This is a genomic window from Streptomyces sp. WZ.A104 (genome assembly GCF_002382885.1).
Classification (GTDB): Bacteria; Actinomycetota; Actinomycetes; order Streptomycetales; family Streptomycetaceae; genus Streptomyces.
In genome coordinates this window covers 57,224-111,344 of sequence record NZ_NWVL01000020.1, presented here as the reverse complement: position 1 = coordinate 111,344, position 54,121 = coordinate 57,224, and the positions used below count along the sequence as shown (strand labels likewise).

At 70.5% G+C, this 54,121-nt stretch carries 43 protein-coding genes and 2 pseudogenes (1 of these 45 only partly in view); 19 read left to right on the top strand and 26 right to left on the bottom strand.

Translation table 11 applies throughout. From position 1 onward, the window contains the following. Positions 1 to 485 precede the first annotated feature (485 nt). Positions 486 to 1,493, bottom strand: coding sequence for a stage II sporulation protein M (locus CIB93_RS13710; RefSeq protein WP_096627077.1), 1,008 nt, complete (start codon positions 1,491 to 1,493; stop codon positions 486 to 488). Between the two features lie 119 nt (positions 1,494 to 1,612). On the opposite strand from CIB93_RS13710, the gene CIB93_RS13705 reads away from it, so the two are divergent. After that, the gene (locus CIB93_RS13705) at positions 1,613 to 2,533 is read left to right on the top strand and encodes an RDD family protein (RefSeq protein ID WP_096627076.1); all 921 of its coding nucleotides are present in this window, start codon (positions 1,613 to 1,615) and stop codon (positions 2,531 to 2,533) included. Here the strand turns inward: CIB93_RS13705 and CIB93_RS13700 are convergent. The 8 genes from CIB93_RS13700 to CIB93_RS13665 all read right to left on the bottom strand — a co-directional run bounded on the left by CIB93_RS13700 (position 2,530) and on the right by CIB93_RS13665 (position 11,662). Continuing rightward, positions 2,530 to 3,195: a hypothetical protein gene (locus CIB93_RS13700; protein ID WP_096627075.1), complete on the bottom strand. Its 666-nt coding sequence runs from the start codon at positions 3,193 to 3,195 to the stop codon at positions 2,530 to 2,532. The two genes, CIB93_RS13705 and CIB93_RS13700, sit on opposite strands and share 4 nt — an antisense overlap. 242 nt (positions 3,196 to 3,437) lie before the next feature. Then, positions 3,438 to 4,895, bottom strand: coding sequence for an adenosylhomocysteinase (gene ahcY / locus CIB93_RS13695; protein WP_096627074.1), 1,458 nt, complete (start codon positions 4,893 to 4,895; stop codon positions 3,438 to 3,440). A gap of 275 nt (positions 4,896 to 5,170) precedes the next feature. Then, positions 5,171 to 6,256: a cation diffusion facilitator family transporter gene (locus CIB93_RS13690; RefSeq protein WP_257002171.1), complete on the bottom strand. Its 1,086-nt coding sequence runs from the start codon at positions 6,254 to 6,256 to the stop codon at positions 5,171 to 5,173. A 112-nt stretch (positions 6,257 to 6,368) separates the two neighbouring features. After that, positions 6,369 to 7,589 carry a mannose-6-phosphate isomerase, class I gene (gene manA / locus CIB93_RS13685; RefSeq protein ID WP_096627073.1) on the bottom strand — a complete coding sequence of 407 codons (1,221 nt, stop codon included), beginning with the start codon at positions 7,587 to 7,589 and terminating at the stop codon, positions 6,369 to 6,371. 70 nt (positions 7,590 to 7,659) lie between these two features. Then, positions 7,660 to 8,796, bottom strand: coding sequence for an SIS domain-containing protein (locus CIB93_RS13680; RefSeq protein ID WP_096627072.1), 1,137 nt, complete (start codon positions 8,794 to 8,796; stop codon positions 7,660 to 7,662). A 276-nt stretch (positions 8,797 to 9,072) separates the two neighbouring features. Then, complete coding sequence (locus CIB93_RS13675; RefSeq protein WP_096627071.1) at positions 9,073 to 9,255, bottom strand: Trm112 family protein; 183 nt, start codon at positions 9,253 to 9,255, stop codon at positions 9,073 to 9,075. A 496-nt stretch (positions 9,256 to 9,751) separates the two neighbouring features. Beyond that, the gene (locus CIB93_RS13670; protein ID WP_096627070.1) at positions 9,752 to 11,119 is read right to left on the bottom strand and encodes a phosphomannomutase/phosphoglucomutase; all 1,368 of its coding nucleotides are present in this window, start codon (positions 11,117 to 11,119) and stop codon (positions 9,752 to 9,754) included. A 114-nt stretch (positions 11,120 to 11,233) separates the two neighbouring features. Beyond that, a complete protein-coding gene (locus tag CIB93_RS13665) occupies positions 11,234 to 11,662 on the bottom strand; it encodes a DUF3499 domain-containing protein (protein ID WP_096627069.1) in 429 nt (142 codons plus the stop codon). 481 nt (positions 11,663 to 12,143) lie between these two features. On the opposite strand from CIB93_RS13665, the gene CIB93_RS13660 reads away from it, so the two are divergent. Further along, positions 12,144 to 12,572: a metallopeptidase family protein gene (locus tag CIB93_RS13660; RefSeq protein ID WP_096627068.1), complete on the top strand. Its 429-nt coding sequence runs from the start codon at positions 12,144 to 12,146 to the stop codon at positions 12,570 to 12,572. A gap of 82 nt (positions 12,573 to 12,654) precedes the next feature. On the opposite strand, the gene CIB93_RS13655 is transcribed toward CIB93_RS13660, so the two are convergent. The 3 genes from CIB93_RS13655 to CIB93_RS13645 form a co-directional block, all read right to left on the bottom strand. After that, positions 12,655 to 14,199, bottom strand: coding sequence for a DUF5719 family protein (locus CIB93_RS13655; RefSeq protein WP_096627067.1), 1,545 nt, complete (start codon positions 14,197 to 14,199; stop codon positions 12,655 to 12,657). Continuing rightward, complete coding sequence (locus CIB93_RS13650) at positions 14,196 to 18,101, bottom strand: glycosyltransferase (RefSeq protein WP_096627066.1); 3,906 nt, start codon at positions 18,099 to 18,101, stop codon at positions 14,196 to 14,198. The genes CIB93_RS13655 and CIB93_RS13650 overlap by 4 nt, the downstream gene beginning before the upstream one ends. Positions 18,102 to 18,629: 528 nt before the next feature. Then, positions 18,630 to 18,893: a WhiB family transcriptional regulator gene (locus CIB93_RS13645; protein ID WP_014046372.1), complete on the bottom strand. Its 264-nt coding sequence runs from the start codon at positions 18,891 to 18,893 to the stop codon at positions 18,630 to 18,632. A 676-nt stretch (positions 18,894 to 19,569) separates the two neighbouring features. On the opposite strand from CIB93_RS13645, the gene CIB93_RS13640 reads away from it, so the two are divergent. From CIB93_RS13640 to CIB93_RS13630, 3 genes are read left to right on the top strand one after another with little or no spacing between them, the layout of a single operon-like run. Next, a complete protein-coding gene (locus tag CIB93_RS13640) occupies positions 19,570 to 20,070 on the top strand; it encodes a cysteine dioxygenase family protein (RefSeq protein ID WP_096627065.1) in 501 nt (166 codons plus the stop codon). A gap of 13 nt (positions 20,071 to 20,083) precedes the next feature. Further along, complete coding sequence (gene cofD, locus CIB93_RS13635; RefSeq protein ID WP_096627064.1) at positions 20,084 to 21,040, top strand: 2-phospho-L-lactate transferase; 957 nt, start codon at positions 20,084 to 20,086, stop codon at positions 21,038 to 21,040. Continuing rightward, the gene (locus tag CIB93_RS13630; RefSeq protein ID WP_096627063.1) at positions 21,037 to 22,473 is read left to right on the top strand and encodes a coenzyme F420-0:L-glutamate ligase; all 1,437 of its coding nucleotides are present in this window, start codon (positions 21,037 to 21,039) and stop codon (positions 22,471 to 22,473) included. The genes cofD and CIB93_RS13630 overlap by 4 nt, the downstream gene beginning before the upstream one ends. Before the next feature lie 70 nt (positions 22,474 to 22,543). Here the strand turns inward: CIB93_RS13630 and CIB93_RS13625 are convergent, their stop codons facing one another. From CIB93_RS13625 to CIB93_RS13615, 3 genes are all read right to left on the bottom strand, one after another. Further along, positions 22,544 to 23,548, bottom strand: a complete 1,005-nt coding sequence (locus CIB93_RS13625; protein ID WP_096627062.1) for a DNA-3-methyladenine glycosylase — start codon at positions 23,546 to 23,548, stop codon at positions 22,544 to 22,546. A gap of 103 nt (positions 23,549 to 23,651) precedes the next feature. After that, positions 23,652 to 24,743, bottom strand: coding sequence for an NDP-sugar synthase (locus CIB93_RS13620; protein WP_096627061.1), 1,092 nt, complete (start codon positions 24,741 to 24,743; stop codon positions 23,652 to 23,654). Between the two features lie 81 nt (positions 24,744 to 24,824). Next, positions 24,825 to 26,375 carry a peptidoglycan recognition protein gene (locus CIB93_RS13615; protein WP_096627060.1) on the bottom strand — a complete coding sequence of 517 codons (1,551 nt, stop codon included), beginning with the start codon at positions 26,373 to 26,375 and terminating at the stop codon, positions 24,825 to 24,827. Positions 26,376 to 26,512: 137 nt separating this feature from the next. On the opposite strand from CIB93_RS13615, the gene CIB93_RS13610 reads away from it, so the two are divergent. The 4 genes from CIB93_RS13610 (at position 26,513) to CIB93_RS13595 (ending at position 32,614) form a co-directional block, all read left to right on the top strand. Beyond that, the gene (locus tag CIB93_RS13610) at positions 26,513 to 27,265 is read left to right on the top strand and encodes a TIGR03089 family protein (RefSeq protein ID WP_096627059.1); all 753 of its coding nucleotides are present in this window, start codon (positions 26,513 to 26,515) and stop codon (positions 27,263 to 27,265) included. 208 nt (positions 27,266 to 27,473) lie between these two features. After that, the gene (locus CIB93_RS13605; RefSeq protein ID WP_096627058.1) at positions 27,474 to 28,886 is read left to right on the top strand and encodes an LCP family protein; all 1,413 of its coding nucleotides are present in this window, start codon (positions 27,474 to 27,476) and stop codon (positions 28,884 to 28,886) included. Between the two features lie 223 nt (positions 28,887 to 29,109). Beyond that, positions 29,110 to 30,864 (top strand): LCP family protein, encoded by a 1,755-nt coding sequence (locus tag CIB93_RS13600; protein WP_179500091.1) that lies wholly within the window; start codon positions 29,110 to 29,112, stop codon positions 30,862 to 30,864. Between the two features lie 286 nt (positions 30,865 to 31,150). Further along, complete coding sequence (locus CIB93_RS13595) at positions 31,151 to 32,614, top strand: LCP family protein (RefSeq protein WP_179500092.1); 1,464 nt, start codon at positions 31,151 to 31,153, stop codon at positions 32,612 to 32,614. An 84-nt stretch (positions 32,615 to 32,698) separates the two neighbouring features. Here the strand turns inward: CIB93_RS13595 and CIB93_RS13590 are convergent, their stop codons facing one another. Further along, positions 32,699 to 33,727 (bottom strand): glycosyltransferase family 2 protein, encoded by a 1,029-nt coding sequence (locus CIB93_RS13590; RefSeq protein WP_096627056.1) that lies wholly within the window; start codon positions 33,725 to 33,727, stop codon positions 32,699 to 32,701. A gap of 309 nt (positions 33,728 to 34,036) precedes the next feature. Here CIB93_RS13590 and CIB93_RS13585 point away from each other — a divergent pair, with 309 nt between their 5' ends. Further along, positions 34,037 to 35,425 carry an LCP family protein gene (locus CIB93_RS13585; RefSeq protein ID WP_096627055.1) on the top strand — a complete coding sequence of 463 codons (1,389 nt, stop codon included), beginning with the start codon at positions 34,037 to 34,039 and terminating at the stop codon, positions 35,423 to 35,425. A 130-nt stretch (positions 35,426 to 35,555) separates the two neighbouring features. On the opposite strand, the gene CIB93_RS13580 is transcribed toward CIB93_RS13585, so the two are convergent. Then, positions 35,556 to 36,122 (bottom strand): acyl-CoA thioesterase, encoded by a 567-nt coding sequence (locus tag CIB93_RS13580; RefSeq protein ID WP_096627054.1) that lies wholly within the window; start codon positions 36,120 to 36,122, stop codon positions 35,556 to 35,558. Positions 36,123 to 36,239: 117 nt separating this feature from the next. Between CIB93_RS13580 and CIB93_RS13575 the strand changes: the two genes are divergently transcribed. Beyond that, positions 36,240 to 37,562, top strand: a complete 1,323-nt coding sequence (locus CIB93_RS13575) for an LCP family protein (RefSeq protein ID WP_096627053.1) — start codon at positions 36,240 to 36,242, stop codon at positions 37,560 to 37,562. Positions 37,563 to 37,597: 35 nt separating this feature from the next. On the opposite strand, the gene CIB93_RS13570 is transcribed toward CIB93_RS13575, so the two are convergent. Further along, complete coding sequence (locus CIB93_RS13570; RefSeq protein WP_096627052.1) at positions 37,598 to 38,644, bottom strand: DUF5954 family protein; 1,047 nt, start codon at positions 38,642 to 38,644, stop codon at positions 37,598 to 37,600. A 468-nt stretch (positions 38,645 to 39,112) separates the two neighbouring features. On the opposite strand from CIB93_RS13570, the gene CIB93_RS13565 reads away from it, so the two are divergent. Further along, positions 39,113 to 40,078, top strand: a complete 966-nt coding sequence (locus tag CIB93_RS13565) for a hypothetical protein (RefSeq protein ID WP_096627051.1) — start codon at positions 39,113 to 39,115, stop codon at positions 40,076 to 40,078. Between the two features lie 58 nt (positions 40,079 to 40,136). After that, positions 40,137 to 40,283 (top strand): annotated as a pseudogene (locus CIB93_RS13560) (Uma2 family endonuclease); the annotation flags it as partial. Positions 40,284 to 40,355: 72 nt separating this feature from the next. Here CIB93_RS13560 and CIB93_RS13555 read toward each other — a convergent pair. The 5 genes from CIB93_RS13555 to CIB93_RS13535 all read right to left on the bottom strand — a co-directional run bounded on the left by CIB93_RS13555 (position 40,356) and on the right by CIB93_RS13535 (position 45,284). Continuing rightward, on the bottom strand, positions 40,356 to 40,958 hold the full coding sequence (locus tag CIB93_RS13555) for a hypothetical protein (protein ID WP_096627049.1): 603 nt from the start codon (positions 40,956 to 40,958) through the stop codon (positions 40,356 to 40,358). 3 nt (positions 40,959 to 40,961) lie between these two features. Then, on the bottom strand, positions 40,962 to 43,211 hold the full coding sequence (locus tag CIB93_RS13550; RefSeq protein WP_096627048.1) for a DUF6571 family protein: 2,250 nt from the start codon (positions 43,209 to 43,211) through the stop codon (positions 40,962 to 40,964). Positions 43,212 to 43,225: 14 nt separating this feature from the next. Continuing rightward, entirely contained in the window at positions 43,226 to 43,687 is a 462-nt protein-coding gene (locus CIB93_RS13545; RefSeq protein ID WP_096627081.1) for a hypothetical protein, read from the bottom strand. A gap of 293 nt (positions 43,688 to 43,980) precedes the next feature. Then, the gene (locus CIB93_RS13540; protein ID WP_096627047.1) at positions 43,981 to 44,817 is read right to left on the bottom strand and encodes a class I SAM-dependent methyltransferase; all 837 of its coding nucleotides are present in this window, start codon (positions 44,815 to 44,817) and stop codon (positions 43,981 to 43,983) included. Beyond that, on the bottom strand, positions 44,814 to 45,284 hold the full coding sequence (locus CIB93_RS13535) for a hypothetical protein (protein ID WP_096627046.1): 471 nt from the start codon (positions 45,282 to 45,284) through the stop codon (positions 44,814 to 44,816). Before CIB93_RS13535 ends, CIB93_RS13540 begins: the two co-directional genes overlap by 4 nt. Positions 45,285 to 45,381: 97 nt before the next feature. On the opposite strand from CIB93_RS13535, the gene CIB93_RS13530 reads away from it, so the two are divergent. Beyond that, positions 45,382 to 45,954, top strand: a complete 573-nt coding sequence (locus CIB93_RS13530; protein WP_096627045.1) for a dihydrofolate reductase family protein — start codon at positions 45,382 to 45,384, stop codon at positions 45,952 to 45,954. A gap of 304 nt (positions 45,955 to 46,258) precedes the next feature. Continuing rightward, complete coding sequence (locus tag CIB93_RS13525; protein ID WP_096627044.1) at positions 46,259 to 46,828, top strand: MepB family protein; 570 nt, start codon at positions 46,259 to 46,261, stop codon at positions 46,826 to 46,828. Between the two features lie 186 nt (positions 46,829 to 47,014). Here the strand turns inward: CIB93_RS13525 and CIB93_RS13520 are convergent. Further along, a pseudogene (locus CIB93_RS13520) lies at positions 47,015 to 47,788 on the bottom strand (helix-turn-helix domain-containing protein). 320 nt (positions 47,789 to 48,108) lie between these two features. On the opposite strand from CIB93_RS13520, the gene CIB93_RS13515 reads away from it, so the two are divergent. Beyond that, positions 48,109 to 48,609 carry a hypothetical protein gene (locus CIB93_RS13515; RefSeq protein ID WP_257002167.1) on the top strand — a complete coding sequence of 167 codons (501 nt, stop codon included), beginning with the start codon at positions 48,109 to 48,111 and terminating at the stop codon, positions 48,607 to 48,609. Positions 48,610 to 48,683: 74 nt separating this feature from the next. Next, positions 48,684 to 49,313, top strand: coding sequence for a bifunctional 2-polyprenyl-6-hydroxyphenol methylase/3-demethylubiquinol 3-O-methyltransferase UbiG (locus tag CIB93_RS13510; RefSeq protein WP_096627042.1), 630 nt, complete (start codon positions 48,684 to 48,686; stop codon positions 49,311 to 49,313). A gap of 216 nt (positions 49,314 to 49,529) precedes the next feature. Here the strand turns inward: CIB93_RS13510 and CIB93_RS13505 are convergent, their stop codons facing one another. Next, entirely contained in the window at positions 49,530 to 50,687 is a 1,158-nt protein-coding gene (locus CIB93_RS13505) for an acyl-CoA dehydrogenase (RefSeq protein WP_096627041.1), read from the bottom strand. Positions 50,688 to 50,893: 206 nt separating this feature from the next. Here CIB93_RS13505 and CIB93_RS13500 point away from each other — a divergent pair, with 206 nt between their 5' ends. Together CIB93_RS13500 and CIB93_RS13495 are read left to right on the top strand one after the other, a co-directional pair. Beyond that, a complete protein-coding gene (locus tag CIB93_RS13500) occupies positions 50,894 to 52,237 on the top strand; it encodes a UDP-glucose/GDP-mannose dehydrogenase family protein (RefSeq protein WP_096627040.1) in 1,344 nt (447 codons plus the stop codon). Between the two features lie 190 nt (positions 52,238 to 52,427). After that, positions 52,428 to 53,630 carry a GDSL-type esterase/lipase family protein gene (locus CIB93_RS13495; protein ID WP_096627039.1) on the top strand — a complete coding sequence of 401 codons (1,203 nt, stop codon included), beginning with the start codon at positions 52,428 to 52,430 and terminating at the stop codon, positions 53,628 to 53,630. A gap of 125 nt (positions 53,631 to 53,755) precedes the next feature. Here CIB93_RS13495 and CIB93_RS13490 read toward each other — a convergent pair whose 3' ends face one another. Continuing rightward, positions 53,756 to 54,121 carry the 3' end of a dipeptidase gene (locus CIB93_RS13490; RefSeq protein WP_096627038.1) on the bottom strand. It continues 828 nt past the right edge of the window, so only the last 366 of its 1,194 coding nucleotides appear in the window; the start codon falls outside the window, past its right edge — the gene reads right to left on this strand; it ends in the stop codon at positions 53,756 to 53,758.

Here is a 54,121-nt window from a genome sequence, read left to right as displayed (position 1 = left end):
CGCTTCCTTCGGTCCCGTTTCACCGGGGCCCTCCGGGCGCTTCCCTTCGTTCTTGCGTTTCCGACTCTATCAGACTCTTTCGTGTCCGATTCCCGGTCGAAGCGGGTTGCTTTCGAGGTTCTTCGCTTTCGCGTTTTCCCTTTCCGGCGGTTCCAACTTTACCAGACTCTTTTTCGTTCCGTTTCCGGTCCGAATTCGATTTCCGGTGGCCTGTGGAATGGCCTTGCCTTTCGGCTGATCCGACTTTATCAGAAGTTTTCGGTGCGAAGTGAGCGACCGGAAGGCTTGAGATAAAGGGGATCGGGGTGGCTCGGCGGAATGAGCAAACATTCCCTGCACGAGCAAAGTAGATCTTACGCGGTTGGCTCGAACTTGTCTAGTCCGAGGCAACCGTTAAAATCTACCTCCCCACATCCTCCGTGTCAACGGTTTTTGTGGGCGAGGAGGACACTAGCAGCTCGGCAGGGGCGATCGCACATCGGCGGTCAGGCTGCGGAGGGAAGCTCGGCGCTCCGTTCGACGGCCGCCAGGTCGCCCGTGTCGCCGACTCGTGCCGCGCGGCCGCCCAGGATGTAGACGTACGCGAGAAATGCCAGCTCAGCGGCGATACCGATCGTGATCCTTGCCCAGGTCGGAAGGCCGGAGGGGGTCACGAAGCCCTCGATGAGCCCTGATACGAACAGGACCAGAGCCAGGCCGATCGCCATGCCCAACGCTGCACGGCCCTGCTGGGCCAGAGCTGTCCGCCGTGACAGGGGACCGGGGTCGATCACCGTCCAGCCGAGGCGGAGCCCCGTGCCGGCGGCGACGAATACGGCGGTGAGTTCGAGCAGACCGTGGGGCAGAACCAGGCCGAGGAACACGTCCAGTCGGCCCGCGGAGGACATCAGGCCGATGCCGACGGCCAGGTTCAGCATGTTGAGGAACAGGATCCAGAGCACCGGTATGCAGAGGAACGCGCCCAGGATCAGGCACAGCGCCGCGGCCTGCGCGTTGTTCGTCCATACCTGGGCGGCGAACGATGCCGCGGGGTGGCTGGAGTAGTAGGCCTCGTACTCCCCGCCCGGCCGGGTCATCGCCCGGAGCTCCTCCGGAGCGGCTATCGCGGCCTGGACCTCGGGGTGTGTGCCTATCCACCAGCCCATGAGCGCTGCCAGTGCGGTGGACAGGATGGCGGTGGGGACCCACCAGTGACGCGAGCGGTAGACCGCTGCGGGAAACCCTGCTGTGAGGAATCGGGTCGCGTCGCGCCAGGACGCCTTGCGGCTCCCGGTCACCGTCGACCGGGCACGGGCCACGAGCTGGGTGAGGCGGGCGGTGAGCACGGGGTCGGGGGTGCTCGACTGGACCAGCGAGAGGTGGGTCGCCGTGCGCTGGTAGAGGACGACCAGCTCGTCCGCTTCCGCGCCGGTGAGGCGGCGCCCTCGGCGCAGGAGGTGTTCGAGGCGGTCCCACTCCGTGCGGTGGGCGGTGACGAAGACGTCGAGGTCCATGGGCGGCTGTTGCTCCTGGCAAGGGTGCGTACGGGTCCGTACTACTGCGGCGCGCTGCCGGTCAGCTTGGCAGACTGGGCCCGGCTGGGGCAGAGAAGGTCGGCGAAGGGTGGGGCCCGATGAGTGAGCTGGTGACCGGGGACGCGGTCGTTCTGGGGCTGAGGCCGGCGAGGTTGCCGAGTCGGGCCCTGGCTGCGGCGATCGATCTGTCAGTGACTTTCACCGTTTTCATTCTGATTTCCATCGTTTTGGGGATCGCCTCCGCCTCCTTGGACGAAGCGGCCGTCGCAGCGGTCGGGGTCGCGTCGTTCCTGCTGGTTCTGATCGGTGGGCCGGTCGCCGTCGAGACGCTGAGCCACGGCCGCTCGCTCGGGAAGCTGGCCTGCGGGCTGCGCGTGGTGCGGGACGACGGCGGACCTATCCGATTCCGGCACGCTCTGGTGCGCGGGGCCATGGGGCTCGCCGAGATCCTCATGACGTTCGGTGCCGTGGCCTCCATCGCCTCCCTGGTGTCGGCGCGGGGGCGTCGGCTCGGTGATGTGTTCGCCGGGACCCTGGTCGTCCGGGAGCGGGTCGCGGCGTCGGGGCGGTCCATGGCCGTGCCGCCTCCCCCGCCGTGGCTGGTCGGCCGGTTCTCGCAGTTGGACCTGTCCGCCGTGCCGGACGAACTATGGCTTGCCATAAGGCAGTACTTGACGCGGATGCAGCAGCTGGACCCCGGCGTGGGCCGTTCCATCGCGGAGCGGCTGGCCGGTGAGCTGGTGTCGCGGACGGGAACGACGGCGCCGCAGGGCGTTCCGGCGGCCGCCTTCCTGGCTGCGGTGGTCCATGAGCGTCAGGCGCGGGATGCGCGGCGCGTGTTCGGTCCGGGGCGGGTGGAAGGGCCCGGTCTGTTCGTGCCTGCTGGGGGTGGTGGACCGACCCTGCCGGCTGGAAGTACCGGGGCTCCCGCGCCTGGGGGGCGCTTGGATGCTGCGGGGGCAGCGTGGGCCGCCGAGGGCGGGGGCTCGCCTTCTGCGGGGTTCGCTCCGCCCGGCTAGAGGTTGTACGGCTGCGAGGCGTCCGGTGCGGTCCGGGGCGGGGGGCCGGGCGGACGGGGCGACGGGGGTGTCTCCAGGTGTTCGAGCTCGATGCCGGGGGCGGCGAGGACCACATCGCCGGCGATGTGAACCGCGTGCTGTTCCCCGGTGTCCAGGGCGCTGACCTGGTATTCGTCCACGGTCAGGGGGCCGTTGTCAGTGGCGTGCGCTTCACTGTTCACCAGAGCCCAGGACTGATCGACGGTCCGGGGCGCGAGGACCGGGTCCGTGAAGGTGACCACGCGGACGCGGGTCGTGGGGGAATCGGGGGTGAGGCGCAGGAGACGGGTCATGGCGATGAGGAATGCGGGGGATGCGCCGGCGAAGGCGTGGGCACGGACATTGCCTTCGGTGGCGTGAGCGCCGGTCGGGTCGGCCCGGACCCAGGTGACGCCTTCCAGGGCGGCTCCTCGGACCTGCCAGCTCGCGGCATGCAGTTCGAGACGGATGGGGCGGCCCAGCTCGTCCAGGGCCAGGTCGACGGAGCCTAGGTGGTCGCCCGAGGGGGACGTGGTCTGGGAGACGTAGCGCCAGCCGGAGGGGCCGGGGGCGCAGTGGAAGTGTTCTTCACCGAGGGGGGTGTGATCGTGAAGGTCGTGGAGCGAATACCTGCCGCGGGGCATGGGGTCCTTCGGGTTCCTCGGGCTGTTCGGGAGCGGTAGGGCGGTGGGGCGGTAGGTGGCGGTAACGGGAGCAGGCCCCCGACACGGGGGTGCGGGGGCCTGTTCTCGGACGCTGCTTGACCTGCTTGACCTGCTAGTTCTGCTGGTTCCGCTGGACTGCTGCCGAGGGCTGTGATGCCCCTCGGTGCGCGGGAGGTCGATCCTTCCGCACACCGAGGGGCGGACCGCCGGTCAGTAGCGCGTCAGTAGCGGTAGTGATCGGGCTTGTACGGGCCCTCGACCTCGACGCCGATGTACGCCGCCTGTTCCGGCCGCAGCGTGGTCAGCTTGACGCCGAGTGCGTCGAGGTGGAGACGGGCGACCTTCTCGTCCAGGTGCTTGGGCAGCACGTACACGTCGGTCGGGTACTCCTCGGGCTTCGTGAACAGCTCGATCTGCGCCAGCGTCTGATCCGCGAAGGAGTTCGACATGACGAAGGAGGGGTGGCCGGTGGCGTTGCCCAGGTTCAGCAAGCGACCCTCGGAGAGGACGATGAGGACCTTGCCGTCGGGGAACGTCCAGGTGTGGACCTGCGGCTTGACCTCGTCCTTCACGATCCCGTCGATCTTCGCGAGACCTGCCATGTCGATCTCGTTGTCGAAGTGACCGATGTTCCCGACGATCGCCTGGTGCTTCATCCGGGCCATGTCCTTGGCCATGATGATGTCCTTGTTGCCCGTCGTGGTGACGAAGATGTCCGCCGTCTCGACGACCTCGTCGAGCGTGGTCACCTGATAGCCGTCCATCGCCGCCTGCAGCGCACAGATCGGGTCGACCTCCGTGACGATCACCCGAGCGCCCTGACCACGCAGCGACTCCGCACAGCCCTTGCCCACATCGCCGTAACCGAACACGACGGCCGTCTTGCCACCGATCAGAACATCCGTGGCCCGGTTGATCCCGTCGATCAGCGAGTGACGGCAGCCGTACTTGTTGTCGAACTTCGACTTCGTCACCGCGTCATTCACATTGATCGCGGGGAACAGGAGGGTCCCGTCACGATGCATCTCGTAGAGGCGGTGCACACCCGTCGTGGTCTCCTCCGTGACACCACGGATCTCGGAGGCCAGCTGGGTCCACTTCTGCGGGGACTCGCCAAGGGTGCGGTTCAGCAGGGTGAGGATGTGGGCGTACTCCTCACTGTCCGCGGTCGACGGGTCCGGGGCGGCGCCCGCCTTCTCGAACTCGACACCCTTGTGGACGAGGAGGGTCGCGTCACCGCCGTCGTCGAGGATCATGTTCGGACCGCCGGTGGGGGTGTTCGGCCAGGTCAGCGCCTGCTCCGTGCACCACCAGTACTCCTCCAGCGTCTCGCCCTTCCACGCGAAGACCGGGACGCCCGCAGGGGCTTCCGGAGTGCCGTTCGGGCCGACCGCGATGGCCGCGGCGGCGTGGTCCTGGGTGGAGAAGATGTTGCAGGAGGCCCAGCGGACCTCCGCGCCGAGCGCGACCAGCGTCTCGATCAGCACGGCCGTCTGCACCGTCATGTGCAGCGAACCGGTGATCCGCGCACCCGCCAGCGGCTGAGCCGCGGCGTACTCCTTACGAATCGACATCAGGCCGGGCATCTCGTGCTCGGCGAGAGTGATCTCCTTACGCCCGAATGCGGCGAGGGAGAGATCGGCGACCTTGAAGTCCTGGCTGTTGGTTGCCGTCGTCATAACGGGCTGCTCCTCGTGATGGGTCGAGGGTGGGGTTGTCTGGGCTGACTCTGCGGTGGCGGGGCACACGAATGCCCGGGCGTTCGCAGTGCAGTCCGTCGGAGGCCCTCTGTCCCTCGCCCGGCTCGCTCCTGCCAGCCGGTCGACCGCCATCAGCAGCGACGTCTGTTATCCGTATCCGAATCTACACCGAACGGCCCAGTGAGCCCCAGCCCGTCTGGGCACAGGGGCGTGTGGGAGGGGTCACCGGACGATCGGGGCTGGTGTGTGGTGGGTCAGTGGCCGGAATCCTTCGGGAGGTGGTCGGTGCCAGAGGTCGTGCCAGAGGTCGTGTCGGTGTCCGTGCCGGGGATCGTGCCGGTGCCCGGGGCGGGGGTTGTGCCGGTGGATGTATTGGGGGTGGAGGGCGTGGTGGGGGGCTTGGCCGGGTTGGTTCCCTTTGTGGCTGCCTCCGCGTCGAAGATGTCCGGCTCCAGATAGATGACGCGGGCGATCGGGACGGCGTCGCGGATGCGGTTCTCGGCGGCGTTGATCGCGTTGGCGACCTCGGTCGCCGTGTCGTCGTGCTGGACCGCGATCTTGGCGGCGACCAGCAGTTCCTCGGGGCCCAGGTGGAGGGTGCGCATGTGGATGATCCCGGTGACGGTGTCTCCGTCGACCACGGCCGCCTTGATCTTCTCGACGTCCTCGATTCCCGCGGACTCGCCGAGCAGGAGGGACTTCGTCTCGGCGGCGAGGACGATCGCGATGACGATCAGGAGGATGCCGATGCACAGGGTGCCGATGCCGTCCCAGACCCCGTTGCCGGTGGCCAGGGCGAGACTGACGCCGCCGAGCGCCAGGAACAGACCGACGAGGGCACCGAGGTCCTCCAGGAGGACGACCGGGAGCTCCGGAGCCTTGGCGTGGCGGACGAACTCGGTCCAGGAGCGATCGCCGCGCGTCTCGTTGGACTCCTTGATCGCCATACGGAAGGAGAAGGTCTCGGCGATGATCGCGAAGACCAGGACCCCGACCGGCCAGTACCAGGCCTCGATCGCGTGCGGGTGCTTGATCTTCTCGTAACCCTCGTACACCGCGAACATGCCACCCACCGAGAAGAGGACGATGGAGACGAGGAATGCGTAGATGTAGCGCTCGCGCCCGTAGCCGAAGGGGTGCTGCGGTGTCGCCTCGCGCTTCGCCTTCTTGCCGCCGAGTAGCAGGAGTCCCTGGTTGCCCGAGTCGGCGAGCGAGTGGACGCTCTCCGCGAGCATCGACGAGGAGCCACTGAAGAGAAACGCCACGAATTTGGCGACGGCGATCGAGAGGTTGGCGACGAGTGCCGCCACGATCGCCTTGGTTCCGCCTGACGCGCTCATAGGTGCGTGCCGTCCCTTCGTCGGTGCGCGGCATCCGCCGTCGCGGTGAGGCGGCACATTGTTGCAGCCGACGAGCCGAAGTTGGACCGGACGGCGGGTGTCGGACCCTGGGTCAGGCGGCCACTGTGGCTCGGAAGAGCGTGCCCGCTCCGGCCGCTTCGACCGGTTCACCGGCCGGTACGAAGACCGACTCACCCGGGCTCAGCGACAGCTCGCCGACCCGGACGGTTCCTGCGGTGCAAAGCAGGATCTGCGGGGTGGGGGCGGTCAGTACGGCGGGGGCCGCCCCGGACGCGAGGGTGTAGCGGGACAGGGCGAACTCGTCGACGGGGGTCTCGTACAACTCCTCGCCCGACGGGGCTGCCTCGGGGCGCAGCACGCCGGGTTCGGTGGCCTCGAAGCGGACGATGCGAAGGAGTTCGGGGACGTCGATGTGCTTGGGAGTCAGGCCGCAGCGCAGCACATTGTCCGAGTTGGCCATGATCTCGACGCCGAGGCCGTCGAGGTAGGCGTGGGGGACCCCTGCACCGAGGAACAGGGCTTCGCCGGGCTGGAGTTGTACGTAGTTCAGCAGCATGGCCGCCAGGACGCCGGGGTCGCCGGGGAAGTGGTGGGCGATGCGGGCGTACGGGGCATGGGCGCCGCCGAGGCGTTCGGCGGCGGCTGCCGCCTGCTCGACGGTCTCGGCCATCTCCGCCGGGTCCGCGCCGAGGATCGCCGTGAGCACCTCGCGGAGGGCGGCCTCTTCGGGGTGGGCGCGGAGGAGATCCACGTACGGCTTGAGGGAGTCGACTCCCAGCGCCTCCATCGCGTCCGCCGCCTCGGCGGGCCTGCGAAAGCCGCACAGGCCGTCGAAGGGGGTGAGGGCGCAGATCAGTTCGGGCTTGTGGTTGGCGTCCTTGTACGTGCGGTGCGGTGCGTCGATCGGGACGCCCCGGGCCTCCTCGTCGGCGTAGCCCTCGCGGGCCTGGTCCAGGTTCGGGTGGACCTGGAGGGACAGGGGGGCGCCGGCGGCGAGGAGCTTCAGGAGGAAGGGGAGGCGGGGGCCGAACCGGTCGACCGTGGTTGCGCCGAGCTCCCCCTCCGGGTCGGCTGCGATGACCTCGGTGAGCGCGAGCTCCGTGTCATCGGGCACGGTGGTGCGGCTGGCCATGCCGGTCTGACCGGACCTGCTCGCCCGACCGGACCTGCTGACCCGCGAGGGCGCTCCGGGGTGGGCTCCCATCCACATCTCGGCCTGCGGTTCGCCGGTGGGCTCGATGCCCAGCAGGGCGGGGATGGCCGTGGTGGACCCCCAGGCGTAGGGGCGCACGGTGTTGGACAGCCGGTCCATGAAGTCGTCCTCGGGGGTGGAGATTTGGAGACACGGAGATGGGGGCGCGTTGATGGTTCGGGGGGAGGCGTCAGGGCTGGGGGGACGAGGCCAGCGACAGGTAGACCGCCGCGAAGTCGGTGATCGCGAGCAGTTCGGCGAGGGCCTCCAGGTCGCTGCCCTCGTCCGGTTCCAGTTCGCTGACGGGGGTGTCGTGGCCGAGCGCCAGCTCCCGGGCGGCCGGGTAGGCGCTGAGGCCGCCCGTGGGGCGGTCCCGGAGGAGAACCACTCGGGCTCTCAGCGTCTCCCCCTCCTCGACCCGGTCGCGGAAGAAGTCGTCGGGGTCGGCGCCCGCCGCGAAGTCCCCGGCCAGCAGCGTGCCGTGCGAGGGCAGGGCCTCGGGGAGTTCCGCGGCGAGGGCGGGACGGCCCGCCAGCTCGGCGAGTACGGCGGCGAAGCGGCGGCCGACCGGGCCTGCCGCGTCGCCCTCCGTCCACAGCAGGGGCAGGCTGTCCGCGAGCTCGGCGGCGAGCGTCTTGGCCGGGTTGCTGTACGTGGCGATGGCCGGGCCGCAGCGTTCCGCGGTGCGGTCGAGGCGGTCCGCCACCTTCTGCAGCTCCTCGGGGGGAGCGGTCACCAGGCCGACCCGGTCCAGGAGGGCCAGGAGCGGGGTGAGCAGCGCCCACAGTGTGCCCGGGCCCGCGGCCGAGGTCTCCGCGTCGTACTCCCCGTGCGGGGCAGCCGCCATCGGGACCACCAGGCCGTGCCCTCCGTCGACCGACTCGCGCAGCGGCGAGCGGGTAGGAGCGACGGCGACGACCGTGCAGCCGCGGCGGTACGCCTGCTCGGCCAGCAGGGCGAGCCCCGGTTCGGAGCCGTCGGCGGTCGCGATGAGGAGCAGATCCACGGACCCGGCCCAGCCGGGCAGGGTCCAGCGCAGGGCGCCGGGGGCGGGGGCGACTCCCGTGGGGTGGATCCGGGTCACGGGGGCGGCCGCGCCCGCCAGTGCGCCGATCAGGTCGGCGACGCCGGATGCGGCGGTTCCGGGGCCCGCGACGAGGACGGCTCGGGGCCGGCCCTCCGGGGCCAGGCCACCGATGCCCGCCTCGGCGGCGTGCCGGGCGGCGGTACGTACGCGGGCGCCTGCCTCGGCCGCGCCGCGAAGCAGATCGCGGCGGTCGGCTCGGGCGAGGGCTTCCGGGGCGTCGAGCAGGGACTCGTCGAGCATGGCGGTGGGCCTCCGATCACCGGGTGGGGTGCGGGATGCGGGTGCGGGGCGGGGTGCCGGGGGGGGGCAGGGGGCGCGCCTGTGGCCGTGCTGTGGTGCTGTGGTTCTGCCTCGTGGCGGTGCGTGGTGGCGATACCTGCGGCGTGCCGGTCACACCCGGTCGCCGGGGCGGTCGCAGCGAACGGTCCGCCTTGGGCGTGCCCTGCCCCGCGTACGGTCGGACCGGCTCTCGTACGTTCGTACGTCGTCGGTGCCCCGTACCCGCTTCGCTCGCGGTCAGGCGGGGCGGCGGGCCTCGTCCACGAGCAGCACCGGGATGCCGTCCCGGACCGGGTAGGCCAGGCCGCAGTCCGCACCGGTGCAGACCAGCTCGGGGCTGTCGGCCGACGAGCGGTCGTCGAGCGGGGCGTGGCAGGCCGGGCAGGCCAGGATCTCCAGGAGGCCGGCTTCGAGCGGCATGGGGTGAGTCCCTTCGAGCATGCGAGTCCCGATCCACGTGGATCAGGCGTCGTCAGCCTACCGCTGGGGTGGCGGGGGCGCGGCCTGGCTGGGGGGAGGAAACCGGGGATGGGCGGGGTGGGGGGGGCGCGGTGGGCGGGGGCCGGGCGGAGCGGGGCCTCGGATGGGGGCGCCTGCGGCGGGCTTTTCCCCTACCCGCCCCTTCCCGTAACCGGGGCTCTGCCCCGGACCCCGCTACTCGATCGCCGGAGGGGCTGGGGTAGGCCGGGGGGGGAAGAGGACGAGGGCTGAGGAGCTGGGAGGGGAAAGCCGAGGTGGGCGGAGGAGCTGGGGAAAGCGGACGAGCGGTGAAGGAGACGCGCCGGTTGAACGAGCCGCGCCGGCTGAAGGCCAGGATGCCCAACACCGGACAGGGTGGGTTACCAACTCCGCGGGAACTGGAAGATCGCCGGAGGGGGCGAACCAGCGGCCGAAGCCGCCGGAGTGAGAGGGCAAGCTAGCGCCTGATCAGGCTCAGGACCTCGTCACGTACCGCCGCCATCGTCGTCTCGTCCCTCGCCTCGACGTTCAGGCGCAGCAGGGGCTCCGTGTTCGAGGCTCGGAGGTTGAACCACCAGTCGGGCGTCGTGACCGTGAGGCCGTCCAGGTCGTCGAAGGTGACGTCGTCGCGGGTGCCGTAGGTCTTCTTGACCTCGGTGAGACTGGCGGCCTGGTCGGCAACGGTCGAGTTGATCTCGCCGGATCCCGCGTACCGGTCGTACTCGGCGACCAGCTCCGAGAGCGGCTTCCGCTGGCCGCCCAGCGCGGCAAGGACGTGGAGGGCGGCGAGCATGCCCGTATCGGCGTTCCAGAAGTCGCGGAAGTAGTAGTGCGCCGAGTGCTCGCCGCCGAAGATGGCGCCGTGCTCGGCCATCTCCGTCTTGATGAAGGAGTGGCCGACCCGGGTGCGGACCGGGGTGCCGCCGTTCTCGCGGACGACCTCGGGGACGGACGAGGAGGTGATCAGGTTGTGGATGACGATGCCCTCGCCGCCGTTGCGGGCCAGTTCGCGGGCGGCTACCAGGGCCGTGATCGCGGACGGCGAGACGCCCGCGCCCCGCTCGTCGACCACGAAGCAGCGGTCCGCGTCGCCGTCGAAGGCGAGGCCGAGGTCGGCCCCCTCGGCGAGGACACGGGCCTGGAGGTCGACGATGTTCTTCGGATCGAGGGGGTTGGCCTCGTGGTTCGGGAAGGTGCCGTCCAGCTCGAAGTACATGGGTACGACGTCGAGTGGGAGGCCCTTGAGGACCGTGGGGACTGTGTGGCCGCCCATGCCGTTGCCCGCGTCCACCACGACCTTCAGGGGGCGGATCGCCGTCAGATCGACCAGGCCGAGGAGGTGCGCCGCGTAGTCGGTGAGCGTGTCACGTTCCGTGATCGTGCCGGGGGCGGTGGAGGGGGCGGGCCGCGGTGCGCCTTCCGACCACTGTTCGACCAGTGTGCGGATCTCGGCCAGGCCCGTGTCCTGGCCGACCGGTGCGGCACCGGCCCGGCACATCTTGATGCCGTTGTACTGCGCCGGGTTGTGCGAGGCCGTAAACATCGCCCCGGGGAGGTCCAGCGCGCCGGAGGCGTAATACAGCTGGTCCGTCGAGCAGAGCCCGATGAGTGTGACGTCCGCACCCCGGGCCGCCGCACCCCGGGCGAACGCCCCCGCGAGGGTGGGCGAGGTCGGGCGCATGTCGTGGCCGATCACGATCGCCTCGGCGTCCGTGACCTGGACGAACGCGGCCCCGAAGAGTTCGGCCAGTGATTCGTCCCACTGGTCGGGCACCACTCCGCGCACGTCGTACGCCTTCACGAGCTGCGACAGATCAGCAACCACGGCCGGTCCTCCTGGGGGTCTTTACGGACCGCCCAAACTACCCGGCCGGGTGGTGTCTCAACTGTCGGCCTCAAGAGCAGCCCCTGTCGGCCTCAGGGAACGCCCCCCTCAGCCTCAGGAATCAGGTGAGCGCAGCACCCTCAGGTGACCTCGGCGGGCCACCTCCACCGGGTCTGCGGAACGAGGGCCCCGGCCCCCGCCGTCCGGCCCGCGGTCGTGCGGACGCGCCGCTTCCCGGACCGCGTTGGCCAGTGCTTCGAGGTCGTCGCCGCTGGGGTGCGTCGGTGCGGAGCCGTCGGAGAGCCGCACCACTTCCCAGCCCCGTGGCGCGGTCAGCCGCTCGCTGTGTTCGGCGCAGAGGTCATAGCAGTGGGGCTCGGCGTAAGTGGCGAGCGGGCCGAGGACCGCAGTCGAGTCGGCATAGACGTACGTCAGTGTCGCGACGGCAGGGCGGCCGCACGCAGTGCGCGAACAGCGACGTACAGGGCTCACGATGTTGGACGGTACCGCACTCTTGAGCGGGCTGCGACGACTCTCCCTCACGTCACCCCACCGTGTCGCTCTGTGACCTGCGGCACAGCCGCACTCCGAGCGGCTTACCCTGACCTGCACCACTGCGCGAGCACGGCGATCGTGGGGCCGCCCGGCCGGCCGCGGACGGGGGCCGATCCCCGCGTCGGGCGAGTCGTAAGGATCGGATTACGGGCCTGAAAGGGGCTCAACCTTGGCCGGAATGTTCAACTGTGGACATCCGGAGCGGGCCCGGGAGACGGGCCCGGAGCAGGCCCGGATAAGGGGCCGGTTAGAGGGCCGGGAAAGGGAGCCCGCAGCCGGGCCGACAGCCAGGCCCGGAGCCAGACCCGGAGCCGGGACCGGGAGACGGACTGGAAGCGGGGCCAGGAAGGGGAGCCCGAAGCCGAGGCTGGAAGCCAGGCCCCGGGCCGAACCCAGGCCCGAAGTTGACTCCCCATGCGTGCTGTCTCCGTGATCGAGACACTCCCCGGAGCGTTACGCTGCGTCGGTGATGGACAGTCCCGTACCTCCCCACCCGTTCGAGCCCCGGCCCCGACGCCGTGACCGGCACGGCCGCGGTATGCGCGGGCCGGTCGCACCGCCGCAGGTGCCGTTGTCGGCCAGCCGGGGGGAGACCTTCCGCGATCTGGTCCAGGACTCCGTGGAGCGGCTCGAACGGCGCTGGCCCCAGCTGGCCGAGGTCGACTTCGTCGTCCTCGAAGTGCCCGGTACGACGGAGGAGACCGTTCCGCTCGGCAGTGCCGTCCCGGCGGGCAAGGAGCGGCCCGCGCAGATCGTCGTCTACCGGCGGCCCGTCGAGATCCGCACCAAGAGCCGCGAGGAGCGCGCCCTGCTCGTGCACGAGGTCGTCGTCGAGCAGGTCGCCGAGCTGCTGGGGCTCGCGCCCGAGTCGGTCGACCCCCGGTACGGGCAGGACTAGCCCCACCCCACCCCCGTACGACGAGGGCAGGACTCGTCCCACCCGGCCCCGCCACCACGGCAGGACCCGCCGTCTGCTCGGTTCAGTCGTCCAGGACCGACAAGTCCTGCCTGGCCGACGGGACCGCGACCGTCCCTGCGTCGTCGGGGAGCGTCTGCACCGTGAACATCTGGACGCCGCCCTCCGTGAGTGCCAGGGAGCGCGACGCGTGCACCGGGCCGCCCGAGGTCGTCTCGACCGTCAGCGCGTACGTGCCCTTGAGCCCTTCGGGGGCCTTCGGGGTGACGGCGAGGGTCGTGCCGCTCTTGACCGTGTACGTCTCGACGGACGGTTCGCCGCCGCCGCTGCCCGCCGACGCGGTGACCTTCACCTTCGCCGTGGCGCCCGGGGCGGTCAGGGACAGTGTCGAGCCCTTGGCGCGGTTGTCCGCGACGCTCGAACGGGCGCCGACCGGTCCGGTGGCCGGGATGTAGGCGACCTCCTGCTCGTCGCCGCTGCCGCGGACCACTCGTAGCGCGGCCACGATCGGCGTCGCGCGGTTCTTCTCCACGGGGGTGAGGCGCAGGGAGCCCGGTTCGTCGCGGGTGACGTCCTTGAGGTCGGCGGTCGCGGTCATGCCGGACTTGATGTGGAGGGTGGCGTTCCCGGCCGGGGAGAACGTCGCGTTCTTCCCCATGAGCTGGACCTTCACGTCCGCGTCGTCCTCGCCGGGTGCGAACGCCACCAGCTGTACGGAGGTGGCGTCGGCCGGAATCCCCGGCATCACGAGCGTGCCGGACGGGTCGTCGGACGCGGTGATCCAGTCGCTGCCGGAGGTGTCGTCGGCGCTCAGGACGACCGCGCCGATCCGTCCGGAGCGGGTGGTGACGTGCGCGGTCAGCTCGTCGACCGCTTCGTCGGTGAGGGTGGACAGCAGGAGCGCGACGCTGGAGCGGGCGGGCACGGTGATGCCGTCGCCCACGTCGGACTTGAGCGCGCCCTTGGGGCCGTACAGCTCGATGTCCGCCACGGCGGCGGCATCGTCGGGGTTGGTGAGGTGCACGTAGTCCTGGCGGGACTTCGCGGTGCTCGCGCCCGGGAACCAGAAGTCCGTGCCGGGGGCGGTGCAGGTGACCCCGAGCAGGCCCCGCGCCCCGCCCGCGGTGACCTGGGTGGTCTGCTGGGCGGTCCAACCGGGGGCGAGCCGGCCGGTGGCCGTGCCGACGAGGGCCGGGGCGTCGGAGCCGTCCGCCTCGACGACGACCGGCTTTCCGGGCTCCTTCACAGCGAGGACCGGCTTCTCGGCCTTCTTCCTTGCCTTCTCCGCCGCTTCCTCGGCCTTCTCGGCCTTCTCCGGGTCGGTCTCGTCCTCGTCGTCCTCGTCGACAGCCGGCAGTGCCGGCTTCAGTTCGGCGGTGGCCTTGGCGTCGCCGCCCTCGCCCGCCGGGGTGAACGCGGTGTACTGCGTCTCCGCGAGCTCGGAGCTGCTCGGCGCCGGGCAGACCAGGCTGGAGCGCTCGACCGGGAGCAGCGCGGCGGCCTTCGCCTCCGGGGCCGCCGGGCCGTCGGGCGCGGTGACCGTGGCGAAACCGGTGATGGCGGCCAGGGCGACGGCACCGGCGATCAGGGACAGGTGGGTGGACTTCACTCGGACTCGCCTCGCGATGCGTTACCGGACGGCCACGGGGCCTGACCCGGGGCCAGGGGGCCGGGTTGTTCGGCCTGTTCACCGTTCTCGGTGGGGTGCTGGTACGGGTGGTGCGGCTGTGGCGGGTAATGCTGGCCGATGTACTGGCCGTACTCGTCGTACGCAGCGCCGCCGCTGCCATCGCCGCCGCTGCCCTGGTCGTTGTACTGCTGTGCGTACGGGCCCTGGGCGCCGCCGTAGCCGCTCTGATCGCCGTAGCCGCTCCGGTAGTCCGTGTCCTGCTGTTGGTACTGCTGGTGCTGGGCGTACGGGTCCTGTTGGTACGTCGCGTAGTAGTCGGCGCCCTGGGGCTGCCCGCCGTCCCATTCCCCGTACTGCTGGTGCGGAACTTCCGCGTAACCGCTGGTGGCCTCTTGCGGGTCGTGCGCCGGAGCGTGCGCTGTGGGGCTCGCGGCGTACGGGTCGGCGGTCTGCTGCGCGGGGATGTACTCCCCCGGGTCTCCTTGCGCTGCCGCGTCCGTCGTGCCGTCCGCCCGGTAGTTCTGCCCGGACTCCCGGGACCCTCCGGGCTCCCCGGGTCCTCCGGGCTCCCCGAACGCCCGGGGCTCCTCCGCCGCGGCCGCCGCCTCGGCCTGGGCCGCGGCGCGCAGCCTGCGGGCACGGCGGCCCTCGCCGTCGACCGGCTCGGCGGCGACGGCCAGCGCCTCCTCGGGCAGGTCGTCGTCGATCTCCCGGCGGCGGCCCGGCAGGGCCATGACCACGAGGACGACGGCGAGTGCGGCCTGCGCCCAGATCCAGGCGGTGTGCGTGATCGGGGCGTCGTAGGTGAGGTCCAGGCGGCCGCCGTCGGCGGGGAGTTCGAATCCCTGGGCCCAGCCGTCGACGGTCTTGCGGGTCAGGGGCTTGCCGTCCAGGGTGGCCTGCCAGCCCGGGTCGGCGGTGTCGGCGATCCGCAGGACGCGGCCCGCTTCGCCGGACGGGATCTCGGAGTGGGCCTCCACGGGCCCGGAGCCGACGGGGAGGTGCTCGCCCTCGCCGGACGCCGGGGCGATCATGACGCGGGCGACCTGGCGGTCCACCCGCCACAGGGCGCTGCCGTCGAGCTGGCTGAGGCGGCTGAGGCCGGGGGTCGCGTCGAGGACCCGACTCATCTGGCGCGGTGCCCCGTCCCGTACGAGGACGTAGCGGATCGCGAAGCCGCTGAGCTGGTCGCCCTGGTCGGCGCCGGAGCCCGCGACGAGGTTGGCGACGACCTTGTCGAGGTGGCTGTTGGTACCGCCCGCCTCGGTCAGTTCTCCGTCGCCGAGCCGGGCGCCCGATCCGCGGACCAGGCTGTACGCGACGGAGTCGGGCGAGGTGCCGCCGAGGACGAGGGTGCGCGGCTGGTCGCGGGTACCGCTCTCCTCGGCCACGAACGCGGGCACCTGGACGGGGTCGCGCCGCTCCAGCGGGCCGTCCGCACCGCCGATCATCCAGCCGAACGCGGCCAGGACCGGGGCCAGCGCGGCGGCCAGGGCGATCAGCGCGGCGACGGGCTGGCGCCAGCCGAAGCTCTGCTCGGCGACCCGGATGCGGGCCCCGTCCGCGCCCACCAGGGCGGCGGCGATCAGGGCGGTGCCGTAGACGAGGGTCGCGGGCCCGGCCCAGGTCGTTCCGTTGGTGAGGGCCGCGAAGAGCAGGCCGACGAGCGCGACCGCCCAGGCGGTCCGGACGGCGAGCTGCCGCTCCCCGCGCAGCAGCGCGGCGAGGGCCGCCAGCACGATGCCGAGGAGCAGGGCGCCGCCCGCCGCACCCGGGCCGCCGGGGCTGATGCCGAGCAGGTCGAGGCCCGAGGCCGACCCCGTACCGAGGTCCATGCCCGCCTCCGTGAGGAGGGCGGACGGGTTCGTCAGGAGGGTGAGCGACCAGGGGGCGAGGATCAGCACCGGCGTGCCGACGGCGGCGACGAAGCGGAGTCCGTACGCCATGATGTCGCCGCGCCGCAGCACCAGCACACCGAGGCCGAGGACCACGGCGAGCGGCCAGACGATCGGCGTGAACGCCATCGTGAAGGTGAGGAGCAGCGTGTACGCCCAGGTGGCGCGCCAGCTGCCGCGCTCCCCCGCCGCGCTGTCGGCACGCAGCCCGTGGGCGGCGACGCCCGCGCGGGCGATCAGCGGAAGCAGGACGAGGAGGACGGCGGTGCCGATGCGGCCGGTGGCCAAGGCTCCGGTCGCGGCGGGCAGGAAGGCGTACGCGACGCTCGCCCAGGCCCGCAGCAGCCGCGAGGGCAGCAGCGGCCGGGAGGCGAAGTACGCGGTGAGCCCGGCCAGCGGGATCGAACAGACCAGCAGCACGCTCACGGCGAGGCCGGTGGAGCCGAGGAAGAGGACCGACAGGGCGGCGAGCAGCGCGAGGTAGGGCGGGGCGGTCTGGGTGCCGCCCGTCCCGACGGCGTGCCAGGCGTCCGCGTACCGTCCCCAGAGCTCGCCGACGTCGGCGGGGGCTGGCAGCAGCGCGCCACCGGCCAGCGCGCCGCCGCTGAGCAGGTTGCGGCAGGCGATGAGCGAGACGACGAGCAGCAGCGCGAAGAGGATCGGCCCGGGTTTGCGGCCGATGCGCTTGAGCCGGGCGAACTGATCGACTTCGAGGAAGTCGGCGTCGTCGCCGCCGGGCCCGGACTCGACGGCCCCGTGCCGCGAACCGCCCGAGTCGGCTTCCGTACGGCCGCCGAAGTTGCCCGCGACCTGGTCGACGGTGGCCCGGACGGTGGCGCCGGGCGGCGGGAACAGGGCGCGCAGTTCGGCAGCGTCGACGACGCCCTTTCCGCGGTCGCGGCGGGCGGCGAGGATGCGGCCGGGGCGCAGCAGGGTGCCCAGCAGGCCGGTGACCTCGTCGAGGGCCTGGCCCGGCACCTTGCCGACGAGGTAGGCGACGGTGCGGAGCAGGGTGCCGACGACGAGCCGGAGCAGCACCCAGGGCAGGGCCTTGCCGCGTGCGTTGACGAGCATCGTGTAGGCGGCGCCCGCCTTGTCGACGCGGTGCGGGCTGGCGACCGAGCGGCCCGCGCAGTCGATGGGGCGGCGCTCGCGGGCGGAGGCCTCGGCGTGCCGCAGGACGGCGTCCGGGGCGACGAGGACCCGGTGCCCGGCGAGGTGGGCGCGCCAGCACAGGTCGACGTCGTCGCGCATCAACGGGAGCCTGCGGTCGAAGCCGCCGAGCTCCTCGTAGACGTCGCGGCGGATGAGCATGCCCGCGGAGGAGACGGACAGGACGGTACGGACCTGGTCGTGCTGGCCCTGGTCCTGCTCACGGCGGTCCAGGCCGGTCCAGCGCCGGCCGCTGTTGGCGATGGAGACGCCGACTTCGAGGAGCTGCTTGCGGTCGTACCAGCCGCGCAGCTTGGGCCCGACGATCGTGGCGTGCCGGTCGGTGTCCACGACGCGCAGCATCTCGGCGAGCGCGTCCGGCTCGGGTGCGCAGTCGTCGTGCAGCAGCCAGAGCCACTGGACCGGTTCGCCGTGCGGCAGCTCGGGCAGGTCGTAGTTCTCGTCGACCCAGGTCCGGCTGACCGGGTCCCAGCCGCTGGGGCGCTTGAGGTAGGGGAGGTCGTCCGGGGTCAGGACCCCGGCCGTGCGGGCCGCCTCGTCGACGGCGGTGCCGAAGCTCGTACGGCGTGCGAGGTGCAGGACGCGGTCGTCACCGAGCGCCTCGGTGACCAGCCGGGCGGAGTCGTCGGCGCTGCCGGTGTCGGCGGCGACGATGTTCTGTACGGGGCGTTCCTGCCCGAGCAGCCCGGCCAGCACGTCGGGCAGCCAGCGCGCGCCGTCGTGGGAGACGAGCACGGCGGTGACGACGTGCCGGGGGAACTCTGGGGCGGCGGCGGCCGCGTTCGGCGCCGCCGAGTGGCTGTGCACGGACATCGAGGTACGGGCCCTCCGGCCGGGTCCGGGGGCATATCCCCGGGGCTGCATCGGTGTACACGCGCGCCCCGGCGGGGCGTTGGTGCGTCTCGGACGGGGCCCCACACTAACGGTACGGATACGTGGCGGGGGCCCCGAGCGGGTGAAGGGCCGGGCGCGGACGGGCGGTGGACATGCGGTGGGCATGCGGACGGCCCGGCGCCCGGGCCCTCCGGGGAGGGGCGGACGACGGGCCGTCGCGGTTGCCGTTCGGGGGGCTGTGGTCCGGAGTCCGGGGGCTACGGAGAGCCGGTGGCCGGCGAGAGGGGCTGCACCGGCCGGAGGTCCCGCGTACGGCGGCGCGTAAGCACAGAGGGTGTGGAGTACGGGAGTGAGTGGGGCGCTCGCCCGGGATGCAGCCCCGGAGCGCCGTCCGTTCCATGAACCGTCGTCCGCCCCAGAACCACCGTCCGTCCCAGAACCGCCGTCCGTCCCAGGGCCATCGCCTCGTCCCGGAAACCGTCGTCCGTCCTGGAACCGTCGTCCGTCCTAGATCGCGGCCTTCTTGAGGCGCCGCCGCTCCCGCTCGGAGAGTCCGCCCCAGATACCGAAGCGCTCGTCGTTGGCGAGGGCGTACTCCAGGCACTCCGAGCGCACCTCGCAGGCGAGGCAGACCTTCTTGGCCTCGCGGGTGGAACCGCCCTTTTCGGGAAAGAAGGACTCGGGATCGGTCTGGGCGCACAGTGCGCGCTCCTGCCAGCCGAGTTCCTCGTCCGCGTCCTCGACCAGCAGTTGCTGGAACAGCTCGGTCATGTGCGCCCCTCGTCTGTCTCTTGCGTCCCGTGATGCAGCCTTTTGCGGCCGAACGACACGAGTGAAATTACAAGTGTGTAGCTCTGGGGCAGTCAAGCGAGGATCTGCTATTGGCCCAGGGATTCACTCTGCGGAACCAAGCGTATACAGAAAGTGTTCAAATCGCCAAAAATCTGACATATGCCACCGGCCCCGCACCCGCGCACTCTCTTGATCAAGACGAACGGAAGTCTCTTCATGTTGCGATTCGATCACTGAAGCGACCAGGATCACATTCAGGTCACGGACCGTCAGCCATGTTTGGAGGCCCGGATGGTGCGCCACATGTCCCCGCCCGTGAGTGCATAAACCTTTCTCCGGAACCGCCGACCGGAAGGGGTGAAACAATGCGCCCAAATCGGGCATTGGGTTGACAGCGGGCAGGGGGAGCCGTTCTCCTTGACCCCATGCCAGCGACCACAGCCATGCACACGACCCACGTCCGTGGGTTCCGCAGCGCTGTCCAGGCCCGCTGTTGCTGTTCCAGCTGTCACAGCTGTTGATGCCGTAGCGCTCCAGCTCTGATTCAGCCTTCTCCGGTTTCCCGATCGGCCTCTCCGGCCGCTCGGCCCCTCTTTGCTCAGCTCATCGTGACTCCCCGCACGTGCACCCACCATGCCGAGGAACCACCGCAGCCATGAACAGTGACAGCGACCTTCAGATCGCCGGCGACATTCTTGAGGTCCAGCACCTCCTCCAGCCAGCCCGCGAGCACCCCTCCACCCTCTCCGAGTTCGTCGGCCTCGCGCGCTCCATCGCGGCCGACCGCGCGCAGTGGGCCGGACTCGTCGAGTACGACTCCGCCTCCCGCTGGTACCACCGTCTGCGCACGGGCCCGGGCTATGAGGTGTGGCTGCTGAGCTGGGTACCCGGGCAGGGCAGCGGGCGTCACGACCACGGGCTCTCCGCCGGCGTGCTGACGGTCCTGGAAGGGGAGTTGACCGAGCGCACCGAGCGGGGGCCCCGGACGCTCGGTGCGGGTGCGCAGCGCGCCTTCGCCCCGGGTTACGTCCACGAAGTGGTCAACGACTCGCTCGAACCGGCCGTGAGTCTGCACGTCTACTACCCGGGCCTGACCGAGATGCCGATGCACGCGTCGCAATCCGCCCCGACGGGCGTGGATGTCGTACCCGCCTGACAAACTGCTGTGCATGCGCATTGTTGTTCTGGCCGGTGGTATCGGCGGTGCCCGCTTTCTGCGCGGCCTCAAGCAGGCCGCGCCCGACGCGGACATCACGGTGATCGGCAACACGGGTGATGACATCCATCTGTTCGGGCTGAAGGTCTGCCCCGACCTCGACACCGTGATGTACACCCTCGGCGGTGGCATCAACGAGGAGCAGGGCTGGGGACGGGCCGACGAGACCTTCCAGGTCAAGGAGGAGCTCGCGGCGTACGGAGTGGGCCCCGAGTGGTTCGGGCTCGGTGACCGTGACTTCGCGACCCACATCGTCCGTACGCAGATGCTCGGTGCGGACTACCCCCTCAGCGCGGTCACCGAGGCGCTCTGCGCCCGTTGGCAGCCGGGCGTGCGGCTGCTGCCGATGTCCGACGACCGGATCGAGACGCATGTCGCCGTCGAGACGGACGGCGAGAGCAAGGCCGTCCACTTCCAGGAGTACTGGGTGAAGCTTCGCGCCTCGGTGCCGGCGCAGGCGATCGTGCCCGTGGGGGCGGAGCAGGCCAAGCCCGCGCCGGGGGTGCTGGAGGCCATCGGCTCCGCCGACGTCATCGTCTTTCCGCCGTCCAACCCGGTCGTGTCCATCGGCACGATCCTCGCGGTGCCTGGCATCCGCGAGGCCATCGCCGAGGCCGGGGTGCCGGTCGTCGGCCTCTCCCCCATCGTCGGGGACGCCCCCGTGCGCGGTATGGCGGACAAGGTGCTCGCCGCGGTGGGCGTCGAGTCGACGGCCGCGGCGGTGGCCCAGCACTACGGCTCCGGGCTGCTGGACGGGTGGCTCGTCGACACGGTGGACGCCGGTGCGGTGGAGGAGGTCGAGGCGGCCGGTGTCCGTTGCCGGGCGGTGCCGCTGATGATGACGGACGTGGACGCGACGGCGGAGATGGCCCGTCAGGCGTTGGCGCTGGCCGAGGAGGTACGGGCGTGAGCATCGCTCCTGGTGCTGTCGGTGGCGGTGCCGTTGGCGGCGGAGCGGTCGGTGGCGGTGCTGTTGGCGGCGGAGCGGTCGGTGGCGGTGCTGTTGGCGGCGGTGCGGTCGGTGGCGGTGCTGTTGGCGGCGGTGCGCCCTCGTTTCAGGTCTGGGCGTTGGGCGGGCTGCCCGAGGTCCGGTCCGGGGACGATCTCGCCAAGCTGATCGCCGGGGCCGAGCCGGGGCTCGTCGACGGTGACGTCCTCCTCGTCACCTCGAAGATCGTCTCCAAGGCGGAGGGGCGGATCGTCCGGGCCGCGGACCGCGAGGCCGCCATCGACGCCGAGACCGTCCGGGTCGTGGCTCGGCGCGGGACACTGCGGATCGTGGAGAACCGGCAGGGTCTGGTCATGGCCGCCGCCGGTGTCGACGCCTCGAACACCCCGGCCGGGACCGTTCTGCTTCTGCCCGAGGACCCCGATGCCTCCGCCCGGGCCATCCGGGACGGGCTGCGGGACACGCTGGGCGTCGAGGTCGGCGTCGTCATCACGGACACCTTCGGACGGCCTTGGCGCAACGGGCTCACCGATGTCGCGATCGGGGCCGCGGGGGTGCGGGTGCTGGACGACCTGCGCGGGGGGACGGACGCTTACGGCAATCCGCTCAGCGCCACGGTCGTGGCCACGGCGGACGAGCTGGCCGCCGCCGGGGATCTGGTCAAGGGGAAGGCGGCGGGGTTGCCGGTCGCCGTGGTGCGGGGGTTGCCGCACGTGGTGGCCTCCGGGGAGGACGACCCCGGCGCCCGTGCGCTCGTCCGCGGTGCGGCCGACGACATGTTCCGGCTCGGGACGTCCGAGGCGGTGCGGGAAGCGGTGACCCTGCGGCGTACGGTGCGCGAGTTCAGCGACGAGCCGGTGGATCCGGGTGCGGTGCGGAGAGCGGTGGCCGCGGCGGTGACCGCTCCTGCGCCGCATCACACGACGCCGTGGCGGTTCGTGCTGCTGGAGTCCACCGAGTCACGGACCCGGCTGCTCGACGCGATGCGGGACGCCTGGATCGCGGATCTGCGGCGGGACGGGAAGAGCGAGGAGTCGATCGCCAAGCGGGTGCGGCGCGGTGATGTGCTGCGCAACGCGCCGTATCTGGCGGTGCCGTGCCTGGTGATGGACGGCTCCCACACGTACGGGGACGAGCGGCGGGACACGGCGGAGCGCGAGATGTTCGTGGTCGCGGCGGGGGCGGGTGTGCAGAACTTCCTCGTGGCGCTGGCGGGTGAGCGGCTCGGGTCGGCGTGGGTGTCCTCGACGATGTTCTGCCGGTCGGTGGTGCGGGAGGTGCTCTCGTTGCCGACGTCATGGGATCCGTTGGGGGCGGTGGCGGTGGGGCATGCGGCGGGGGCGCCCCGGGAGCGAGGGGTTCGGGATGCGGAGGCGTTTATCGCTGTGCGGTGAGGTGTGCGCCGGGAGGGGGCGGGGCTGAGGGAGGCCGGGAGGCTGAGGTGGACCGAGAGGCTGGAGCCGGCTACAGCGCCGCGATGTTTCCCGGGGTCATCCTCGGGCCCCGGCGCTCAGGCAGGCGGCCCGCCAGCAGGATCAGACGTGTTGCCCTGTGGCGCTGGCCCTCGTACGGGCTCAGCAGGGTCAGCATCTCCTCGTCGTCCGCGTGACGGTTGTCCGCCAGGGCGTGGCCCACGATGCCCGGGAGGTGGTAGTCGCCCACCGTGACCGCGTCCGGGGCTCCGTTGGAGCGCTGGAGGGTTTCGGCGGAGGTCCAGGGGCCGATTCCCGGGATCAGTTCCAGGCGGGCCTTGGCCTCGGGAAGCGGCATCGCCGATGCCTCCTCCAGCCTGGGGGCGACCCGTACGGCCCGCAGGATCGTCGACGAGCGTTTGGTGTCGACCCCTGCCTTGTGCCACTCCCAGGACGGGATCATCGCCCAGGTGCGCGCGCCCGGCATGACGTGGAGGCCCAGGTCGGCCGTGGGGCCGGGGGCCGGGGTGCCGTAGCGGCGGATCAGGAGTCGCCAGGCCCGGTACGCCTCGTCCGTGGTGACCTTCTGCTCCAGGATCGAGGGAATCAGCGACTCCATCACCAGGCCCGTGCGCAGCAGCCGCAGCCCGGGCCGCCGGTGCCGGGCCGCGGCGAGCAGGCGGTGGTGCGGGGTGAAGGCGTCCGGGTCGTCCTCCGCGCCCAGGAGCGCGGGCAGCCCTGCCAGCAGCCACTTTGCGCCCGGGCCCCAGGCCGCCGCCCCGATCCGGCCACCGCGCTCCGCCACCCGCAGGGTCCCGGGGCCCTCGGGCGTCCGGGTCGCCCGCCAGAACGCGCCGTCCCTGGTCATCCGGAACGTGGGGTCGGCCGGGCCCCGGCGCAGGGGGCTCAGGACCAGGCGCAGGTCCAGTGGGCCGGGCGGGGTCCACTCCCGGGTCCGCTCCGCTGTCTCCTCCCGGGTCGGCCCCGGCCGCCGTACCGGGGCTGCCTGGGACGGCAGCGCCGGGCGCGCGGTGCGTGGGGCGAATCGTCCTGCCACGGGGGGCCTCGTCAGGAGTGCGGGAGAAGGAACCCTTCGAGGGTACGGGGCGAAGCCCACCGGAACGGCGAGCGGAGCCCACCGGTCCCAGGAAGAGCGGAGCCTACTGGTCCGACGAAAAGCGGATCGACGCGTCCGGGAGGGCCGCGCCGCACCAGATCCTGACCCCGTCGCGCAGCTCGTTGTCCGCGCCCACCTGTGCCCCGTCGCCGATCACCGCGCCCGTCAGCACCGTACGGCTGCCGATCCTCGCGCCCGCCCCGATCAGTGAGTCCGTGATCCTCGCGCCCGCCTCGACGGTCGCTCCCTCCAGCACCGTCGAGCCGTCTATTCTCGCGCCCGCCCCGATCACCGCGCCGGCGCCGATCACCGTGCCGCCCGTGAGCTTGGCGTCGGTGGCCACCGTGGCCGTCTCCAGGACGAGGCGGTCGCCGCAGCGGCCCGGGACCGCCGGGGACGGGGCGCGGCCGAGGACCAGGTCGGCGGAGCCGCGTACGAAGGCCTGCGGGGTACCCAGGTCCAGCCAGTACGTGGAGTCGACCATGCCCTGGAGGTGGGCCCCGGAGGCGAGGAGTCCGGGGAAGGTCTCGCGCTCCACCGAGACCGGGCGGCCCTCGGGGATGGTGTCGATGACCGAGCGCCGGAAGATGTACGCACCGGCGTTGATCTGGTCGGTGACGATCTCCTCCGGCGTCTGCGGCTTCTCCAGGAACGCCGTGACCCGGCCCGCCGCGTCGGTGGGCACGAGGCCGAAGGCGCGCGGGTCCTCGACCCGGGTCAGGTGGAGCGAGACGTCCGCCCCGGAGTCGTTGTGCGTGGCGGCCAGGGCCCGGATGTCGAGCCCGGTCAGGATGTCGCCGTTGAAGATCAGGACCGGTTCGTCCGGCCCCGAGGACAGCTTCGGCGCGACGTTGCGGATGGCTCCGCCGGTGCCGAGCGGCTCCTGCTCGGTGACGTACTCGATGTGCAGACCGAGCGAGGAGCCGTCGCCGAAGTACGGCTCGAACACCTCGGCCAGGTAGGACGTGGCGAGCACTATGTGCTCCACCCCGGCCGCCCTGGCCCGCGCCAGCTGGTGGGTCAGGAAGGGGACGCCCGCCGCCGGGACCATCGGCTTCGGGGTGTGCACCGTGAGCGGGCGCAGTCGGGTGCCTTTGCCACCGACCAGGAGAATCGCTTCTTTTGCCTCTGTCACAGCACCGTCTCTGCTTTCCTGCTGGGGCCTGGCCCGGTTGGTGGCTGGCCAGTCTAAGCAGACCGGTCGGAGATGCCCCGGTCAGCGGCCCTGCAGTTTGGCGGAGGTGGTCCGGGCCGTGCCGAGCTTCTTGTAGAGACGCGCTCCGGGGCATTCGGTTGCGAAACCGTCCCGATGGCCCGAGATGACGTTCATTTTGACCTTCCTGCCCTTCGTGTACTTGTTGCTTCCGGCGGAGACGAGGGTGACCTTGCTCTTGGGGTTGGCCCCGAACAGTCCGAGCTTCCAGGCGGTGAGCTTGGAGACGGCGGTCACCGCTGCGGCGGGCGGGTTGGTGGAGGTGTAGGTGCCGAGCACCGCGACGCCCATGGTGTTGGTGTTGAAGCCCAGGGTGTGGGCGCCGAGTACCGCCCTCGCGACGCCGCCCGCCCGGCCCTCGTAGATGTTTCCGCACTTGTCGACGGCGAAGTTGTAGCCGATGTCGCGCCAGCCGCTGCTCCTGGTGTGGTAGCGGTAGATGCTGCGGAGCACCGAAGGGGCCTGCTTGCAGGTGTAGTTGTTCCCGGTCGCGCTGTGGTGCACGAAGGCCGCCTTGACGGACCTGGTGTACACGAAGTTCCGCTCGCGGAGCCTCTCGTCCGCGCCCCAGCCCCTACGGGTGACGATCCCCGGACGGGGTCCGATGTACGGCTTCGCCCCGGCCGCGACGATCGCCGCCTCCTCCTCCGTCTCCGCCTTGGTCAGCGCGGGGATGAAGGTCGCGCCGAGCGGGGCGAGTTCCGCGTTGGCGGCCGAGGTGGCGGCGGATTCGGCGGTGAGCGCCTCCGGCACGGCCACCACCGTGGTGGGCGGTGGGGTGTCGGCGAACCTCGCCGGGGTCATGGCGGGGAGCTTCACCGGGGTCGCGGCCCGGTTGACGGGGGCGCCCCGGGCGGGTTCCGGCTCCGGGTCCTCGCCGGGGTCGACGAGCTCGAGGCGCAGCCCCTCGGGGAGCGGCGCGGCGATGGTCCGGTTCTGCGGATCGGGGGCCTCCGGGCGTACGCGGACCTCGACGCCGTCCGAGTCGCCGACCCAGAGCGGGGCCGTCGCCCCGCGTACGGTGCCGGACTCCCGCTCTGCACTGCCCAGGTCGGCGGTGTGCTCGGCGTTGTGCGTCTCGATGTCCTGCCAGTCCGACCAGTCCGTCGTCCCGGTCGCCCGGGTACGGACCTGGACCGTACCGTGCAGCTCGGCCCCGGCATCGTCCCAGACCACGCCCACCAGGGAGAACGGGCGGGCGTCACGCTGGGCCAGGCCCTGGCCCACCGCGCCCGCGACCCGGTTCGACGGTGCGGCGAGCGGTTCCAGGGGCAGGGACTGCGTCGAACCGGCGGGCTCGGCCGCGGACGCCATGGCCTCGGCCGCGCCGGTCTCCCCGGTGCCGAGGACAGCGCCGCGCGGGCCCGTGGCGGTGTCGGGGCGGGTCTCTCCCCCGGGCGCGGCTTCGAGTCGTACCGACGGCGGGCCCGCTCCCGGGGTCCCGTGGGACACGGAGGGGGGACGGGCAGGGGCGGAAGCGGCGGGGACGGCGAGCGGCAGGGTGAGGGCCGCCGCGCAGGTGACGCCGACTGAGGTCACGAATAGTGCACGCATACGCATGATCCTGGGCATATACGCCTGAATCCGGCCACCCGGGCATCGACCCATAAGTGACACCCCGTCTGCCGAACCGGTGTACGTGACACCCGTTCAGCCCGCCCCCCACGGCGTCCCCGCGTACGCTTGCGCGGATGAACTCCAGCGACCGCACCCCCGCCGACCTGCTGCGATCCGCTCTCGCCGCGGACCCCGCCCGCCCCCTGGTCACCTTCTACGACGACGCCACCGGAGAACGCGTCGAACTGTCGGTGGCCACCTTCGCCAATTGGGTGGCCAAGACCGCCAATCTGCTCCAGGGCGACCTGGCCGCGGAGCCGGGCGACCGGCTCGCCCTCCTGCTTCCCGCGCACTGGCAGTCCGCCGTCTGGCTGCTCGCCTGCTCCTCGGTCGGAGTCGTCGCCGACGTCCAGGGCGACCCGGCCGCCGCCGACCTCGTCGTGACCGGCCCCGACACCCTGGAGCGGGCGCGGGCCTGCCGGGGTGAGCGGGTCGCGCTCGCCCTGCGCCCGCTGGGGGGCCGGTTCCCGCAGCCGCCCGAGGGGTTCTCGGACTACGCGGTGGAGGTTCCGAGCCAGGGCGACCGCTTCGCACCCTTCGCCCCGGTGGACGCCGACGCGCCCTCGCTGGCCGTGGGCGGGGCCGAGCTGACGGGTGCGCAGCTCGTCGCCCGGGCCCGTGAGGACGCCGACACCCTCGGACTCGTACCGGGATCGCGGCTGCTGACCGGGCGTACGTACGACACCTGGGACGGGCTGAGCGCCGGGCTCTTCGCCCCCCTGGCGGCCGGCGGGTCCGTGGTCCTGTGCCGCCACCTCGGGCAGCTGGACGCGGACGGGCTCGCCAAGCGGATCGAGAGCGAGCGGGTCACCGGCACCGCGGAGTGAGGCGTCCGGGCGCCGCCAACGGCGCGGTATGACAAGCGCTCTGAGGTGCACTCGTCCGGCCCACAGCGGGCCGAGTCCCCGGTACCGATCGGCGGGGCGGGTAGATGATCGGCGGTACAGACCACTCTCCCGGCAGCACACAACCAAGCGCGAGGTTCAGCCGTCTACTCCTGCGACCGGCGGCCCATCGCGCCGCCGAACGTGAAGGATGGACGCAGACGTGACCGACAGCGCTGGCCCCCCGGCCGACCCGGACCGCCCGGCCGGGGACACGCCACCGGGCAGGTCGCAGGAGGAGTCCGGGCCGGACGACCGGGCCACCGACGAGAAGGCCGCCCCGGGCGCGACGTCCGCACCGGACGGCACTCCCGCCCCGGACGCCGGACCCGAAGACGCCGACGACACCGGCACGAGCACGAGCACGAGCACCGGCACCGAAGCCGCGCAGACCTGGGCCGACCACCCCAAAGACGCCGTCATGGCCGCCCGCCGGAGCCACTGGCTGCGCTGGACCGCCCTCGCCGCCTCGTTCCTCGTGCTCGTCGCCGCGGGCGTGGGCTGGTGGATGTACAGGAAGCTCGACGGGAACATCACCCCCGACACCAGCGCCGCCGCCGAACTCAAGGCGTACGAGGAGGAGCGGCCGGAGCAGGTCGTCGTGGACGCCCAGAACATCCTGCTCATCGGGTCCGACAGCCGCGCCGGGGACAACCGCGAGTACGGGCGGGACGACGGCGGCAGCGAGCGCTCGGACACCACGATCCTGCTGCACCTCGCGGCGGACCGGAAGAGCGCGACCGCGGTGTCCGTACCCCGCGATCTGATGGTGGAGATCCCCAGCTGCCGCACCGGGGACGACAAGGAGACCCGGGAGCGGTTCGGACAGTTCAACTCGGCGTTCGCGCTCGGCGGTACCGCCTGCACCATCCGGACCGTGGAGCGGATGACCGGCATCCGTATCGATCACCACATGGTCGTCGACTTCAACGGCTTCAAGGAGATGGTCGACGCCGTGGACGGGGTCGAGATCTGCCTCAAGGAGCCGATCGACGACAAGGACGCGCGCCTGGAGCTCCCGGCCGGACGGCAGAAGCTGAACGGCGAGGAGGCCCTCGGTTACGTACGGGCGCGCAAGTCCCTCGGCAACGGCAGCGACACCGAACGGATAGAGCGCCAGCAGCAGTTCCTCGGCGCCCTGGTCAACAAGATGCAGAGCAACGGTGTCCTGCTGAACCCGACCCGGCTCTACCCGGTGCTGGACGCGGCGACCAGGTCGCTGACGACGGACCCCGGGCTGGCCTCGCTGCGCGACCTGTACGACCTGGTGCGGAGCATGCGCGATGTGCCGACCGATCAGGTGCAGTTCCTGACCGTGCCCCGGCAGCCGTACCGCCAGAACCCGAACCGGGACGAACTCGTCGAACCGGACGCGGGCGAACTGTTCGAACAACTCCGCGAGGACCGGCCCGTGGCGGTCGTCCCGGCCGACGAACTCAAGGACGCGGAGAGCGTGCAGGAGCGGGAGGAGAGCGGAAAGCCGGACGGCGCCGGGCCCGAGAGCCCGACGCCGGCGCCCACATATTCGGGCTCAAGCGCGGCCGACAACCTGTGTGAGCAGTAAAGCAATCCCCAAGACACCGAAGACAATCGACGCGGAATGGGAAGAATGCCCGCTTGTAAGGGGCGTGGAATATGTCACGCACGTCGCCCCACCAGGAAAGCGCCGGATAGTGTGGCGCGATCCGGTGCTTCCGGCCGTCAGGTCGTGCACTGCTGGAGCGAAGGAACGAGCGCCTTGCGGGGGAGGGCGCCTCGCGTGGCACCGACGGAGGATCTGGGCAACCGTGGACGCGCATAGCCGTGGGCGGGCGGACGATATCGACCCCGCCGACCAGTGGGTACTCAACCCGCAGACCGGCAATTACGAACTGCGACTGAATCACTCCGCTGGGGAATCGAGCAGCCCTTCACGTACGGCCACGGCTACCGAAGGAACCGGTCGCCGCGGCGACTCCCGGGCCGGTACGCGTGAACGTGAGGGCGCCCCGGACGGGCCGCGCCGCGAGGTCCCCGGCCAGCGCAGCCGCCGCAGCTCCCAGGGCGGGCGCGGGGCCGCCGAGCCGCCCATGTCCGGCCACCGCCGGAAGCGAAAGACCAAGAAGTCGCGCAAGAAGAAGGCGCTGTTGTGGTCGGGCGGGGTCATGGCCTTCGTCGTGGTGGGCACCTCGCTCGGCGCGTACCTGCTGTACGAGAAGCTCAACGGGAACATCGACGCCATCGACGTGGGTGACGCCGGCAACAAGGACGTCGTCCCCGACGGCCCGATGAACATCCTGATCATCGGTACCGACAAGCGCACCGGCAAGGGCAACGAGGGCTACGGCGACAACGGCAGCGTGGGCCACGCCGACACCAACATCCTTTTCCACGTCTCCGAGGACCGCACCAACGCGACGGCGATGAGCATCCCGCGCGACCTGATGACCGAGATCCCCGAGTGCGAGGCGAAGCAGCCGGACGGGACCTCCACCGTCATCCCCGGCACCCCGAAGGAACGCTTCAACACCAGCCTCGGCCAGAACGGCCGTGATCCCGGCTGCACCATGAAGACGGTCGAGACCATCACCGGCGTCAAGCCGGACCACTTCATGATGGTCGACTTCAACGCGGTCAAGGAGCTGACCACCGCGGTCGGCGGCGTCAAGGTCTGCATGGCCAAGCCGATCGACGACCCGAAGTCGCATCTGAAGCTGCCGCAGGGCGAGTCGAAGGTGCAGGGCGAGGACGCGCTGGCCCTGCTGCGCACCCGGGACAGCTTCGGCAACCGGAGCGACCTCGACCGGATCAAGGTGCAGCAGCAGTTCCTCGGCTCCATGATCCGGGAGATGAAGTCGAGCGACACCCTGACCAACCCGAAGAAGCTGTACAAGCTGGCCGACGCGGCCACCAAGGCCCTGACCGTCGACACGGCCATCGGCGACGCGAAGAAGCTGATGACGCTGGCGCAGGAGATCAGCAAGGTCGACACGAAGAACATCACCTTCCTCACGATGCCGGTCATCGACAACCCGGCCGAGCCGAAGCCCGTCACCGTGGTCGTGGACCCGGTCAAGGGTGAGCAGCTCTTCGCGATGCTGCGCGCCGACACCTCTCTGACCGAGGTGAAGCAGAAGGAGAAGGCCGCCAAGGGCAAGCAGGCGGCCCTGCTCAAGGGCCCGAAGGCCGAGCCCGCCGACGTACGCGTGGACGTCCTCAACGGCGGTGAGATCCCCGGTGCGGCGGGCGCGACCGTCACCTGGCTCCAGAACGAGCAGGGGGTACTGAAGTCCGCCAACAAGGCCAACGCACCGGAGAAGATCAAGAAGACGACGCTGGAGTACGCGCCCAACCAGGCCGATCAGGCCCGGGCGCTCGCCGCGATGATGGGGCTGCCCGCCGCGGCCATGAAGCAGGGCGCCGCCGACGCCGAGGGGCTTGAGGCGATGGTGCTCACGCTGGGGGCGGACTTCAAGGGCGCGGGGCAGCCCATCACCGGGCCCGCGAAGGCTCCGGAGGGCGTCGAGCAGGCAAGCGCCGACAAGGCGGTATGCGCCAAGTGATACCGGGGCACCGCGCCACGGCGGAAATCTGAACAGCATGGGGGGTCCCGTGGGACGGAGCAGTACACGCGGGGAGGGGACGCGATCACGCGTCCGCCGCGCCGATGAACCCGGCCAGGGCGAGAAGCCGTACGACGGCGACGGGCCGGGGGGCGGCCACGGACCGGGGCACGGGCCGGAGGGCGGCGAAGGCGTCCGTCAGGCGGCGAAGGGCCGCCGCGGCGGTGACGGCGGCCGGGCCCGCGGGCGCAGCAGCCGCCGTGCCCCGAAGAGCGGGAAGCGGCGGGTGCTGCGCTGGAGCGCCTGCGTGCTCTCCGTGCTGATACTCGGCACCGGCGGTGCCGGTTACCTCTACTACGAGTACCTCAACAGCAACATCAAGAAAGAGGATCTGACCCTCGGCGACAAGCCGATGGCCGATCACAAGGCCAACGCGGCCGGGCAGACCCCGCTCAACATCCTGCTCATCGGTTCCGACGCCCGGGACTCCGAGGCCAACCAGAAGCTGGGCGGCGCGAAGGAGACCTTCGGGGCTCCGCCGCTCGCCGACGTACAGATGCTGCTCCACCTCTCAGCCGACCGCAGCAATCTGTCCGTGATCAGCATGCCGCGCGACACCATGCTGAAGATGCCGAAGTGCACGGCCCCGGACGGCGAGGTCTTCCCGGCCAGCACGGGGGACGTGCAGACCAACCAAAGCCTGGGGCGCGGGGGTCCGGGGTGCACGGTGGCCACCTGGTACGAGCTGACCGGCATCCGGATCGATCACTTCATGATGATCGACTTCGCGGGTGTGGTGTCGATGGCCGACGCGATCGGCGGCGTCCCGGTCTGCGTCGACGCCAACATCCACTCGCTGACCTCCGACGGCAAGGGCTCCGGGCTGAAGCTGGAGGAGGGCACCACGTACGTCAAGGGCGAGCAGGCCCTCCAATGGCTGCGCACCCGCTACGGCTTCGAGGACAACACCGACCTCGGGCGGGCCAAGGCCCAGCACCAGTACATGAATTCCATGGTCCGCGAGCTGCGCAAGGGCACCAAGCTCACCGACCCGGCGAAGCTGATGAACCTCGCCGAGGCCGCCACCAGCGCGCTGACGGTCGACAAGGGCCTGGACACGGTCAAGAAGCTCTACGACCTGGCCGAGGAGTTCAAGAAGGTCCCGACGAAGCGCATCACGATGTCGACCATGCCGAACGTGTACGGCACCGGCACCAACAAGGGCCGGGTGTACCCGAAGGCGGGCGACGCGGAGCAGCTGTTCCGGATGGTCCGGGAGGACGTACCGCTGGACGGCAAGCCCTCCAAGCGGAAGGCCGCTGAGCCGAAGGACCCGTCCGCCCCGGTCGGCGAGATCGCCGTGGCCGTACGGAACGGGACCGCTACCGACGCGCTCGGACCGGCCTCCGGTCGGGCGACCGACGTGGCGGACCAGCTGAAGGAGGCGGGCTTCGCGCGGACCACCATCGCCCCGGACAATGTGACCGGGACGGCGCGGACCGCGATCCTGTATCCGAGCGCGGACCTGGAGGGCGACGCGCAGGCGGTCGCCAAGGCACTCGGGATTCCGCTGTCGCAGGTGAAGAAGTCCACGGACGTCTCGGGGATCTCGCTCGCGGTGGGCGCCGACTGGCGCGAGGAGGGGGTCTACCCGGTGTCCAAGGGCGAGGAGAAGACCCCGAAGTCGGCGGGTGCCCTCAACGGGGAGAAAGTGGCCTGCATGGAGGTCAATCCGGCCTACACCTGGTGACGGCATAACAGTCCGTACGTACGTGAGGGCCCCACCGTTCAGCGGTGGAGCCCTTCGTACGTGTCGGGTGTCCGGTCGGTCCGGTCAGACCGTCTCGCTGCTCCCCGCCAGCGACGGGCGGCGGCTCGCGATGACCTTCTTCGCCAGGGACCGGGGGCTGGTGAGGAAGCCGAAGCCCCAGCACATGTGCATCGTCGCCAGCGCCACCGGGATCTGCGCGCGGGCCTTCAGCGACAGCCCCTTGCCCGCGGGCACCGACCCGGCGAGGATCGCGGCCGCGTAGCCGCCGGGGACGACCAGCGCCCACGGGGTGACGGTCGCGCCCAGGACCAGGCCCGCCGCGATGGCGACGACGGCGGTCGGCGGGGCCAGGTAGCGCAGGTTGATCGAGCCGGAGTGGTAGCGGGCGACGACGTGGCGCCAGCGGCCGTAGTCCTTGTACTGCTTGGCGAGCGCCTTCACCGAGGGGCGCGGGCGGTACTGGACGCGCAGCTCGGGCGAGAACCAGATGAGCCCGCCCGCCTCGCGGATGCGGAAGTTCAGCTCCCAGTCCTGGGCGCGGATGAACTCGACGTTGTAGCCGTCGGCCTGCTCCAGCGCCTCGCGGCGGAAGACGCCGAGGTAGACCGTCTCGGCCGGGCCCGCCTGGCCGCCCGTGTGGAAGGCCGCGTTGCCGACGCCGATCTTCGAGGTCATCGCGGCGGCGACGGCGTCCTCCCAGGCGTTCTCGCCCTCGGCGTGCATGATGCCGCCGACGTTCTGCGCGCCGGTCTCCTCCAGGAGGCGGACGGCGGTGGCGATGTAGTTCGGCGAGAGCATGCCGTGGCCGTCGACCCGGACGACGATCGGGTGGCGGGAGGCCTTGATCGCCGCGTTGAGGGCTGCGGGGGTGCGGCCGGTGGGGTTGGGGACCGTGTGGACCCGGGGGTCCTCGGCGACCAGTTCGGCCGCGATCTCGTCCGTGCGGTCGGCGGAGGGGCCGAGCGCGATCACGACCTCCATCTCACCGGCGTACTCCTGCTCCAGGATGTGCCGGACCGCGTTCCTGAGATGGCGTTCCTCGTTGAGCACCGGCATGATCACGGAGACGGCGGGGTACTGCGCGGCAGACATGTGGTCCTCGGGGGGTCCTCGGGGGCGCCGGGGGTTTCGTACCCCAGGAGGCGGCTCTGTTTCGGCCGCCACGTTACCGCGAATGGGGGACACCGGTGCGCGCGCCGCCCGGTGGTGGGCCGGGGCGGAGATCCTATGGGCCTACCGTCGGACGGTCCCCCCTGCACCACGGAGGTGTCTCCCCCCGTGCCCACGCCGCAACGACCACAGCGCCCCTCGCGCCCCCGCACCACTTCCCCGAGGCGCCGTCCTCCCCAGGGTGCGCGGCCGGTCCGCTCGCGCAAGCAGGACGAACGGCCGCGCTGGGGCATGCGGGTGGCCACCGGTCTGTCCGTGCTGGTGCTGGGCGCAGGTGGGATCGGTCACGCCGTGGTGAGCAACCTGGAGACCGGGATCGGCCGGGTCGACCCGTTCAAGGACATGAAGAACCGGCCCCAGGGCGGCCGCGGCACGAATCTGCTGCTGGTGGGCACCGACGGCCGGGACACCATCACCGAGGAGGAGCGGAAGAAGTACCGGCTCGGCGGCGCGCCCTGCCACTGCACGGACACGATCATGCTGGTCCATCTGTCGGCCGACAAGCAGCGGGCGAGCGTCGTCAGCCTCCCCCGGGACAGCTACGCCGAGATGCCCGCCCACACCGACCGCACCACGGGCAAGCACCACGAGAGCCACCCGGTGAAGCTGAACGCCGCGTACGCGGAGGGCGGGCCGACGCTGACCGTGCGGACCGTCGAGAACATGACGGGCGTCAAGATCGACCACTATCTGGAGGTCGACTTCACCAGCTTCATGAAGACGGTCGACGCGGTGGGCGGGGTGAAGATCTGCACGGCCCGGCCGATGAAGGACTCGTACACCGGGCTGAACCTGCCCGCGGGCACGCATGAGTTGGACGGCGGCCAGGCCCTCCAGTACGTGCGTTCGCGCCATATCGACGTGGCCGCCGACCTGGGCCGGATGGAGCGCCAGCAGAAGTTCATGGCGGCGCTGATCAAGCGGGCGACGAGCAGCGGGGTGCTGCTGAACCCGGTGAAGTTCCAGCAGGTCTCCGCCTCGGTGCTGGGCTCGGTACGGGCGGACAAGGGGTTCGGTACGGAGCAGATGCTGGCGCTAGGCCGGGCGATGAAGGACTTCAGTCCGGCCTCGTCCGAGTTCACGTCCGTGCCCATCGGCAACCCCAGCTTCCCCGTCAAGGGCATCGGCTCGACGGTGCAGTGGGACGCGGCGAAGTCGAAGAAGCTGTTCCAGGCCCTGCGCGAGGACCGGCCGCTGGCCCCGGAGAAGCCGAAACCGAAGCCCGCGGCGGGCCCGCGGCAGCCGCCCGCCACGCTCGTCGACGTGGCACCGAAGGAGATCCGGGTCCAGGTCTACAACGGGACCCCGAAGGACGGCCTCGGCCAGACCGTCGACGAGGGGCTGCGCGCCACCGGGTTCACCACCACGGGAGGCCCGCTCAACGGGGAGCTGCAGGACCTGAAGCGGACGCTCGTGGAGTACGACCCGCGCTGGGACCGGTCGGCGAAGTCCCTGGCCGCCGCCCTGCCCGGAAGCGAGCTGAAGGCGGTGAAGGGCCAGGGCGGAACGATGAAGGTGACGGTGGGCTCGGACTTCACGAAGGTGCAGCGGGTGAAGGCGGAGGCCCGGCAGACGGGCGAGTTCTCCACGGTGACGGGGGACGAGGTGGTGTGCCCGTAGGGTCCCGGAAGCCTGTACGGGTTCTCGGGAGCCCGTAGGGTTCCGGAGGCTGTAAGGACCTCCGAGAGCCCGTAGGGTTCCGAAGCCCGCAAGGGTTCTCGGGAGCCCGTAGGGGCTGTCGCGGACGGGGTCAGTCGTCGATGCCGTCCGCCGCGCGCTTCTCGCGCAGTTCCTTGATCGCGCGGCGGCGGGCGAGGCGGTGGGTGCGCCGGATCTGCGCCTCCTGGTAGCGCCGCTTGTCGCGCTCGGTCTCGGGAATCACCTGCGGTACGGAGCGCGGTCTGCCATCCCCGTCGACGGCGGCGAAGACCAGATAGGCGCTGCCGACCTGCTGGGCGGGGGTCGACTCGTTCCAGCGCTCGGCCATCACGCGGACGCCGACCTCCATAGAGGAGCGGCCGGTCCAGTTGACCTGGGCGCGTACGTGGACGAGGTCGCCGACGCGGACCGGCTCCAGGAAGACCATCTCGTCCATCGAGGCGGTCACGGCGGGGCCACCGGAGTGCCGGCCGGCGACGGCGCCCGCGGCGTCGTCGACCAGTTTCATGATCACGCCTCCGTGCACCGTACCGAGGAGGTTGGTGTCGCTGCCGGTCATGATGTGGCTGAGCGTGGTCCGGGAAGCCGCGGTCGGCTTGCCCGGAATCTCGCCATCCGGGCGGCTGGCCTGATCTGAACGGGTGGCCTGATCTGTCATACAGTCCACCTTATGCGCGGGCCCCGATCCCGCAGAATGCATCAGGTTCGCAACAGCCCTGGTGCGATTTCCCTTACACCCTGTAATAGCCGTGGCAAGGGGCGGCACACTGGTCGGATGAACGATTGGCCCGATCGACGGACCGGCGACGGCAGCGAGCGCTACGGCCGGGGCAGCGCCAGCCCCCAGCCCGAAAGCGCGCGGTCCATGCCGCACGTCCAGCGCCGCCCGGCACCGCCCCGCAGGCCGCAGATGCCGCCGCAGAGGCCTCAGGTCCCGCCGCAGAGCCAGGGGTACGACGACCGCTACCAAGCCCCGGCCCCCGGTTACGGCGACAGCCCCGACGCCGGTTACGACAGCGGCTACAACACGGGCCAGGTCTACGGCGGCGGCAACGGCTCCGGCCGGGGCGGCGGCCGTCGCGGCGGCGGTGACGGAGGTTACGTCCAGGGCCGCCCCGCCCCGGACTGGCGCCGCCGGATCAAGCTCGGCGCACTGACCCTGGTGGTCGCCCTCCTCGCGGTCTCCGTCTCGACGTACTTCTGGGCCGACTCGAAGCTGAAGCGCGAGGTCGACCTCTCCAAGGTGATCGAGCGGCCGGAGGCGGGCGACGGAACGAACTACCTGATCGTCGGCTCCGACAGCCGTGAGGGCATGTCGGCCGAGGAGAAGAAGCGGCTGCGCACCGGTTCCGCCGAGGGCAAGCGCACCGACTCGATGATGATCCTGCACGACGGGTCCAGCGGCCCGACGCTGATCTCGCTGCCGCGCGACTCCAACGTCGAGATCCCGTCCTTCAAGGGCTCCGAGTCCGGCAAGATGTTCCCGGGCACCGGCCGCCAGGTGAAGCTGAACGCCGCCTACGCCGAGGACGGGCCCGAACTGCTGGTGCGGACGGTGGAGTTCAACACCGGGCTGCGCATCGACCACTACGTCGAGATCGGCTTCGGCGGCTTCGCGCAGATCGTGGACGCGATCGGCGGGGTCGAGCTGGACATCCCGAAGGCGTTCAAGGACAAGAAGTCCGGCGCCGACTTCCAGGCGGGCAAGCAGACGCTGAACGGTGAGCAGTCCCTCGCCTTCGTCCGGACCCGCTACGCGTTCGCGGGCAGCGACCTCGACCGTACGAAGAACCAGCAGAAGTTCCTCGCGGCGCTGGCGAGCCAGACGGCAACGCCGTCCACGATCCTCAACCCGTTCAAGCTGTACCCGACGATGGGCGCGGGCCTGGACACGCTGATCGTGGACAAGGACATGTCGCTGTGGGCGCTGGGCAACATGTTCTTCGCGATGAAGGGCGTCACGGGCGGCGACGGTACGTCGATGAACGTGCCGATCTCGGGCAGCATCGGGAGCAACCTGGTCTGGGACAAGGCGAAGGTGAAGCAGCTCGTGGAGCAGCTCAACAACGACGAGAAGGTCACGGTCAAGGGCAACTGACCGCCTCACCCTCACGTCACGTCACCTCACCTCACCTATGAGCCGTGCGTGATGTTCCCGTGCTCGTCCATGAGGGGATGGATCTGGGAGGGGCCGTAGTCGTCCACGTCGGACGGGCGCGGCCGCTCCGGCCCGTCGGGCCCGATCCGCATCATGCGCTCGACACGGACGACCTCGTACCGGCGCCCCCGCAGAACGAGTTCGTTGGGCCTCCGGCGTGCGGTGAACTTCTTCGCGGCCCGCTCACGGAGGGCCGCCTCCTTCTCGTCCACCTTCATCCACTCGGGCAGCTCCGGCATGTCCGGCAGATCCGGCAGCTGGGGCACGGGCCGGGTGAGGTGGTGGACGAGGGCGCGCCGGGCGCCCTGTGGGGTCGAGTACTGCCCGGTCACCATCGACCAGGACAACTCCTTCCGCTCCACCACCCGGAACGTCGCCGGGAGGAGCACCACCCCCGGGTGGGTGGTCAGCGCCCGCCGGGAGTCGGCCCGTACGTCCTTGGGGAAGCGGTCGGCGGTGTAGGAGAGGTTCAGCAGCCCCATCCGGTCGATCCCCTCGGACAGCCCGACGGCGGCCGCGTGGTCGACCACGAAGCCCTCGGTGCGGGAGGCGTCGGGCGCGTCCAGGTCCCAGCTGTCGTCGTCCGGATCGGTGGCCCGGGGCGGCTCCAGCCGGTCGTCGCCGATCCGGGCGAACTCGTCGGCCCGCACGACCCGGTAGCGGACTCCGTCCGCCGTCACCTCGTTGACCGGCTTGGTCTCCAGCTGGGCCACGGCCGCCAGCAGCGACCTCCGCACGGCGGGGTCCTCGGTCTCGTCCCTCGCCTTGAACCACAGGTGCGAGTTCAGGTCGTCCCGGGCCATCTGCGGGAACCCGGTGTCGAGTTCACCCATCAGCCGCCAGCGCGGCCGGTCCCCGCCCCGCTGCTCGGCGAGCCCGAACAGCGGCCCCCGGACCACGATGCTCGGGTACTTGCGGACCGAGGCGAACGCGTCCACCTCGGTGACCTCGGAGACCGGGTCGTCGCGGTGGGTGACGTTGATGGTGAGATGGTCCGGCGACTTCCCCGGGTGATCGTCCATGCACTCAGTGTGCCGAAGCGGGACTGTTGGTGTCAGGGTTTCCACCACAAAAGGCTTGCCGGCGCTGATGCCGACGAGCGTGCTCCGCTGCCCTTCCGGGCCGGGGTGCGCTCGGGTCGTCCGCCAGTCGAGGTCCTGGTTGAGAAATCGCTGCTCACACCGGGTCGTGGCGCGGCACGATCCGGTGAGGGTCCGCCGGGTCGTGGCTGACCGCGACCCGGTGGACCGCGACATCAAGTACTTAAAGAACCAAGAGAAATTACCCAACCCCACCCCACCCGATCCCAGTGGTCAGCTGCGGGAGGGGCTGGTCACTCACACGGGTGAGATTCGCCAACTGGGCTGGATTTCGGACGGGTTGGCAGGCATATGCTCACGCTGACCACAACCCCAGACATGAGACGGCCCCCGCCGGGACGGCAATCCCGAGCGAGGACCTGACCACCAAGGAAGCAGCACATCTTCCCGATGGATACTCAGCACGATATCGCCCTCGCCCATGCCCTGACCGGGATTCCCGGGCCTCTCCCGCCCTCCGGCGTGATCCACGTAGCGATCCCGCACACGAGCCGGTTCACGATCGTCGGCAACCACCTCGCGCAGCACGCCGAGCTCTCCCTCGCCGCGATCGGGATCGGCGTACACATCCAGTCGCTGCCCGCAGGGTCCCAGGTCGGCATCAAGGCGCTCACGGCCCGCTTCGCCGAGGGCGAGACGACGATCGCCTCCGCCCTTCGCGAGCTGGAGACCCACGGCTACCTGCACCGGACCCGCGTGCGGCTGGCGAACGGCCGGATGGTCACCCGCACGGTGTTCTGCAACCATCCGGGTGCGTTGCCGCGGGGCGGGGCCGTGGCGGTGCCGATGCCGGTCGTGGCGCCGCCGGCGCCCGTGCCGGCGGGGCCGCCTGTGCTGCCCGTGGTGGCGGCTGCGGTGCCTGAACCCGCGCCCGAACCCGCCCCCGTACCGGAAGAACCGCACCCCCCGGTACGCGTACCGCCGCGCACCGCGCCCAAGCCGCCGCGCCGGCCGCTCCCCCAGCCGCGCGAGCTCACCCCGGAGCTGCGCCGGGCCTCCTCCGCGCTCCTCGCCGACCTGCGGCGTCACGCGGAAGAGCTGCTGCTCTGCGAGCAGGACATCGAGGAGCTGGTCCCCGGTGTGGCCGCCTGGCTGGAGCGCGACACGCAGCCCGACGCGATCCGCCATGCCCTGACGGCCGACCTCCCGCAGCCGCCCAGAAGCCCGGCGAAGCTCATCAGGCACCGCCTCACCGTGCTCCTGCCGCCGCCGCTGCCCGGCACCTCGGATCTGACCCCGGTCCGCCGTACCGTCGTCATCCCCCTCCAGAACTGTGACCGCTGCGACCACGCGTTCCGTGCCACCTCACCGGGCCACTGCCGTGGCTGCCGGAGCGAGCTGCTGGGAGCGGCCTAGCATGAAGGGAACGACCCTTGTCCCCGGGCACGACATCCCCGGACACGATCGAGGAGCGCGCACCGGCTCGGGCGCCGTTCTCTCCGACATCCACCGGGCTCCGGAGGCGCCGCGCTACGCGACCCGTAAGGACTTCATGTACGGCGAGGACGTCACCATCGGAGAGTGGACGATCTCGACCGACGATCTGCCGCGTTACGCCTGACGCCGCTCGCTCTACGTCCTTCCACGCCAGCAGCGAAACGTATGGGAGCGCCAACAGCCGTCCGCGCGACGGTCAATCCGCGCAGTCGTACTTCTTGACGAGCCTGCTGGCCGCTTCCCGCATCACGGTCACGTTGCTGCGCAGCGCGATGTCCGCGTCAACAGGCCGCTCCCTCTCCAGCCTGGCCAGCTTCTCCTCATCCTGCGACGGCACGTCGAGCCACACCCTGATGTACGGGGCGGTCGAGCCCATACGGACGGGGCAGCCCGCAGGCAACGTGACCGTGGCCTCCTCGGGGAGCGCCCAGCCGATAAGCCCGGGGCCGAGAGATGTGGAGCCCTCCTTGCGGCCGGGGGGACTCGGGGTGTCCTCTACAACCAGTTTGTAGACCACCCGAGGGTTGTCGTTGTCGTCGTACGGGTTGGCGCGCAGCACACGGCACGCTTTGAACACTGCGGTGTCAGTGGTCCTGCCCCTGCTCTCCCACTCGTCCGTGCTGACCTCCCCACCCTGGCCGTCGTCGATCAGCTCCGCCGTCTCCCGGCTGAGCGCACCATGACACAGGCTCTGCGGCAACGGCGCCTTCTCCACGTTCTCGGGCCAGACACTCGCCGTCACCACCGCCACCCCGGCGACACCGAGCGTGACAGTCAACGGCAGCCACTTCTTGTCCATCGATTACTGTCCCGTCAACTTGTTGGCCTCGGCCAGGCCGGTGAGGTACCACTCCTTGGCCTTCGCCTGGAGATGGTTCTCGAACTCGCCGGGGCTCGCGTCCAGCTCCTCCTTCGTCAGCCCGCGTTTCGTCGCCACCCCGCGCAACATGCCCTTCAGCTGTTCCTCGCCGTCTTCGTAATGACCAATCCTGTTCTTGCGGGTCTCGGCGTCGACCTTGGCGTTCTCCTCGTTCAGGTCATCGCTCAGGCCCCAGTCCACCGAGCGCTGAATCGCGTCGCCAGCGAACGGAATGGGGGTCAGCAGCCCCCCGACGATGTGGTAATTGAGCATCTTCTCGTAGGCATTGGCGTCCTTCTCCGCCTGGCCCAGGTCGGCGATGACGTCGTCGCGCACGCCGTCGAGGTGACCGAGCACATTCGCGGACTGCTGAACCCAGGCCCGCAGCTCCTGGTCTTCCTTGCGGAAGGACTCCGCCGGGAAGCCTTCGAGCCCTTCACCGATGACCACGGTCTGCGAGCCATGGATCATCTTGTAGGCGTTGGGGTCTTCTACTGTGGCGCGGATGATCCGGGTGAGGTCACCCCGGTCGATCTCCAGCTGGTTGAAGTCGGTCGGCCCGTCCATCTCCTTGCCGAGGATCTGGTGCACGTCGGAGCCGTAGTCGGCGATCATGTCGGCCATCGGCAGGCGCATGGTGACGGGGATGGCGCTCTGGTCCTTGCGGAGCGCCTCCGTGTACTCGCCCATCACCCGCTCGAAGATCGCGGTCTCGGCGGCATTGTGGTGAGCCGGTGCCAGGTGCAGCTCCGAACCCGGCACGCGGCCGGTGGCCGCGGCCTCAAGAGCGAGGCCGAGCTCGGCGCGGGCCGAGGTGTACTGCTTCTCGTCCGGCATCTTGCTCTCGACTTCGCCGCCGGGCCACTTCCGGTCCTCCAGGAAGTACTTGAGGTTGTCGGTGGTGTTCGGGTCGAAGTAGTGGGTCGAGGCGGACGCGTTGCGGCTCATGGCGTTCAGCAGGCCCTTCATCGGGTCCTCCTGCGTGCCCTGCCAGTGCCTCAGGGGTCCGTCGTAGGCGTCGTCGTTGTCCGTCTCCCACTCACGGATGGTGTCGCCGACCTCGGTCAGGAAGGCCTCGCTGTAGACCGGGTCGTCCTCGTCCTTCTTCCAGGGCGAGGACTTTTCCTTGGGGTCCTTGTTCGGGTCGTACACGGCGTCGTCGCCGGCGTCGGCGGCCATCAGGTCCGTGAGGTCCTTAAGGGTCGCGGCGCCGCCCACGATGACCCCGGGGTGCTGGCGGACCAGGCCGTTGCCGTCGCGGGCCGTGGTGATGAGCTTGTCGGTCCAGACCGAGGTGACGCCACCCGGGGAACCGATCGAGGAGTCGGGTCCGGTGGCGGTGGCGAGGGAGCCGGACAGCGCCTTGTAGAGGCGGGCGTCGGTGCTGGAGACCTGGCCGTCGCGGCCGCCCGACTCCAGGCTGCTGGCGAGCAGCAGCACGGCCTCCTGCTGGTCACGGCTCCGGTAGCTGAGGTTCGTCATCAGCTGCTCGGCGAAGGCCGTCGAGTCCTTGCCTTCCTCGGCGATCGTGAGGAGCCGCTCTCGCTCGTCGTCGTCGAGGTGCTCCCAGCGGGCGTAGAGCTTGGCGGCCTCACGGCCGTTCTCCGCCTGCTGCTTCTCCTCGGCGCGCATCCTCTTGGCGTCGGCGAGGCCGTTGAGGTCGGTGCTGCCGAAGTCGTTGGCGTGGTTGCGGATCAGTGCGCGCAGGCCCCAGGCGCAGAGCTCATCGGCTTCGTTGGCACGCTTCAGGATCCCTTCGAGCTTGCGGCGCAGCGCCTCGAACTGAGCCTCGGTCGCGAGGGGCTCGGTGCTGTCCTTGGAGCGGCGGTCGGGGTGTACCCGGTGGCTGAGAACGCCGTTGGGGTAGATGACGATGCCCGGCGGGGGGTTCTCGTACGCGTACTTGAGGTCGTCCTGGGCCGACTTGAAGAGGGCGTGGGCGTCCTTGAGGAGGTCACGTACCGACTCCGCTTCGGTGACAGCGTCACTGAACTCATTGGCGGTCTTGGTGACGAACTCCTTGGTGACCGTGGCGTTCTCGCCCGCCCAACTGGACTTGTCCGCCTTGGACTTCATTGCCTTGGCGTCGGTCTGGAGAGGGGATTCCAGCTTGCCGATCATCTCGGTCCACTGGGTCACCGCAGTGGCGAGCGGGGTGAGCCGGGCGGTGAGGAGCTGCTCGAAGGTGGGCACGGTGACGGCTCTCCTTACCGGAAGTACTTGCTGATCTGAGAAGCGGGGACGGCCCCGTCGTCCCCAGGGGCGACGGGGCCGACTATGCGCAGCTGTGTCTCGATCCACTCGTCGTCGGCCTTCTTCGACGCCTTCGTGTAGTCCAGGTGGTTGGAGATGTGGGCGCATGCCTGGAGGAGGGTCTTCACCTGCTTCTCCCAGGTTTCGATCACTTCCGTGAACGCCGCGCCGGTGTCGAACCCGTCGCCCTTGAGGCCCTTACCGGCTGTCTCGCTCGCCGCCTTCGCGTGCTTACCGGTCCGTTCGAGGCCGTTGAACAGGTTGAAGGCGGCGTGGCCGATGTCCCCCAGCTCGTCGTCCGAGACGACGTAGTCGGCCGACCCCTTCGCCGGGCCGGGACCCCCGGTGCCGCCGGCCTGGTTCAGCCTCATGGCGGCGGCGGCCTTCAGCTCGCCCCATTCCTTCGCGAATGACATGATCCCCACCCCGTATACCGCTAGAGAGCCGCTCCCCGCGCCACGATACCCGTGTGATCAAACGATCCAGCAACAGTGCGTCACTGGCTTCCCGAGCAGGCACAAAGGCTCCGTTGAGGCGGTCAACCCCGCAAAACACCCCGCGCTGACGGAGTTGCTGACCGAGTTTCGATGAACGGCATCCTGTTCGTCAGCGCTCGGCAGGATCACTGCGGCTGACGTCGGTGCGCCGCACAAGCCGCGTGCCTGGCGAAACAAGCCACGTGCCTGGCGAATCACCCATGAACTACCCCCTATGCTCCCCCGTGTGCCAGCAACGCAACGTGCGGGAGCGCCAACCTGCCCTTCGTCGCCTGGAATTCGGCACACAGTGCGTCGTACGCCTGCCTGGCCGCCGCCACCCCCTCCATCCCCCGGCCGTTGAGGACCTGCCCGATCGCGCCGATCCCCCGCTCTGCCCCCGCCCACCACGCATCGGGGCCACAGCGGTGCTCCCAGGCCACCTCGGAGCACCGCACTCCCAGGAACCCGGCCGCGTCGAGCAGGGCGGCCAGGCCTTCCGGGTTACGTGGGAAGTCGTCCTCGGGGGCGAGTGCGGGGAGCCAGTCGGGGCGGGTGAGCCCGGCGGCCTGCGCGGCGCGGCCGATCAGGGTCTGGCCGGGTGCTCCGGGCGACCGCCAGATGGTGACCGCGACCCGGCCGCCGGGGCGGGTGACCCGGCGCAGCTCGGCGAGCGCTTCGCGCGGGCGGCCCACGTGGTTCAGGACGAAGTTGCCGACGACCGCGTCGAACGCGTCGTCCTCGTAGGGGAGCTCGGGGAGCCGGGCGATGCACGCCGCGATGCCCGGCACGGCCCGGCGGGAAGCGTCCACCATGCCGGGTTCCGCGTCGACCGCGTGCACGGCGGCACCGCGTGCGACGGCCGCGAGGCTGACTGTTCCGCTGCCGCAGCCCACGTCGAGGACCCGGGATCCCGGACCTACCTCGGCGGCGTCGAGGAGAGCCGGTACCGGGTGGGCGCAGAGGCGGGCGTAGGTGCGGTCGTACGCCTCGGCCTTGCCGGACCAGATGCGCCGCTCGGCACGGTCGAAGGGGGTGGTGGTGCGTGATGCCCTTGGAGACGTGGTCATCCGGCGACTCCCTTCGGTTCGAGTTCGGCGAAGTCCTCGTGGAGCGCGTCGAGGTGGCGGCCGGTCGGTTCACCGGCCGGGGTCAGCTCCGCGATCCGCCAACGGGGCAGCTGCTCCTCGACCTCGGCGGGCAGCGACCCGTCCGCCGGATCGGCCAGGGCGTACAGCACCCCGAACGCGGTCTCCCGGGCCACCTCACGGGCCAGCGCGCCGAGGTCCTCGGGGGTGAGCCCGGCGTCGAGGGCGCGGTCGACGGCGTCGGCGGCCGTGCCGTCGGCGCGGTAGGCGGCCACCCACTGCCCGGCGGCCGTGGCCCAGGCGTCGACGTCCTGCCACACCGTGCGCAGCAGCCGGTAGCGGGCGAGCTGCGGCAGCCCCTCGTAGACCTCGGATTCGGCCCAGTCGCGGGCGTCGCCGTCCGCGCCCAGGGCGGTGAAGAGGGCGGTCAGTCTGTCGAGTTCAGTCATGTGCCGGGAGGCTAACCGATGAGTTTCTGCGCGGCGCGCGGTCAGTACTTCCGTAATAGTGAGACGTAAGAACCCAGCGACATATCCAGGAGACCTGATGCGCACCCTGATCAGCACCGCGTTCGTTTCGCTCGACGGCGTCGTGGAGGCCCCGGGCGGCGAGCCCGGCTACCGGAACTCGGGGTGGACCTTCAAGGACGTGGAGTTCCTCCCGGAGGCCTACGCCATCAAGGACCAGGAGCAGAAGGAGGCCGCCGCCATGCTGCTGGGCCGGGTCAGCTACGAGGCCTTCAGCCCGGTATGGCCGGGGATGGAGGAGTTCGCGTCGTACAAGGTGATGCCGAAGTACGTCGTCTCCACCACCCTCGCCGAGGACGATCTGGTGTCCGACTGGGGCGACACCACGATCCTGCGCTCCCTGGACGAGGTGGCCGCCCTGAAGCGGACCGAGGGCGGCCCGATCATCGTCCACGGCAGCGCCGCCCTGAACCGGAGCCTCGCGGACGCCGACCTCATCGACCGGTACAACCTGCTCGTCTTCCCGCTCCTGCTCGGCGCGGGCAAGCGCCTGTTCAGCGAGACGGACAAGGACCGCCAGAAGCTGAAGCTGGTCGAGCACGAGGCGTACGCGAACGGCATCCAGAAGAACGTGTTCGACGTCGTCCACTGACACCGCGGTTCTCGGGGCTGCGGTTTCGGGATCGTGACTCTCGGGCCTGCGGTTCTCGGGCCTGCGGGGCCGGGAACCGCACACGACTTCCGTCCCGCAGGTGCCATCCGGGCGGCCTGGGACGACTACTCGGGGCGGACCTGTGCGGCCTGCATGCCCTTCGTCCCGTGCTCCCACCGCCCGACGGACTGGCTGGGCGCGCGAGTGAGCCCTCCGGCCTGGGCACATCCGGAATGACCAGACGAGAGATACGCCCCCTCAGTCGAGACGGCGACCGTCCAACCATTCGTGACAGGGTGAACGAATGGCGACGAACCGCGAGTACTCACCCGATCCCCAACCGACCGGCCTCACGCCGTGGCCGGACACCGCCCCGGTCCACGGTGATCTCCTCGCGGCGAAGGCCCTCGTCTACGACCCTTGCGGGTTCGCCTGCTCGCAGCCGGTCCCCGAAGCCGAGAGTGCCGAGTACGCCGCCCACACGTTCACGCTTGACGGACTCGCCATCCGGTTCCGCTCAGCCAAGACGACCCCCACCAAGGTCGGCCAGTTCGTCACCGTGTGGAAGAGGTCCCCGGGCGGGCCCATCCAGCCCTTCGACGCGTCGGACTCCGTCGATCTGTTCGTCATCAGCACCCGCGACCAGCACCACCTCGGCCAGTTCGTCATTCCCAAGGACGTGCTTTGCCGACACGGTGTCGTGTCGGTGAACGGTGCCGGGGGGAAGCGGGCCTTCCGCGTCTATCCGCCCTGGGTGACCACCACCAACCGCCAAGCCGACAGGGCGCAGGCGTGGCAGCTGGACTACTTCCTGCACCTGCCCCAGGACGGGTCCGCAGACTCCGCCCGTGCCCAGGAGCTCTACCGCCCATGAGGTGGCGCCGGCCCGGCCGGATGAAGCGCTGGACCTGGTTCGTGCCCTCGTAGATCTGGGTGCTCTACGGCATACATTCGCCTGACCTGCCAAACCACCCCACAAGTGAGGGAGCCGCCCAGGATTCCCCCAGGATCGGTCCAGAAGCGGTGCTCTCACGGGTTGGTTACGTGACCAGCCTGCCACTCACTCTGGGGAAGACGAGTACCTTTCGACGCTGGCCCGTCCCGTGGAGCGGTCGAGTAGGCGGAGCTCCCAGGGTCCGCTGTTCACGTCGAAGTCCTTCCCGAAGCCGACCCACTTGCCTGCCATGCGGCGGCCTGTCGGCTCGATCAGTAGCTGGACGGCACCGTGGTAACGGGCGCCGTGGTAGTAGCCGTCCACCGCTGTCTGTTCCGTCCACGTGCCTGTGATGATGTTCCGGTCCACGGACAGGTCCAGAGACAGAGGACTGTCCGGGTTGGTCGACGCTCCAGGCAAGCTCTGGGCTGTCAGCCTGTTGCCGTGCTGGACGATTACGACATGGTGCTTGCAGTCGAAAGTCTCGCCACGGCTGGACGAGTAGAACTCGTACCGAGACAGCCAGATCCCCGCGTACTCGCCTTGCGTCTCCGGCTCCGGGCTTGTGACGGCACTGGTCGTGCCGACTTCTCCAGCTTCCATGTCGTGGCCTCCTGCGCCGTCTGAGTGGACGCGTGTCATAGGGATCGCAAACCCCAGCGACTCGGGGGCGCGGCCAGTGAACTGTTTCAACGCTCGCGCCTACAGGGGGCGGCACGTCCTGGTCTTCCCGGACTCCCAGCGTTGCACGAGTCGCTTGGAAGCGTCGTTCGGTTCGCCCAGTTCTTGCCCCGCGCCACGTAATCCCTGGGCGAACTCGTCTTGGCTCAGGTTCATCGACTTGCGTACGGAGGTGAGTACGTCGTTGGGAACTCGGTCACGCTCGGGCGTAGTCGTCATGGTCCGAGGCTAGCCACGCAGCACCTCGGATGACACCGGTTTGACGCCCTCTGAGTGACACCGCCATGACGCCCGAGGGTCGCCTCGAACGTCGCCGCGATGGTCGAGGTTAATCCGGAGCATGGTCGACATGTCCATCCGTATCAGCGCCACAAGGTGACAGCCGACGGTACGCAGACCGAGCCGCGAACCCTGTACGAGGGTGAGGGCGGGGAGCCCCTCGCGACTGGCGTGATGCCCCCGTGCCTGTGTCCCAGGTGCAGAGGCGGACGGCATGAACGGAGCACGTCGGACATCCAACTACGTGGAGGCAAACCAGCATGAATACGGCAGTAGTGATCCGCGACCCGAAGACGTACGTCACGCCGGACGTGTGGCAGCGGGAGGTAGCCCTTCTCCTCCGGAACCCGGAGAACACACGCGAACTGGCGGAAGCCAAGTTCGGGCAGGCCATCGCCTACCTGGTCACGTGCGGCGAGAACCCGGACCTTCTCATGGGCCCGTCCGAGCAGGTGGACGAGGCATGGCACTCGTTCATGCTCGACTCGATCCCGTACCACCACTTCACCAACCGGCACTTCGGCCGGTACATCCACCACGTCCCCGAGCTTCCGGGAACGGCTGCCGGGGTCCAATGCCTCAGCGACGACGAGGCGACGCGGGACGGGCACGGCTCCAGGACCGGTGGCCCGCTGGTCCTGGAGCAGACGGTCAAGGCCATCAAGGCGGTCGGGTTCGAGATCGACCCCGACCTGTGGGGCATGGAGAGTGCAGCCAACTGCAACCAGTGCCACGCCGGGTGCCACGACTCACCCAAGTAGAGCCGCATAGACGTTGAGTTGGGGCCTGCCCCGTACGTTGGGAGTAGGCCCCTTCTGCTGGAAAGGATCACCGCATGTCATTGGCTGAGTCCTGGGACGAATACGCGGTCGGAAGCAAGCCGCGCAGGGCAGTGAACGCCACGGGCGAGACGACGTGGCTGAACTGGACTCAGTACGCCGATCACGGGCCGAACGAGGGCGTTCTAGGCCCCGTCGCCGGACGTCGGGTGCTGGAACTCGGCTCAGGCAGCGGGAGCAACCTGGCACACCTGGTCACGCTCGGTGCGACGGGTCTGGGAGTGGACATTGCACCTGCCCGCGAACCGGTCGCAAAGGAACGCTGGGCCGGTCTGACAGGTATTCAGTTCCGCACGGCAGAGGCAACGGCCTTCCTGAGCGAGACGGACGAGACCTTCGACGTCGTGCTCTCCATCTTTGGTGCCGTGTGGTTCGTCGAGCCGCACACCCTGCTACCGCTGATTCGATCCCGTATGGCTTCGGGTGGCACTCTCGCGTTCTCCCACCTCCCCGCCGGAAGTCAAGACGTGAAACCAGGCGGGGCGGGGTTGCGTCACAACCACAGCCTCGACGCATGGGAACACCTACTCACAAGCCACGGATTCGCGGCAGTGTCAGCATCACTGATCGATCCGCCGCAGGGCAGGACCGTGGGCACGATGCTCGTACGCGCGCTGGCACGCTGACCGCGCACGACGGCGGCCACTGGCCATCGGGTAGGAGGGCCGGGCGCCCCGGCCCTCCTACCCGATTATGCAGGTCAGCACCCGTTCCGGGGCCAGTGTCCGCCCAGGATTCCCCCAGCATGACGCCCAGGAGAGGCACGGAACGGACCCGAACGGGCCGGAAACCGATCACCGCTCCGGGATCACCGGAAAGGCGGTTGACCTGCGAAAACCCTGCTACGGCAGGTTCCTCGCCATGACGATGCGCTGGACCTGGTTCGTGCCCTCGTAGATCTGGGTGATCTTGGCGTCGCGCATCATGCGCTCGACGGGGTAGTCCCGCGTGTAGCCGTAGCCGCCGAGGAGCTGGACGGCGTCCGTGGTGACCTCCATGGCGACGTCGGAGGCGAAGCACTTGGCGGCGGCGCCCTGGAAGGTGAGGTCCGCGTCTCCGCGCTCGGACTTGGCGGCGGCCGCGTAGGTGAGCTGGCGGGCGGCCTCGATCTTCATGGCCATGTCGGCGAGCATGAACTGGATGCCCTGGAAGTCCGCGATCGGCTTCCCGAACTGCTTGCGCTCCTGGACGTACCCCTTGGCGTAGTCCAGCGCGCCCTGGGCGATGCCGAGGGCCTGGGCCGCGATGGTGATGCGGGTGTGGTCCAGGGTCTTCATCGCGGTGGCGAAGCCGGTGCCCTCCTCGCCGATCATGCGGTCGGCGGGGATGCGGACGTTGTCGAGGTAGACCTCGCGGGTCGGGGAGCCCTTGATGCCGAGCTTCCTCTCGGGGGCGCCGAAGGACACGCCCTCGTCGGACTTCTCGACGACGAACGCGGAGATGCCCTTGGAGCGCTTGGTCGGGTCGGTGACCGCCATGACCGTGTAGTACTCGGAGACGCCCGCGTTGGTGATCCAGCGCTTCACACCGTTGAGGACCCAGAAGTCGCCGTCGCGCACGGCCTTCGTCTTCATGCCCGCCGCGTCCGATCCGGCGTCCGGCTCGGAGAGGGCGTACGAGAACATCGCGTCGCCCTTGGCGAGCGGGCCCAGGTACTTCCGCTTCAGCTCCTCGGAGCCGGAGAGGATCACCGGGAGCGAGCCGAGCTTGTTGACGGCCGGGATCAGGGAGGAGGAGGCACAGGCGCGGGCCACTTCCTCGATCACGATGACCGTGGCGAGCGCGTCGGCACCGGCGCCGCCGTACTCCTCGGGTACGTGGACGGCGTGCAGGTCCGAGGCGACCAGGGCGTCCAGCGCCTCCTGCGGGAAGCGGCTCTCCTCGTCGACCGCGGCGGCGAAGGGGGCGATCTTCGTCTCGGCGAGCGCACGGATGGTCTCGCGGAGCATGTCGTGCTCCTCGGCCGGACGGTACAGGTCGAAATCGGTCGAACCCGCCAAGACGCTCACTCCCCAAATGCTAACTACCGTTAAGTAACTCAATTTTAGTGTGCCGACCGCCCGACGGCATACGCGACCAGCACGTGAGCTTGCCGACAGGGGTGGGGCATAGGGGACCTATCGGGCGGATGGAGCTACGGATTCCGGCCTCCCCCGCCCCGACTATGCTCGGTCCGCACCCTCGTCCGTACCCCCAGGAGCACTCCATGGCCCTCAGGATCACTGTGATCGGCACCGGCTATCTCGGCGCCACCCATGCCGCGGCCATGGCCGAGCTGGGCTTCGAGGTCCTCGGGCTCGACGTCGTACCGGAGAAGATCGAGCTGCTCTCCACCGGGCGCGTGCCGATGTACGAGCCGGGGTTGGAGGAGCTGCTCCAGAAGCACGTCGTGGGCATCGAGGGCTCCACCGGGCGGCTGCGCTTCACCACCTCCTGGGAGGAGGTCGGGGAGTTCGGGGACGTGCACTTCGTCTGTGTGAACACTCCGCAGAAGCACGGCGAGTACGCCTGCGACATGAGCTACGTGGACAGCGCCTTCGAGTCGCTCGCCCCGCGGCTCACCCGGCCCGCCCTCGTCGTCGGCAAGTCGACCGTCCCCGTCGGCTCCGCCGCCCGCCTCGCGGCCCGCCTCGCCGAGCTGGCTCCGGTGGGCGAGGGCGCCGAGCTGGCCTGGAACCCGGAGTTCCTGCGCGAGGGCTTCGCCGTGAAGGACACCCTGCACCCCGACCGGGTCGTCGTCGGCGTGCAGAGCGAGGGGGCCGAGAAGCTGCTGCGCGAGGTGTACGCCGTGCCGGTCGCGGAGGGCTCGCCGTTCGTGGTGACCGACTTCCCGACCGCCGAGCTGGTGAAGACCTCCGCCAACTCCTTCCTCGCCACCAAGATCTCCTTCATCAACGCCATGGCCGAGGTCTGCGAGGCCGCCGACGGGGACGTCGTGAAGCTCGCGGAGGCCATCGGGCACGACGAGCGGATCGGGAGCAAGTTCCTGCGGGCCGGGATCGGGTTCGGCGGCGGCTGTCTGCCCAAGGACATCCGCGCCTTCATGGCACGCGCCGGTGAGCTGGGCGCCGACCAGGCCCTGACCTTCCTCCGCGAGGTCGACTCCATCAACATGCGCCGCCGCGGCCACATGGTCGAGCTGGCCCGGGAGGCCGTGGGCGGCGAGTCGTTCCTCGGCAAGCGGGTGGCGGTGCTGGGCGCCGCGTTCAAGCCCGACTCCGACGACGTACGCGACTCCCCCGCCCTCAACGTCGCCGGGCAGATCCACCTCCAGGGCGGTCAGGTGACCGTCTTCGACCCGAAGGGGATGGACAACGCCCGGCGGCTCTTCCCGACCCTCGGTTACGCGGACTCCGCGCTGGAGGCCGTTCGCGGTGCGGACGTGGTGCTGCATCTGACGGAGTGGCGCGAGTTCCGCGAGCTGGACCCGGCGCAGCTGGGTGAGGCCGTATCCCGCCGGATCATCCTGGACGGGCGCAACGCCCTGGACAGCGCGGTCTGGCGCGAGGCCGGGTGGACCTACCGGGCGATGGGGCGGCCCAAGGCCTGAGGCCCCCTGACCTGGGTCCGTCGGGAAGCCCGTCTTCCCTTTTCCCTTTCGTCCGGTTCTCTTTCGTCCGGCTTCTTTCTCATCTCGTCCGGCTTCTTGTTCGTCCGGCTCCTTTTCGGCCGTGCGGGCAGAAATGCGTGCGGGCAGAAATATGTGTGCGCTCCAAGCATCCGGTTGGCAAGGTAGGAGCATGGACGACTCGTACGACCCCGCTCCCGCCTCCGACGCCACCCAGTGGATCTCCACCCCGCTCACCGACGCCCTGCTGCGCGGCGCCCTCGAACTGGAGCGCACCGATCGCGGCGGCCTCCTCCCCCACCGGCTGCCCGCCCGTGCCCGCGCCCAGTTCGGCGGTGACGGACAAGTGGCCCAGGCCGAGGCGCAGCCCTCCGGTGTGCGGGTGGTGTTCCGTACCCGGGCCACCGCCGTCGAGCTGGACGTCCTCCGTACGAAGATGGGGTACCGGGGTGTTCCGCCCCGCCCGGACGGGGTGTACGAGCTGTATGTGGACGGCGAGCCGGCCGGCCGGGCCACGGCGGGCGGCGGCAACGTGGTCATGGTCGACATGTCCGACGGGTCCCGCGAGACGATCCCCGGCCCGGTCGGCGCGGTGCGGTTCGCCGGGCTGCCCGAGGGTGAGAAGACCGTCGAGATCTGGCTGCCGTACACCGAGACCACCGAGCTGATCGGGCTGCGAACCGACGCCCCCGTGAGCGCCGTGGAACCGGGCGGGCGGCGGGTGTGGCTGCACCACGGCAGCTCCATCAGCCACGGTTCCGCCGCCGAGAGCTCCGCCACGACCTGGCCCGCCCTGGGGGCGGCCGCGGGAGGTGTGGAGCTGGTCAACGTCGGCCTGGGCGGCAGCGCGCTGCTCGACCCGTTCACCGCGCGCGCTCTGCGGGACACCCCGGCGGACCTGGTCAGCGTCAAGGTCGGAATCAATCTGGTGAACCTCGACGGAATGCGGCTGCGCGTCTTCGGGCCCGCCGTACACGGTTTCCTGGACACGATCCGCGAAGGCCATCCGACCGCGCCGCTACTCGTGCTCTCGCCGGTGTACTGCCCCATCCACGAGGACACCCCGGGGCCTGCCGCGCCGGAGTTCAGCGAGGGGAAGGTCGCGTTCAAGGCCATGGGGGACCCGGCGGAGGCGGCGTTCGGCAAGCTGACGCTGAACGTCATCCGCACGGAGCTGGCCCGGATCGTCGAGGAGCGGGCGGCGGACGATCCGAACCTGTACTACCTCGACGGCCGCGAGCTGTACGGCGAGGCTGACTTCGCCGACCTGCCGCTGCCCGACCAGCTGCACCCGGACGCGGCCGCCCACCGCCGCATGGGCGAGCGCTTCGGGGCACTCGCCTTCGGTCCGGGGGGACCGTTCGCGGCGGCGTAGCCGGTTCGGCGGGCCCGCGTGCCCGCTGCCCGTCAGCCCGTGTTGCCGGGTCCGCCGCCCCGTAGCCCGCGTGCCGGGTCCGGCGCCCCGCCGCCCCCGTACGTACCGAGGCGGCGGGCCGCGCGTCAGCCGAGCGGGCCGTCCAGCTCCGCGATCGTCGCGTGGGACGGGCCGCGTACGCTCTGCTCCTCGCGGGCGACGGCTTCCGCGTCGCGCAGCACCCGTACGGCGTTCTGCCAGGTCAGCTTGGCGAGGTCGCCCTCGGACCAGCCGCGCCGCAGCAGCTCGGCGATGAGGTTCGGGTAGCCGGAGACGTCCTCCAGGCCGCGCGGGGTGAACGCGGTGCCGTCGTAGTCGCCGCCGATGCCGATGTGGTCGATACCCGCGACCTCGCGCATGCGGTCGAGGTGGTCGGCGATGGTGGCCACCGTGGCCTCGGGGCGCGGGTGGGCCGCCTCGAAGTCCTCGTGGATGCGCATCGCGACCGGGGT

What these genes read in the sequence shown, in the direction of transcription:
- CIB93_RS13640 (WP_096627065.1), top strand. Translation starts at nt 19,570, where the DNA reads ATGAACAGTGACAGCGACCTTCAGATCGCCGGCGACATTCTTGAGGTC.
- CIB93_RS13690 (WP_257002171.1), bottom strand. Translation starts at nt 6,256, where the DNA reads ATGAGCGCGTCAGGCGGAACCAAGGCGATCGTGGCGGCACTCGTCGCC.
- CIB93_RS13590 (WP_096627056.1), bottom strand. Translation starts at nt 33,727, where the DNA reads ATGTCTGCCGCGCAGTACCCCGCCGTCTCCGTGATCATGCCGGTGCTC.
- CIB93_RS13645 (WP_014046372.1), bottom strand. Translation starts at nt 18,893, where the DNA reads ATGACCGAGCTGTTCCAGCAACTGCTGGTCGAGGACGCGGACGAGGAA.
- CIB93_RS13680 (WP_096627072.1), bottom strand. Translation starts at nt 8,796, where the DNA reads ATGCTCGACGAGTCCCTGCTCGACGCCCCGGAAGCCCTCGCCCGAGCC.
- CIB93_RS13610 (WP_096627059.1), top strand. Translation starts at nt 26,513, where the DNA reads ATGAACTCCAGCGACCGCACCCCCGCCGACCTGCTGCGATCCGCTCTC.
- CIB93_RS13615 (WP_096627060.1), bottom strand. Translation starts at nt 26,375, where the DNA reads ATGCGTGCACTATTCGTGACCTCAGTCGGCGTCACCTGCGCGGCGGCC.
- CIB93_RS13585 (WP_096627055.1), top strand. Translation starts at nt 34,037, where the DNA reads ATGCGGGTGGCCACCGGTCTGTCCGTGCTGGTGCTGGGCGCAGGTGGG.
- CIB93_RS13545 (WP_096627081.1), bottom strand. Translation starts at nt 43,687, where the DNA reads ATGTCATTCGCGAAGGAATGGGGCGAGCTGAAGGCCGCCGCCGCCATG.
- CIB93_RS13700 (WP_096627075.1), bottom strand. Translation starts at nt 3,195, where the DNA reads ATGCCCCGCGGCAGGTATTCGCTCCACGACCTTCACGATCACACCCCC.
- CIB93_RS13510 (WP_096627042.1), top strand. Translation starts at nt 48,684, where the DNA reads ATGTCATTGGCTGAGTCCTGGGACGAATACGCGGTCGGAAGCAAGCCG.
- manA (WP_096627073.1), bottom strand. Translation starts at nt 7,589, where the DNA reads ATGGACCGGCTGTCCAACACCGTGCGCCCCTACGCCTGGGGGTCCACC.
- CIB93_RS13675 (WP_096627071.1), bottom strand. Translation starts at nt 9,255, where the DNA reads ATGCCGCTCGAAGCCGGCCTCCTGGAGATCCTGGCCTGCCCGGCCTGC.
- ahcY (WP_096627074.1), bottom strand. Translation starts at nt 4,895, where the DNA reads ATGACGACGGCAACCAACAGCCAGGACTTCAAGGTCGCCGATCTCTCC.
- CIB93_RS13570 (WP_096627052.1), bottom strand. Translation starts at nt 38,644, where the DNA reads ATGGACGATCACCCGGGGAAGTCGCCGGACCATCTCACCATCAACGTC.
- CIB93_RS13710 (WP_096627077.1), bottom strand. Translation starts at nt 1,493, where the DNA reads ATGGACCTCGACGTCTTCGTCACCGCCCACCGCACGGAGTGGGACCGC.
- CIB93_RS13575 (WP_096627053.1), top strand. Translation starts at nt 36,240, where the DNA reads ATGAACGATTGGCCCGATCGACGGACCGGCGACGGCAGCGAGCGCTAC.
- CIB93_RS13515 (WP_257002167.1), top strand. Translation starts at nt 48,109, where the DNA reads ATGAATACGGCAGTAGTGATCCGCGACCCGAAGACGTACGTCACGCCG.
- CIB93_RS13525 (WP_096627044.1), top strand. Translation starts at nt 46,259, where the DNA reads ATGGCGACGAACCGCGAGTACTCACCCGATCCCCAACCGACCGGCCTC.
- CIB93_RS13555 (WP_096627049.1), bottom strand. Translation starts at nt 40,958, where the DNA reads ATGGACAAGAAGTGGCTGCCGTTGACTGTCACGCTCGGTGTCGCCGGG.
- CIB93_RS13650 (WP_096627066.1), bottom strand. Translation starts at nt 18,101, where the DNA reads ATGTCCGTGCACAGCCACTCGGCGGCGCCGAACGCGGCCGCCGCCGCC.
- CIB93_RS13580 (WP_096627054.1), bottom strand. Translation starts at nt 36,122, where the DNA reads ATGACAGATCAGGCCACCCGTTCAGATCAGGCCAGCCGCCCGGATGGC.
- CIB93_RS13660 (WP_096627068.1), top strand. Translation starts at nt 12,144, where the DNA reads ATGGACAGTCCCGTACCTCCCCACCCGTTCGAGCCCCGGCCCCGACGC.
- CIB93_RS13500 (WP_096627040.1), top strand. Translation starts at nt 50,894, where the DNA reads ATGGCCCTCAGGATCACTGTGATCGGCACCGGCTATCTCGGCGCCACC.
- CIB93_RS13605 (WP_096627058.1), top strand. Translation starts at nt 27,474, where the DNA reads ATGGACGCAGACGTGACCGACAGCGCTGGCCCCCCGGCCGACCCGGAC.
- cofD (WP_096627064.1), top strand. Translation starts at nt 20,084, where the DNA reads ATGCGCATTGTTGTTCTGGCCGGTGGTATCGGCGGTGCCCGCTTTCTG.
- CIB93_RS13535 (WP_096627046.1), bottom strand. Translation starts at nt 45,284, where the DNA reads ATGACTGAACTCGACAGACTGACCGCCCTCTTCACCGCCCTGGGCGCG.
- CIB93_RS13540 (WP_096627047.1), bottom strand. Translation starts at nt 44,817, where the DNA reads ATGACCACGTCTCCAAGGGCATCACGCACCACCACCCCCTTCGACCGT.
- CIB93_RS13495 (WP_096627039.1), top strand. Translation starts at nt 52,428, where the DNA reads ATGGACGACTCGTACGACCCCGCTCCCGCCTCCGACGCCACCCAGTGG.
- CIB93_RS13565 (WP_096627051.1), top strand. Translation starts at nt 39,113, where the DNA reads ATGGATACTCAGCACGATATCGCCCTCGCCCATGCCCTGACCGGGATT.
- CIB93_RS13530 (WP_096627045.1), top strand. Translation starts at nt 45,382, where the DNA reads ATGCGCACCCTGATCAGCACCGCGTTCGTTTCGCTCGACGGCGTCGTG.
- CIB93_RS13705 (WP_096627076.1), top strand. Translation starts at nt 1,613, where the DNA reads ATGAGTGAGCTGGTGACCGGGGACGCGGTCGTTCTGGGGCTGAGGCCG.